The sequence below is a fragment of the Natronospira elongata genome (assembly GCF_034931365.1).
Taxonomy (GTDB): Bacteria; Pseudomonadota; Gammaproteobacteria; order Natronospirales; family Natronospiraceae; genus Natronospira; species Natronospira elongata.
Genome location: NZ_JAYGII010000023.1, coordinates 1 through 41,614 on the forward strand (window position 1 = coordinate 1; position 41,614 = coordinate 41,614).

Below are 41,614 nucleotides of genomic sequence, written 5' to 3' on the forward strand. Positions count from 1 at the left end.
GGGGTGACCCTGGTCGAGCTGGTGATCACCATCGTCATCATCGGCATTGCCGCCGCCGCGGTGCTGGGTGTCTATACCACCACCATCCGCGCCAGTGCCGACCCCATGATCCGCGCCCAGGCCCTGTCCGTGGCCGAGCTGTACATGGACGAGATCATGGGCCGGCCCTTCAGCGGCAGTACCGGTGATGGCAATTGCGGCAGTCGCGAGGACTGGGATCATGTCGCGGCTTACGATGGCCTGGATTGCCAGCCCGAGGATGTCTTCGGCAACCCCCTGTCCGGGCTGGACATGCTCACCGTCAGTATCAGCGTGGCCGATGACAACAGCCTCGGCATCGGTGGCGGCAATGAACGGCGAATTGATGTGCAGGTCTCGGACAACGCCGGCACGGTGAACATCACCCTCACCGCCTGGCGGACGCGGGAGAACTGACATGGTCCCTGCGCGCGCACAAGGGTTTACCCTGATCGAGCTGGTGATCGTCATCGCCATCACCGGCATTGTCGCCGCCGTGGGCGGTATTCTCATTTCCGGCACCGTCGGTGGCTATGTGGACCAGGACCGCCGCGCCACCCTGGTGGCCGACGGCGACCGCGCCCTGCGCCGCATGCATCGCGAAATCCGCCTCGCCCTGCCCAACAGCATTCGCGTCAACGACTGCGCTGAGGGGCCCTGTGTGCAGTTCCTGGCCACCGCGGCCGGTGGACGCTACCGCGAGGGCCCCGGCCCCGGTGCCGCCCAGCCCGAACACCGCCTGCGTTTCAACCAGGCCGATGACAGCTTCAACGCCACCGGGTCCGTGGGGCTGGCCAATGGCTCTTACGACTACTATCTCTCGGTCTACAACACCGGCCAGGCCGGCAACGATGCCTGGGCCGGCCAGAGCATGACCCCCAACCGGGGCGTGACCATCAGCGACAGCAGTGTCCCTGGTGAACCGCGCATTGAACTGAGCCAGGCCCATCAGTTCCCCCTGGAATCTCCCCGCCAGCGCTTCTACCTGGTCGAAGACCCGGTGGCCTTCGTCTGCCGCAATGGCCGCCTCTATCGCCATGCCGGCTATGTCCTGGGTGATGATCCTTCCTCCGTCAGTGGCAGTCTCCTCAGCGGGCGAATCGATAGCTGTGGTTTTGAATATGCACCCGGCGGCTCCACCCGCGCCGGCCTGCTCAGCATGCGATTGGTATTGGAGGAAGAAGAAGAGCGGGTAAGATTGCTCCATCAGACACAAGTGGTGAACGCGCCATGAAGATCGCCTCGCGCAAAGCTCGCCAAGGACACCAAGGGTTTCTTGGAGACGGCGATTTGGCCTTACACAGCGGCTTGTCGATACCGGCTCGCCGCTCGCTGCTCGCCGCTCGTCGCTCCGAACAGGGCGTCGCCCTGGTCGCCGCCCTGTTCCTGCTGGTGGCCCTGGCCGCCCTGGCCATCTACATGGTCACCATCAGCGGCGTGCAGCAGTTCACCCCGGTCCAGTCCGTCGGCGCCACCCAGGCCTGGTATGCCGCCCGCTCCGGCCTGGAGGCCGGTGCCTATCAGGCGGTTGAATCGGGGAGCTGTCCGGCGACCATCAATCTCAATCTGGACGGCTTTACCGTGACCGTCACTTGCAGCGAAACCACCCATACAGAGCGGGGGCAGACCTTCCAGGTCTATGCCCTCGAAGCCTTTGCCGAACGCGGCAGCCTCGGCGAAGCGGCCCATGTGGCCCGGCGGGCGACGGCAACAGCCACCACCGCGCCCTAGAGACAAGCGTGCAATCGTAGCCAAGGGCAGGGAAAGCCCGCGAAAGGGGAGTCAGTCCCGGCCCATGAAAATGAGACAGCAACAAGCAATAACCTCATCGCCCTGCTTTCAGGTCTGGGTCCTTTTGGCATGCCTGATCTGGCCAGGTGCACTGTTCGCCGACTGGTTCGACTCGGACTGGGAGTACCGCATGACCATCAGCCTGGACGCCGACCAGGTTGAAGCGGCCCTGAATGACTTTCCCGTTCTCATCAATACCAGCAACGAAACCGCCGAGGTCCGAACCAATCTCGCCAACAATGTGGCCCAGCCTGAAGCGGGTGATGTGGTCTTTACCGCCGGTGATGGCATCACCGTACTTGCTCACGAGGTTGAATTCTGGGATACCACCGGGCGTCTGGTGGCCTGGGTCAATGTGGCTGAGCTTGATCCATCCGATGATACCCAGCTCTACATCTACTATGGCAACCCCAACGCGGGCGACATGGAAAACGTGGAAGCCGTCTGGGCAAATAACTACGCCATGGTCCATCATCTACAGGAGTCGGGTGGTCTGGGTGCTGATCTTATCGACTCGACAGCCAATAATGTGGACGGCTTTGTCGGTGGGAGGGCTAACAATTTCCCGCAGTTTGTGCCGGAATCTCAGATAGACGGTGGACGCCGTCACCTGGGAGTACCTGCTTCGGGTTCGACGAATCAGCCCCGTCTCGAGTTTCCACATTCGGGCGCGATTGCCATTCAGGACGAGATCACCGTGGAAGTCTGGGGTCTTGTCGAAAGCAGTCAGCCGTCTCCCAACCATAACCCCTTGCTCTGGAAAGGGGATCGCATTGGCTGGGGTAACAACTACCATTTTCGCATTGCCGTTGTTGATAACGAGATGACCTGGGGCGTTACCTGCGGCAGCAGTGAAGTCTGGGAGCATAACGGCACCCCCGTTTGGGACCAATGGGCGCACTATGCCCTGGTATTGGACCGAGCCGCCAATCAATTGCGGGGTTACATCAACGGTCAGCTCGCCATGAGCCGCAGCGGCTGCGGCACGACCGTCCTGAACACCTTCAGTGATGACCCGGTACTTTCCGGATGGGGTGAGCGACTGAACCCCAGTGGGCAGGTTCGCTACCAAGGTGGGGTGGACGAGCTCCGTATCAGTTCAACGGCTCGCACCCAGGATTGGCTGCTGACCCAGTTCAACAACCAGAATGCCCCCGAGGGCTTTCATGAGTTTGGTCCTGAAGAAACGGAAGCCCTTGACGAGGATCTGCTGATTTCCTGGTGGTTTGACGAAGACTGGACGGAGCAAGGCAATCAGATCAGTGATCAGAGTGGCAACGACCGGACGGGTAATGCCAACGACATTGACTTCGGGCCCGCCGGCTCCGATGGGGCCATACCCGACAGTCCCGGCACCTGTGGTTTTGCGGATGTGCCCCTGTCCGGCAATATCACCACCGCCAGTGACGCAGAGACAAATGATGCCCACTCTTTTACTGCGGCGTTCTGGCTGAAAATGCCGCTCGCTGATCAGAGCAATGTCAACCCCAGCATCCTGGCATCCGGTAATCTCGATGGTTTCTTTGCCCGGCGCTTTGAAGTGCTGGGCGATTTTCGCGGATTTGACCGTGACCTGCTGTTCATGGTCAGGCAGGGCAACGAGAATAATCCCCGCGAACGTGAACTGAGCTGGAGACCCACCGCGGGTGCAGCCAATGACCCCTACGGCGATGAGTGGGTGCACATCACCGTTCGCCATGACATGGATGAAAGGCGGCTCTCCATTTACGCCAATGGCTCATTGGTGGAGACCCGTACCTATGGCAACCAGGGCCCCAGTCGGCTCGTGGATGCCGGTGCCCCTTTCCAGCTCGGTGGCTATTCAAGTGGCACGGCACCCGCCGAGTATCAGATGGATGAATTTCGTTTCTTCGGCCGCGCACTCGACTCAGGGGAAATTGAAGCTCTGAGCCAGGAAAGCCGCGTCTGTTTTGAAGATGCCGACGCCTTCATTATTGATGCACCCGCCAATGCCAGTGTTTGTGGTCCCGCCGAGGTCACCATTACCGCCGTCGATGCCAACGGTAATCCCCTGACTGACTACCAGGAAGAGATTGCCATCAGCACCTCGAGTAACCGGGGTGTATGGAGTGTGGTCAACGCCAACGGCAGTTTCTCCGGCGGTGCGAATGATGGTCTGGCAGGATACCAGTTTGTCAGTGCCGACCAGGGCAGTATTACCCTGGCGCTGGAGAATCAGAGCGCGGATGATCTCGTCATCAACGTGGCTGAGGTAGATGGTGATGCTACAGGCGCCTCTGATTTGGTCGCATTTCGCGAGAATGCCTTCCAAGTCCAGTTCGTTGACAGCCTTGGCCAGGAAATCGTCGCCGGACGACCCCACGCCATGGAGGTATCGGCCCTGAGACAGGACCCGGATACCGGTGAATGCGGAGTGAACGCCAACTACGACGGCAACATTGGTTTGCGCGCCTGGATTGAACGCAGCGCCAATGATCCGGGTGGCCTGCCGCCTGAAATTGCTGGTGAGAGTCTTCCTGACAACCAACCCGGTGGCCCCAACATCCAGCTTGGCTTTGATGCGGGCACCGCGGAAATGACCTTGGATACCGAGGATGTGGGGCAGTACCGTATTGCCTTGTTGGACGTGGACAGTGGCCTGGTCGTTGACGAAGAAGGCGATCCGCGGCCCGTGTCCGGGGAATCCAGTCAGGGCACGGCCCGCCCCTTCGGCTTCGCCATCGACGAAATCGAAATGGACGGCACCAGCAACCCCGGCGGGACGACGCCGGCGGCTGCCATATTTGGCGCGGCTGGGGAACTGTTCAGTGCCCGGGTCATGGCAGTCCAGTATCAGCCTGCTGCGGACAGCAATGACGACGGCGTTCCCGACGATGGTGCCGTGCTCACCGCGACTAACCCGACGCCGGCCTTTGCTGCCAATGGCAGTCTTGATCGGCTCAACGAATCCGGCGCCTTTACGCCTCAGGCCGGTAACGTGGGCACACTGACAGGTGGTACCTTGAATGAAACGGCATTCAGTGGCGGCAGCATGACGCTGGATGATGAGCTCAGCTACGATGAAGTCGGTTCCATCACTCTGGAAGCCCTGGTCAGCAACTATCTAGGTGCCGGCCTGGAAGTTACGGGTCGCAGCTCGCCTGTCGGACGATTCACGCCTGACCGCTTCCAGGTTGAACTGCTTGAGCCCGCCACGCTTGCGACGGCTTGTAATGCTGCCTTTAGCTACCTGGGGCAGGACATCCCTTATGGGGAAGCGCCCAGTGTCCGGATCACACCCGTGAATGTTCAGGGGACCCATACCCAGAATTACGCTCGATTCGCCACCGAAGACTGGTGGCGGCTCGAGCCGGTCAGCCCCTCTTATCATGATGAGGGCATACCGACGGAATTCGTGACCAGCATCGAGGTTGACGATGGTGTGGCCAGCCATGCCCCGGATGGAGATGATCCCACCGCGGATCAGCCCGAGGACCGGGGCCGGGTGCTGATTGAATTCACCGGCAGTCTCAGCCATCAATTCATCGGGAATAACAGTCCCGATGTCACGCCCTTCTCGGCCGCCTTCGAGATTCGCTTGGATGTTATCGACGAGGACGGGATTGCCTATGAGGCCAGTGACGGCAGCAATACCTTCGTAATTGATCTGTCCTTTGAAGACAGTGACCAGATTCGCCACGGTCGTCTCAATGTGGGTAATGCCCATGGTTCCGATCGATTGGATCTGGCCGGCATTGTCAGAACCGAGTATTACCAATCCGAGGACATAGGGTGGTTGCCGAGTACCGGAGATGGCTGTACCGAGAACCTCACCATGGAGGTTGTCCGAGTCAGTGGTGCCGGTGATGCCTGCATTATTGATCCGGACAACGACAGTGGTGCGGGATGCCCCGGCGGCGGGGAGGCCGGAAAGAACTGGAGCGTGCCACCGGAAGATGGGGATTTTAACGCCTGGTTCCGCGCCACCAACGAAGTCGGCAGCCATGTGGTTCGGCCAACCGACATGCCGGAGTGGCTGCGCTATGACTGGTCGGGGCAGGACAATGGTCACGACGAGACGCCAGAAGGCACCATCACTTTCGGCATCTTTGACGGTGAGAACCGCCGCATTGATCTCAGAGAGGCCTGGTAACCCCAGGCCCTGATCAAGGCCGTATTTTTGCGCAAGCATCCGCGCGGACTTACCTCAGTCTCGCTATTCATGCCCGTTTCATGTTGCAAGCGTGACGATTCATTGTGCCCGAGACAACAAGAATGAGCTCATTTTTAGCGCTTTCATGAAGTTTTTAAGAAAGCCTTGGTTGAGCCTTGAAAAGGCATTCCTGCCTGCCTAATATTGCGCCCTCCTGGCCGAGGGGCACCCTCCTGAGGGGAGCGTGAACGCCGATTCATGCCACACGTTCGTGGGTGCCTTCGTCTTCAATCATGCTACTGGCTGATGCCAAGCCGGACAGTGAGATGAAGCTGTTCGCCGCAACGCTGTGCGTTTGATTGACGGCTCTTCGGCTCAGGAACCGCAATCTAGTCGGGGGATCAATAGTGCTCATTTTTTCTTGGCCAGAAGGTCAAGCGGGAGCCTATTGCCTAAAATCTTCGGAGGGAGTTCAATCGTGAAGTTCAAACATATCTTTATCGCATCCAGCCTGCTGTTTTCCATCAATGCCCAAGCCAATGATTACTTCCCCATCGAGGCCGGTGACGAGTTCCACTATGACAAGGTCACTTTCGGTGCGGAAACCCAGGGCATCAAGCAGATGTCCGTGCAGAACAGCAGCGGCGAGCACTGGAAGCTCGTGAGCGACTTTATCGGTCTGGGCCAGAAGTGGGTCTGGACCAGTGAAGGCAATGACATTCTTTATGTCTTCAATGCGGACAGTGGTTATGGCGAGTCGGTGGTGGATTTCTCTGCCCCGGAAGGCGCCAGCTTCGCCACGCCGCTGGGTCCGTGCAACCACACCGCCACCATCGCTGCCCGTGGTGAAAGCCTCCAGACTGCTGCCGGCAACTTTGATGATGTGATCCGTGTGGATTTCAGTGGCGATTGCTATGAAAACGCCATCGACTCCGCCTGGTTTGCTAAGGGCACTGGCCTGGTAAAGTGGAAAGCCCGGGGTATTTTCATGGGTGGCAGCATTCCCAGCTATGAACTGGCTCATGGTGTCATCGACGGCAACAGCTTCCCCGCTCGCGCCGAACTGGCCTACAGCATGAACCTGCCCAGCCAGCGGGTGATGATCAACCAGGACGGTGTGATCGAAGCCTATCTCAGCGTAACCAATCTGGGTCAGGCCCCGGTTGAGCTGCGCTTTGACAGCAAGCAGCACTTCGAGATCGAACTGATCGATGCCAATGGTGTAGTCCATAGTGCCTGGTCCACCGGCAAGTTCTTCGCGCAGATTGTCAACTACAAGACCATTGAGACGAACGAAACCCTGACCTTTGGTGGTGAGCTGGCGCTGGAAAGCCAGGTGGCCGAGCATCTCGACATCGGTACCTATACCCTGCGCCTGACCTTCAAGGGACAGACCACTCCCAATGCCAGCATCTACAGTGATGCCCCGGTGGTCATCGAGGCGCCTGTCCACCTGGACAGCGAAATGAACCACTTCTGATCCTGAGTGATTGGAATAGTGGCTGAAAAGAAAACGCCGCGGCATCAGCCGCGGCGTTTTCTTTTCCTTCCAGCTTTGCGCCCTTGGCGCTCTCTGCGCGAGGCCCCCCTCACTGCCTCAAATGCGAAGCCCCATTCACGTCGATAATCGTCCCGGTGGCAAACTCGGCCTCTTCCGAGGCCAGCCAGGTGACTGCCGCCGCCACGTCCTCGGGGGTGGCCACCCGCCCCAGGGGGCTCTGGGCGCGAATGCCATCACCCTCCGGGCCATCCAGCAGTTCACGAGTCATATCCGTTTCCACAAAGCCCGGTGCCACCGCCGCGACGCTGACGCCGCGCCCGCCCAGGGCCTGGGCCAGCGATTGGGTCAGGGCATTGAGTCCGGCCTTGCTGGCCCCATAGGCGGGGGCCTCGGGTTCGCCGCGAAAGGCGCCGCGAGAAGAGACGTTGATGATCCGGCCACGGCCGCGCTCGGCCATGCGCTGTCCAAACAGAACACTCAGATGGGCGGGGCCGCTCAGGTTCAGCGCCAGAGTCTCTTCCCAGATCGCCCGCCAGTCCTCGAAGTCCATCTCCGCCACGGGCCGATGGCGGAAGATGCCGGCATTGTTGACCAGCACATCCACCGGGCCGAGATCATTCTCCGCCTCGGTGACCAATGATCGACAAGCCTCTACCTGATCCAGTGACGCCCTGAGCAGGCAATGACCCTCGCCGGGTAGGCTATCCAGGGCGGCCCGGGCGGTGGTCTCGTCATGGGCGAAGTGCAGACCCACCCGCGCTCCCTCATTGGCAAAGCGACGGGCGCAGGCCAGGCCAATACCCCGGTTGCCACCGGTGATCAGAACCGCTTGCCCGGCGAAGCGCCCGGCCATCAGCTCTTGCCGTAAAGGTTGAGCAGCCAGGCCCGGATGTGGTCGATCTCTTGCGGGCAGACCGCGTGGGGCATGGGATAGGTGCGCCACTTGATGGGATAGCCCATGCGCTCCAGGTGGCGGAAGGAGGCCTCACCCAGGGTTGGCTGGACCACCGGGTCCTGGGCACCGTGGGCCATGAAGATGGGCAGATCCCGATTGGCCCCGCTGGCTTCCTCTTCCAGCTTCTCGGCCCGGGGCAGATAGGTGGACAGGGCGATCAGACCGCCGAGGCGCTCCGGATAACGCAGGGCCGCCAACAGCGCCACCGCCCCGCCCTGGGAGAAGCCGGCGATGACGATCTTCTCCGCCGGGATGCCCCGGTCGATCTCGTGGCGAATGAGGTGATTGACCGTCTCGGCCGATTGCTCGATGCCTTGCAAATCCTGGGGCGAGTTGCGTTCCAGGCTGACAATGTCATACCAAGCCCGCATGGCCATGCCCCCGTTCAGGGTCACCGGCCGCACCGGCGCATGGGGGAAGATGAAGCGCAGGGGCAGCACCCGCTCCAGATTCAACTGGGGCACCATGGGTTCAAAGTCATGGCCGTCGGCGCCCAGGCCGTGCAGCCAGATCACACTGCCCACCGGCTCCTCGCCGGTGCTCATCTCCAGGCAATCAATGCTCTGCTGGTTCATCGCGGTTTCCTGTGTCGAGTGCGCGGGCAGTTTAACAAATGCCCGAATGAGGCGGGGGTGGGGGAAGCCTCAAAAACCTGGCCTCGCGCAGAGCGCGCCAAGGGCGCGAAGGAAAAACATTTCTCGCGCGGAGGCGCAGAGGAAAACCTTTTTAGTTGTTGGCGGTGGGGGGTATCTGCCGTAGGAGCGGATTTATCCGCGATCGTGGCTTCGATCTGCCCCCTATCGCGGCTAAAGCCGCTCCTACGACGGGATGGCACATTCATCCCTATCCGACTGGTCACTATTCCTCTCGAAGTGTCAGGGCAAGAATACCCCCCCCCACAACATAACCCATCTTTTCTCTGCGCCTCCGCGCTTCTGCGCGAGATCGCCTTTGACTTTTCTGCGCGCCCTTGGCGCGAGCAACTACTAAGGGTGCCCCGTTCAAGGGGTGGCACGGCTCGGGGGTGTCTTAGACGCTTATTTTGGATGAAAACCGAGGGAGGAGTCGGCCATGTGGTGGCGAGAGCGGGGATGGGTGAAGGGACTTTGGATTCTGTTGCTGTTGGCGTCGCTGGCCCTGGGGGGCGTCACTGCTTGTCTGGACAGTGGCAGCAATGGCGATGATGACAGCGGCAATGGCGCCGACAACGGTAACGGCGAAGATAATGGAGATGGCGATGATGGCAATGGGGATGACGGGGATGACGACGACCCCGAGGGCTTCGACGCCCTGATCCAGGCCTACCTGCAGGAGAAGTTCAGCCAGCATGCCGCCGACCCCTGTTTTGCCGTGGGCGTGGTGACGCCGGAAGCGATCGAGATCGGTACCGCCTGCACCAACGAGGCCACCGGGCAGGCCGTTGATGCGAATTCCCGCTTTCAGATTGGTTCCATCACCAAGCCCATGCTGGGCATTGTCACCCAGGCCGTGATGGCCCAGCAGGACCAGCCCGTGGACACTCTGGTGGAAGACTGGCTGCGTCCGGATGCCCAGATGCCCGACAATCAGGGCGTGGCAATCAATCTGGCCCATGTCCTGACGCACACCTCGGGCCTGGCCCGCTTTCCCGTCCCACCCCTGCCGGTCAACGATTGGGACGACCCCTACAAGGACATCAGCCCGGAAGCGTTGATCGATACCCTGAGCGATGAGGACAACATCCTTGAGAATCCGGTGGGCGAATACGGTTACTCCAACTACGCCACCATGCTCCTGACCGTCGCCGCCACCGACCGGTCGGACACCGATTTCGGCGATCTCCTGGATCAGGTCATCTTCGGCCCCGCCGGCATGAGCAGCGCAAGCCTGAGCGGTGATCTCATCCAGGGCCATACCGATGACGGCAATCCCACCGTGCCCTGGCAATTCCACGAGAATGTCGCCGGCCTGGGGGGTGTCCGCGCCTCGGTGTCCGACATGCTCGCCTTTATCGACACCAACCTTGGCGCCGCCGATGATCCGGATCTGGCCGCCCTGTGGGAAGCACAGCAGTCTCTGGTGGATTTCGGAAACTTCCGGGTCGGATCGCTCTGGAACCTTGCCGACAGCTGGTACGAGGATGGCGAGACGCTGGTTTTCCACGATGGCGTGGTGGGTGGCTTCACCAGTTTTCTGATCTTCGAACGCCAGGGCGACCGGGGCGTGGTGGTACTGGCCGATACCTTTGGCATCGATGCTGCCGAGGGCATTGGCGATGAAGTGAGCGAGTTGGCCGCCATCCTGCTGGACCCGGAGGAGGAGCTGGAAGAGCCGACGGCCGCGCCCCTGTCAGAGGCCGGCATGGCCCGTGTTGCTGCCCGCGAGGCCTTTCTCGACACCGCACGCCAATTGCGTGCCCGGCGGGTGCCGTCGCCTGAGGCTGCCAACACCGCCCCGCAACTCCAAGCCAGCTGGCCCCTGAACGGGACCCGGCTGGAGCATTTCCCCGACCGGATTCAGCTCTCGGCCAGCTCCTCCCTGGATGCCAGCCGTTTGCATGCCGGGCAGATCCAGCTCGAACGGATCCACCCCGATGGCCGCGTGGAAGCCATGAAGCTGGATCAGCAGGCCATCAGGCTGGAGCCCCTGGATCAGCATGCCCACAGCTTCCGCCTGATCTTGCCTCGCGACCTCCAGGGCGAGACCGGTCACTTCCGCCTCCGCCTGCGCCATGACGGCCTCGCCACCGACCTGGCCGGCAGACCGCTGGATGACTTCAGCCTGCGTTTTACAGTGGGTGAGGTGGCACGGGACTGAGGTGGCTTGGTTCAAGGGCATGCCTCGGGCGGAGGGCGCCGAGGCTGCGGAGAAATTTAAGGGCGGCCTCGCGCAAAGGCGCTAAGACGCAAAGGAAAGGCATTGGCTTTGTTGGGGGCGTTTCCCGTAGGAGCGGATTCATCCGCGATAGCAGCCACACCGCAGCCCCAATCGCGGCTAAAGCCGCTCCTGCGGCAGATTACCCCCACCCACAACAAAAAGGTTTTCCTTAGCGTCTTAGCGCCTTTGCGCGAGGCCCGCCTTTGAATTACCAGGCCCCCTCATCCGAAGGCCCATCCCTCAAACCCAGTCGCGGGCAACCAGGTAGCGTTCGTAAAGCTCGGCTTCGGGGCTGCCGGGTTCGGGGTGGTAGTCGTACTCCCAGCGGACCCTGGGGGGCAGGGACATGAGGATGGATTCGGTGCGCCCGCCGGATTGCAGGCCGAAAAGGGTGCCGCGGTCATAGACCAGGTTGAATTCCACGTAGCGCCCGCGCCGGTAGAGTTGAAACTCCCGTTCGCGTTCGCCGTAGTCGTGGTCGCGGCGGCGCTGGACGATGGGCTCGTAGGCAGGCAGGTAGTGGTCGCCCACCGAGCGCATGAAGGCGAAGCTGGTGGGGAAGTCCCAGTGATTGACGTCATCGAAGAACAGCCCGCCGATCCCGCGCGGTTCATTGCGGTGCTTGAGGAAGAAATACTCGTCACACCAGCGCTTGTAGTCGGCATAGACCTCGGGGCCGAAATGGACGCAGGCCTGGCGGGCGGTTTCATGCCAGTGGCGGCAGTCCTCGTCGAAGCCATAGTAGGGGGTGAGGTCGAAGCCCCCGCCAAACCACCACACCGGGGCCTCGCCGGCTTTTTCCGCCACGAAGAAGCGCACGTTCATGTGACTGGTGGGGACATAGGGATTATGGGGGTGCATGACCAGCGAGACCCCCATGGCCTCGAAGCTGCGCCCGGCGAGTTCCGGCCGACGGGCCGAGGCGGTGGCGGGCAGGGCATCGCCCATCACATGGCTGAAATTGACCCCGCCCCGCTCGAACAGGGCGCCATCGCTCAGCACCCGGCTGTCGCCGCCGCCCCCTTGTTCCCGTTCCCAGGTATCGCGACGGAAGCGGGTGCCGCCGTCCAGCATTTCAAGGCGCTCGGTGATCCGGTCATGGAGGTCGGTGAGGTAATCCTTCACCGCCTGCTTGTCCACGCCCTCGCTCATGGTTTCTCGGCTCCGGCTCTCAGTATCCGACCGCTGGCAAGATCACGGATTTCGCTGGGCCCGCTGTAGTCGCCCACCGGTGCATCCAGAATGGCATCCAGGCCGCTTGGGAAGGCCTGGCGCACGGCGGCGGCAGTTCGGCAGGCAACGTCTCCGCTCAGGTTGGCGCTGGTGGACACCAGGGGGCCACGAAAGCGGCGGCAGAGCTCCCGGGCCAGATCATGATCCGGCACCCGAACCGCCAGGCTGCTGCGGCCCCCGGTGAGCCACTCGGGGCAGTCCTCGGCGGCCGGCACGATCCAGGTCACCGCCCCCGGCCAGCTTTCCTCCAGGGCCTGACGCTGCTCACGGCTCAGGGGTCGGATCAGGGACTCCAGTTGGGGCAGGGAATAGCCGATCACGATCAGGCCCTTGCGGCGTTCCCGCTGTTTCAGCGACAGCACCCGCAGCACGGCGCCCTCATCCAGGGCGTCGCAGCCCACCCCGAAGACGCCTTCGGTGGGATAGGCGATGACCCCGCCCGCCCGCAGCTGCTCGACGGCCTCGTCAAGTCCTGGGTGGTCGGCCAGGGTCCGGTCGGCCGGTGGCATGACGTGCTTGGAAGACATGGCCGGGGGTCAGGAGGCGGCGGACTTCTTCTTGCCGGCCTTCTTTTTCTTCTTGGCGGCTTTTTTCTTTGCCGCCTTTTTCTTGCCGGTCTTCTTCTTCGCGGCCTTCTTGCTTGCCTTCTTGGCCGCGCTCTTCTTGCCGGCCTTCTTGCGGCGGCCGAAGCGGCCCTTGCGTTCCGGCGCGTTGGCAATCATCTCCCGGATTTCCGGCAGGGTCAGATCCTTGGGGTCCCGGTCCTTGGGCACGCTGACATTCTTGTTGCCGTCCGTCATATAGGGCCCGAAGCGACCATTGAGCACCCGAATCCCCTCGTCGGGGAAATCCTGAATGATGCGGTTGGCGTCGGCCTTCTTCTTTTCCTCGATGATCTCCAGCGCGCGGGGCAGCTCGATGGTGTAGACATCGTCGTCCTCGCCCAGGGAAGCGAACTTGCGGCCGAACTTCACATAGGGGCCATAGGGCCCGATATTGGCCTGGACCGGCTCCCCGTCCGGGGTCTCGCCCAGGTCCCGGGGCAGATTGAACAGGGCCAGGGCCTCGTCCAGCTCGATCTCGTCCATCTTCTGGCCCGGACGCAGGCCGGCAAACTTGGGCTTTTCCTCATCGTCCTTGGTGCCGATCTGCACGAAGGGTCCGAAGCGGCCGAAGCGGACCGTGACCGGCCGCCCGCTCTTGGGGTCGGTGCCAAGCTCACGGGCCTGAACCGCCTCTTCCCGGGTCACCGTCTTTTCCTTGTCTTCCACCCGTTCCCGGAACGGCGTCCAGAACTCCCGCATCAGCGGAACCCAGTCCTTCTCGCCCCGGGAGACGGCATCCAGCTCGTCTTCCAGGCGGGCAGTGAAGTCATAGTCCACATAGCGGGTGAAATGCTTGGTGAGGAAATCATTCACCACCCGACCCACATCGGTGGGCTGGAAGCGCTTGCGGTCCATCTCCACGTATTCCCGGTTCTGCAGGGTGGAGATGATGGAGGCGTAGGTGGAGGGGCGACCGATGCCGTACTCTTCCAGCGCCTTGACCAGACTCGCTTCGGTGAAGCGCGGCGGCGGCTCGGTGAAATGCTGATCGGTAATGAGCTGCTTGAGGGCGACCATTTCCCCTTCTTCCAGGGGCGGCAGCACTTTGTCGGCGTCGTCATCGCCCTTGGCGTCGTCTCGGCCTTCCTGATAGACGGCGATGAAGCCCGGCTCCACCAGTTGCGAGCCAGTGGCGCGAAACTGATTGCCCTCGCCACAGGCCAGGTCCACGCCCACGGTATTGAACAGGGCCGGCACCATCTGACAGGCCACGGTGCGCTTCCATATCAGTTCGTAAAGTCGCAACTGGTCGTGGTCCAGACGGCCCTTGAGGGCATCGGGATGACGGGCGGCGGAGGTGGGGCGGATGGCCTCGTGGGCCTCCTGGGCATTCTTGGACTTGGTTCGATAGCTGCGCGGCGCATCCGGCACATTGTTGCTGCCGTAGCGCTCGTCGATGACCGAGCGGATCTCGTTCACCGCTTCGGTGGCCAGGGCCACGGAGTCGGTCCGCATGTAGGTGATCAGACCCACCGCGCCTTCGCCCAGATCAATGCCCTCGTAGAGGCTCTGGGCCAGGCGCATGGTGCGCTGGGCGCCGAAGCCCAGCTTGCGCGAGGCTTCCTGCTGCAGGGTGGAGGTGGTGAAGGGCGGCGCCGGATTGCGGCGGCGCTGTTTCTTTTCCACCTTGGCCACTCGCAGTTCACCATTGGCGGACTGCTTGAGATGGGCTTCGGCCTCGTGGGCCTGATCGCCATTGGTGAAGCTGAACTGTTCCACCTTCTCGCCCCGGTAGCGGGTGAGCTTGGCCTGAAATGCCTGGGCATCCTTGGCCGCCTCGGCCTCGATGCTCCAGTACTCCTGGGGCTCGAAGGCCTCGATTTCCCGCTCGCGCTCGACAATCATGCGCAGGGCCGGTGACTGCACCCGGCCGGCGGACAGGCCGCGCTGAATCTTCTTCCACAGCAGCGGCGAGAGATTGAAACCCACCAGATAATCCAGGGCGCGGCGGGCCTGCTGGGCGTTGACCAGCTCCCCGGACATGCTGCGGGGGTTCTCGATGGCGTTCTTGATCGCGCCCTTGGTGATTTCGTGAAAGACCACCCGATGGACCTGCTTGCCGTCCAGGGAGCCCCGCTCCTTGAGCAGCTCCAGCAGATGCCAGGCGATGGCTTCCCCTTCCCGGTCGGGGTCAGGGGCCAGATAGAGGGCGTCGGCCTTTTTCAGGGCCTTGTCGATGGCATCCACATGCTTCTTGTTGCGCTCGATGACCTCGTAGCGCATGGCGAAGTCCTGATCCGGGCTGACCGCGCCTTCCTTGGGGACCAGGTCACGGACATGGCCGTAGGACGCCAGCACCTTGAAGTCCTTGCCCAGGTACTTCTCAATGGTGCGGGCCTTGGCAGGCGATTCCACGATGACCAGGTTTTTGCTCATTACGCCTCTCTTAGTGCAAACGGCCCGGGGTCTCTTCGAAGACCAGGTCCTCCATCCGGGCGTATTCCTCTTCCTGGCCGGGCTGGTTGAACAGCAGCATCAACACAATCCACTTCACCTGGTCCAGGTCCACGGCCGCTGATTCCAGCGCCATGATGCGATCAATGACCCGTTCCCGCTGGATCGGGTCGAGAATGCCGATCTGTTCCACATAGATCAAAAAGCCCCGGCACTCCGGCGAGATCCGGCTGTTCTCTTCCGGGCTGAATACCCGCGTGGCGCGAGTGGCGCCGGGCGGGCTGTCCAGATTGTCGCCGTCGGCGGCCAGATCCTCCAGCCACTGAAAGGCCTTGTGAATCTCGCCCGCGGGGAAACCGGCCTCCTGCAATTCGGTAAACAGGGTTTCCTGGTCGGTCTCCTGTTCCTCCATGTCTTCATGCATGTAATTCTCGAAGAGATACATGAGGACATCGAGCACGTTTTCCTTGGTTCGCATGCTAGTCGTCAGCTCCTGCGCGTGTAGCGGCCACCCGGGGCGGATTCGACGCGACCCTCCAGCTCTAGCATCAGGAGCATGGAGGATACGCTGGCAGCGGTCAATCCAGAGCGTTCCACGATTACATCCACCGGCGTGGGGGAATAATCCACCGCCGCCAGCAATGTCTGGTAGGCGGGATCGCTCTCGGAGTGATCGGCTTGTGCTGGCGCGGATGTTGTCTGAGTTGAATTCGCGCCCTGCTGTTCCAGCAGGCCCAGACCCCGCAGCTCCTCGAAAATGTCGTCGGTGGATTCCACCAGCTTGGCCCCGGCACGGATCAGTCGGTGACAGCCGCGCGCCAGTGGGTTGTGAATCGATCCCGGCACCGCAAAGACCTCCCGGCCCTGCTCGGCGGCCAGGCGGGCGGTGATCAGCGAACCGCTGCGAAGCGCCGCTTCCACCACCAGAGTGCCCAGGGAAAGGCCCGCGATTATACGGTTTCTGCGGGGGAAATGGCTACGTTGGGGCTTGACGCCGGGAGGGAACTCGGTGACCACGCAGCCACTTTCGGCAATCCTGTCAGCGAGTTGGGCGTTGGATTTGGGGTAGACGATATCCGGCCCGCAGCCGGTCACCGCCACCGTGGGCCCGCCGGCCCGCAGGGCGCCGCTGTGGGCGGCGGTGTCCACGCCCATGGCCAGGCCGCTGACGATGACCAGCCCCATGCCGGTCAGGGTTTCGGCAAAGGCCTCGGCGGTCTCTCGTCCGCCACGGGTGGGATTGCGGCTGCCCACCATGGCCAGCGCCGGATCGCGCAGATGGCTGGGGTCGCCATGGCAATAGAGCAGGGGCGGCGGGTCGCTGAGCTCCCGGAGCAGCGGCGGCCAGTCCGGGTCGGTTTCGCGCAGCAGGTGATGGTGTTCGCCTTCCAGCCAGCGCAGGTCGGCTTCCACCGACGCCCAGTCGGGTTCGCTGAGCTGGGCCCGGGCCTTGTCGCCCAGGCCGAACTCGGCCAGCTCAGCGGCCGGGGTTTCGATCAACTCACGGACACTGCCGAAGTGGGCCAGCAGACGCTCGCGGACACTGGCGCTCAGCCCGCTGACCCGCGCCAGCGCCAGCCAGGCCGCCAGATCTTCTGCCGCTGTCTGCTTGGAAGATTCCCCCAATGTGTCCAAAGCCCCTGCCGCAAGCGTCAGCGAGGTTCCCGCATCTGCCGGGTGCGAATGCGATGGCGCGGGTTGAGGATGCGGTCGCCTTCGGAGATTTCCCGTTGGGCCTGCATGACCAGGGCATAACTCACCTCGTCATGCACCCGGTAGATCATCACCAGGCCAATACGCTCGTCCGGCAGGCGGACCCGCTCACCGAACAGGCCTTGCTCACGGTCACGCACCGTTTCACCCCGCTGGAAGACATCCAGCACATGCCCGGGTTCGAGGCCGTGATTCGTGCCACGGTTGAGCACGACCGTGTCGTGTTGGCTGATCATGTCGCCTTCTTCCAGGCCGCTGATGATCACGCCTTCGATTTCGGCTTCCGGGGCCCGGGGATAGAAGTCCCGGTGCAGGACCCGATCCTCGATGGGGAAGAGTCGGTCCCCCTCAAGGGCCTCGCGCACTGCCCGGGTCACGAACAGGGTGGCCGGGTCGCCGCCGCGAACAAACTCCGCTTCTCCGACGAAGATGGCCTCCTGGCCCAGGGCGCGGCCACTGTCCGGATCGCGATAGGTCTGACCCGGGCGCAGGATGGTGTAGCGAGTGGCATCGCTGTCATTGAAGTTGCGGACATAGATATTGTCCCCGGCGCTGGTCATCAGGCGGCCGTCCGCCGAGCGCAGCAGATAGGGAGCATTGTCCATCATGTCATCGGTGAGTACCTGCGGGCGGCGCAGCAGCGGCCGGATGGCGTCGGCCGGCACATAGGGCACGGCGCGGGGCAGGTCCTCGTAGCGGATGCGGGGGCTCAGGCGTTCGATGTCCAGGGTGGTGAGGTAGATCTCATCGTCCCGGCGCACCTCGATGTGCGGGCGGTCATCGACATAGAAAAGGGTGATCACATCACCGGGGTAGATCAGGTGAGGATTGTGGATCTGCGGGTTGATATGCCAGATCTCCGGCCACAGCCAGGGATCGCGCAGGAACATGTTGGAGATATCCCAGAGGGTGTCGCCCCGTTCCACCACGTATTCCCGCGGTGCCCGCTGGGCCGGCTCGAACTCCCTCGGCTCCTGGATTTCTTCTTCCTGCGCGGTCTCGGCAACCTGCTCCTCCGGTTCCTCGGCGGCCGGTTCGGGCTCCGGCGTGGTGCCGCAGGCGGCCAGGAACAGGGCGGGGACGAGGGCGGCCCAGATGGGCGGCCGGATTGCTGCCGACGAAGTGCGGCCGGGTTGAAATGCCTTGGACATCGGGTCTGGCTCCCCTTCTGATGGCTCGCGTCTGCCGGGCGGACGGTTGGGAACCCCCTGCAGAGGCGTCTGTCCTATTGACACGGCCTGCAATGCGGTTTTCGCACAGGCTTTCTAGTACAATAGCAACTTTAGCAGCAATCTCACTGGAATTGCACGATTTCTGCCCGATATGGGGCAGCGGGAGCAAGCATGGCCAAGATGACAATCCTGCGTTTTCCGGACCAGCGCCTGCGCAAGAAGGCCAAGCCGGTGGACAAGGTGGACGACGAAATCCGCCAACTCGCCGACGACATGCTGGAAACCATGTACGACGCCCCGGGCATCGGTCTGGCCGCTACCCAGGTCAATGTCCAGAAGCGGTTGTTGGTCATCGACGTCTCCGAGGACCGTTCGGAGCCGCGTGTCTTCATCAACCCGGAGATCATCGAGCAGCGCGGCGAGGAGATCATGGAGGAGGGCTGTCTGTCGGTCCCCGGCATCTTCGCCGAGGTCAAGCGCGCCGAGTGGATCAAGGTCCGTGCCCTGGGTCGTGATGGTGAGCCCTTCGAGCTGGAAACCGACGGCCTGCTGGCGGTCTGCATCCAGCATGAGATTGACCACCTCAACGGCAAGCTGTTCGTGGATTATCTCTCCGAGCTCAAGCGCCGCATGGTGCGCAAGCGCCTGGAGAAGGAGCGCCGCGCCATCGAGGCCGGTCGCCTCGAGCCGGAAAAGCCCAGCCAGCCGGTTATCTGAGGCGCGCGCCCCTCGCGGCGCGCGTCCCGCACTGCCAATCGGGATCGCCGGCCCTGCCGGCGGCCCGTTCAGCCCCCTTTTGATTGGAAGCCCGCATGACGAAGTCGGACAGCCCGTTGCGCATTGTCTATGCCGGAACCCCCGAGTTCGCCGTGCCCGCCCTGGAGGCGCTGGCCGATTCTCCGCACCAGCTCGTCGCCGTCTATACCCAGCCCGACCGACCCGCCGGCCGTGGCCGTCAGCCGCGCCCCTCGCCGGTCAAGCAGGCCGCCCTCGCCCGTGACATCCCCGTCCATCAACCCCAGCGCCTGGATGCCGAGGCCCGCGAGGTGCTGGCCGGTCTGGCGCCGGATCTGATGGTGGTTACCGCCTACGGCCTGATCCTGCCCCGGCCCGTGCTCGATCTGCCCCGCCTGGGCTGCATCAACATCCATGCCTCGCTGCTGCCGCGCTGGCGCGGGGCAGCGCCCATTCAGCGGGCGATCGAGGCCGGCGACCCGGAGAGCGGCATCAGCATCATGCAGATGGACGAGGGTCTGGATACCGGGCCGGTGCTGGCCCGCTATCCCCTCGCCCTGGCCGCCGATGAGACCGGCGGCAGCCTGCATGATCGGCTCGCCGCCCTGGGCCGGGCGCACATTGTTGACTGCGTGGACGCCCTCGCCGCCGGCAGGCTCACCGCCGAGCCACAGCCCGAGGCGGGGGTGAGCTATGCCCGCAAGCTGGACAAGGCCGAGGCCGATATCGACTGGCACCGTCCGGCCATCGAGATTGAACGCCAGGTGCGCGCCTTCGACCCCTGGCCGGTGGCCCAGACCCAGTGGCGCGGCAAGGCCCTGCGGGTCCATGCCGCCGAGGCTCTGACCGAGTCGGACAGTCAGGCCAGCGGCCGGCCCGGCGAGATTGTCGCCGCGGGCCGGGAGGGTGTGCTCGTCGCCACCGGGAGCGGCCTGTTGCAATTGAACCGGGTTCAACTGCCCGGCAAGAAAGCGGTCAGCGGCGCTGACTTTGCCAACCGGGGCGTGGCCGCGGGCGAGTGCCTGGGAGCCCCGGCGTGAGCGGCTCACCTTCCCCAAGGGTTCGGGCCGCCCGGCTGGTGGATACGGTCATGGCCGGTCGCGGCAGTCTGGCCGAGCACATGGTCCAGGCCCGGGAGGGGCTCGAGCCCCGCGATGCGGGCTTCATGCAGGCCCTGGTCTATGGCTGTCTGCGCCACGGCCCGCGCCTGCAGTTCTGGCTCTCCCGCTTGCTGGACAAACCCCTGCGGCCCCGGGATCGCATCGTCGGCAGCGTGGTCATGCTCGGCCTCTATCAATTGGCCTTCAGCCGCGTGCCCACCCATGCCGCCGTCTCGGAAAGCGTTGAAGCCGTTCGTGAGCTGGACCGCCCCCGCGCCACCGGCCTGGTCAATGCCCTGCTGCGCCGCTTCCAGCGGGAGCAGGCGGCCCTGGAAGAGGCCATGCAGATCTCCGAGACCGCCTGCTGGATGCACCCCAACTGGCTGATCCAGGCCTTTCGGGCCGACTGGCCGGCGGATTGGCAGGCGATTCTGGCCAGCGGCAATGAGGAGCCGCCGATGAGCCTGCGGGTCAATCGCCAGCGGGCCAGTCGCGAGGCCGTGCTCGCCGGCCTGGCCGAGACCGATATCGAGGCGGCGCCCGTGGCGGGCCTCGACGATGCCATCCGCCTGGCAAGGCCACGGCCGGTGGATCAGTTGCCGGGCTTTGCCGAGGGCCAATTCTCGGTCCAGGACGAATCCGCCCAGTTGGTTGCCGATCTGCTCGACCCGCCGGCCGGTGCGCGGGTGCTGGATGTCTGCGCCGCGCCGGGCGGCAAGACCGCTCACTTGCTGGAGCGCGCGCCGACATTGGACGTGACCGCTCTGGACCGTGATGCGGCCCGACTCAAGCGCGTGAATGAGAATCTTGAGCGCCTGGGCCTGCAGGCCGATTGTGTCGCCGCCGATGCCCGGGAGACGGCCCGCTGGTGGGACGGTCGGCCCTTCGATTGCATCCTGGTCGATGCCCCCTGTTCCGGCACCGGCGTCATTCGCCGTCATCCCGATATCAAATACCTGCGCCGCAAGAGCGATATCGCCGGGCTGGCCACCCTGCAGGAAGCGATCCTGGCCGCCGCCTTCAGCACCCTGGTCCCCGGCGGCCGGCTGCTCTACACCACCTGTTCGGTGCTGGCGGCCGAGAATGCCGAGGTGATCGAGCGCTTCCTGGCCCGGGAGCCCGCTGCCGAGGTGGTGGCCATTCAGGTGCCCGGTGGCCAGCGTAGCGGCCCCGGCTGGCAGCGATTGCCCTCGGCCGCCGGCGGCGATGGCTTCTTCTATGCCGGTGTCCGCCGAGTCCCGGGCAAATAACCGGAGGTTTTTGTATTTTTCTTGCAACTATTCGAGATTTTTACCCTCAAATCGTGGTTCCTTGGTGTATTATTACCGCAACGCCCGGCGATGCCTGAGACCTCCATGGCCGACAGTTTCCCCAAAAGCCGCTTCCCGCTGCTGGCCAGCATTCTGCTGGGCCTGATGCTGCTGGCCTGGGCCCTGGTCCCGATCGCGGGCTCCATCAGTCTGGTCACCGGCTTTACCGAGGAAGTGGACGGCATCCACTATCTCAACGCCGATATCGAATACCGCCTCAGTGACGAAGCCCTGGATGCGCTCGATAATGGTCTGCCCTTGCGCCTGACGGTGGAGGTGGAAGTCCGTCGACCGCGGATGATGTGGACGGCCGCGACCGTGACCCGTTTCGAGCGGGTCCACGAAATCCAGTTTCAACCCCTGACCCGGCTTTATGTTGTCGAGAGTGAGCAGACCGGGCGGCGCCAGAGCTTTCAGAGCTATGCGGCCGCCATGGCCGAGCTCAGTCGCATCGAGGACCTGCCGGTGTTGGAGGAAAGCCGACTCGACCCGGATGCTCGCTATGAACTGCGGATGCGGGTAAAAATGGAGTTGCGTGAGCGACCGGATGGCGTTGGCTTCATTGCCCGTCTCTGGACCAATTCCAGCATCTCCAGTGGGTGGTATCAGTGGACCCTTCGTTCCTGAAAAAACTTGGCCTCAGCCTGCTGATCGCCTTTGGTCTGCTGCTGATGCTGGCTTCCCTGTGGATGCTGGCCGAGACCACCCAGCAGGCCACGGATTTCGATCGTCTCCATGATTGGCTGCTGGGCTTCAATGTCCTGGGTGTGGCCCTGCTGGTGGTCCTGCTGGGCTTCAATGTCACCCATCTGGCGGTGCAATATCGTGCCCGCCGGCCCGGTTCCCGGCTGACCGCGCGGCTGGTGGCGGTGTTCGCCGTGCTTGCCGTGGTGCCGGTGGTGCTGGTGTTCTACTTCTCCATGCAGTTCATCACCCGCGGTATCGATTCCTGGTTTGATATCCGTATCGAGTCGGCCCTGGAAGAGTCCCTGGCGCTGTCACGGGCGGCCCTGGAAAGCCGCATGCGGGAACATGAAGCCCGTACCGAGGAGGCCGCCCGCGAGCTGTCGGGGGCCAGGGCCACTGCCCTGCCTGGCCTGCTCGAGGATTTGCGCCGGGATCTGGAGGCCACCGAACTCACCATCTTCTCCAATGATGGCCAGATCATTGCCACCAGCGCCGACATCGGCCGCGGTCTGCTGCCCAGCCAGCCGCCCCGGGAACTGGTCTCCCAGGCCCGCCGTGGTGGCAGCCACACCGGGCTGGAATCACCGGAGGCGGAGGGCGAGGTCATCCATGTCCGCGCCCTGGTGGTGCTGCCGGAGCCCGAGCGGCTGGCGTCGCCCCGCATACTCCAGGCCCGTTTCCCGGTGCCGCCGCGACAGAGCGAACTGGCCGAAAGCGTGCAGACCGCCTGGCAGGAATACCGGGAGCTGGCTTTCTACCGCACCCCGATTCGGATCAGCTTTGCCCTGACCCTGTCGCTGGTGCTGCTGCTGAGTCTGCTCCTGGCCATTGTCGGTGCCTTCCATTTTGCCCGTCGCCTGGTTGCGCCGATTCAGGATCTGGCCGCCGGCACCCGGGCGGTGGCACGCGGTCAGCTGGATACCCGTCTGCCCCTGCGTGCCCATGACGAGGTGGGTTTCCTGGCCCTGTCCTTCAACGAAATGACCCGCCGCCTGGAAGAGGCGCGGGAGCAGGCGGCCCGCAGCCGGCGCGATGTCGAGGCGGAACGGGCCTACCTGGAAGCGGTCCTGGCCCGCCTGACGTCCGGGGTGATTGCCTTGGACGCCGGCCTCCGCCTGCGTGCCTCCAATGCCTCCGCCGAGAGCATTCTGGAAGCGGAACTGGCCGAAGGCGTGGGCAAACCCCTGCTGGATCTGTCCGAATCCTCCCCCCGGCTGAAGGTGCTGGCGGATCGCATAGCCGCCCATGTGCTCGACGGCGATTCGGAGTGGCATGAGGAGCTGGCGCTGCCGGGACGGACCCAGCGCCGCCTGCTGATCTGCCGCTGCAAGGCCCTGCCCTTTCCCGGCGAGAATGAGCCTGGCCATGTGATCGTCTTTGACGACATCACCACCCTGGTTCAGGCCCAGCGGGATGCTGCCTGGGGCGAAGTGGCCCGTCGCCTGGCCCATGAGATTCGCAATCCCCTGACCCCCATTCAGCTCGCCGCCGAGCGCATTCGCCACAAGTACCTGGACAAGGTGGAGGAACCCCGCACCCTGGATCGGGCCACCCACACCATTGTTCAGCAGGTGGATGCCCTCAAGGCCATGGTCAAGGCCTTTAGTGAGTACGCCCGCAGTCCGGAGCTGGAATTCAGCCAGCTCGACCTCAACCAGCTCGTTGTCGATGTGGCCGACCTCTATCGCGGTCTGCCGGGTGGTCCCCATGTGAAGTTGAACCTGGATGAGCAACTGCCGGCCGTTCGTGTCGATGCCGGGCGGATCCGCCAGGCCCTGCACAACCTGATTCGCAACGCCCAGGAGGCCAGCGAACACGATCGCGGTGCCACCATCTGGATCCACACCCGACCCATGCAGGCCCGGGGGTCGGAGACGGTGGAAGTGGTGGTGGAAGATGACGGGCCCGGCTTCGGCGATGACCTTGGCAACACCGTCTTCGAGCCCTATGTCACCACCAAGCCCAAGGGCACCGGGCTGGGCCTGGCCATCGTCAAGAAACTGGTGGAAGAGCATGGTGGCAGCATCCGCGCCGGCAACCGCGAGTCCGGCGGTGCCCGCATCGTCATGGAAATCCCCGTCAATGCCAGCACCGAACTGGCACCGACTGCCGGTTGATGCGGCAGTTTTTCCCATTCGCTGATAAAGTAGGCCCCTTCAAATTGCGCACAGTCCTGGAGGAAGCCGCATGACCGCAGCCCATATTCTGGTCGTGGATGATGAGTCCGACATCCGTGAGATGGTCCAGGATATTCTGGTGGACGAAGGTTACCGGGTCACCGTGGCCGCCAATGCCCAGGAAGCCCGTCGTGCCCACGATGCCGAGGAGCTGGATCTCATCCTGCTGGATATCTGGATGCCGGATGTGGACGGCATCACCCTGCTCAAGGAATGGACACGCAGCGGCGAACTGGACTGCCCCGTGGTGATCATGTCCGGTCATGGCACGGTGGATACCGCGGTGGAAGCCACCCGCCTGGGCGCCCAGGAGTTTCTGGAAAAGCCCCTGTCCATGGCCAAGCTCCTGCAGATCGTGGGCGAGGCCCTGGAATCCGGGCGCGAGGAAAGAGAGCGGCGCAAGGCGCGCTCCATCCTTTCGCCGCTGGTGGAGCCGGTGGGCAAGTCACCGCTGATGCGTGATGTCCGGGCCAAGGTCCAGAAGGTGGCGGCCGAGCCCTCCCCGGTGCTGCTGCTGGGCGAAGCCGGTACCGGTCGAGAGACCCTGGCGCGCTACCTGCACGCGGAAAGCCCTCGCTCCGATGGCCGATTCGTAAATGTCATCCTCAGCGGCCTGCGCAGTGATGAGGCCGAAGAACGCCTGTTCGGGCGCATGCAGGGAGGGCAGTTGGAACCGGGCTATCTGGAAAAGGCCCGGGGCGGCACCCTGTTCCTCAATGAACTCGCCGACATGACCCCCGAGGCCCAGCGTGTACTGATGGCAGCCTTGGAGGCGGGAAGTTACCGGCCGGTGGGCAGTGATCAGAGAGAGAAGCTCGATATCCGCCTGGTGGCCTCCGCTCAGGCCGGTATCAACCGTCTGGTGGAACAGGGCCGATTCCGTCAGGACCTGCTCAATCAGCTGGATGTTCTCCCCGTGCGGGTGCCACCCCTGCGCGAATACCGTGAAGACGTGCCCGATCTGATTCGCTATTACGTGGATGTGCTGGTGGATCAGGAAGGCCTGCCCTTCCGGCGCTTCTCGGTGGGTGCCCAGAATCGCCTGCGCAATTACCCCTGGCCGGGGAATATCCGCGAGCTCAAGAACATGGTCCACCGCTTCCTCGCCCTCTCCGATCGGGAGGAAGTGTCTCTGGAAGAAGTGGAACGGGAGCTGGATCGGGAAGAGGCCGAGCAACAGGCCGAGCCCCTGGTCAAGCAGGACCTGCTGGGCCTGACCCTGCGCGAGGCCCGGGAACGCTTCGAGCGCGCCTATCTGGAGCAGCAACTGGAGCTCTGCGGCGGCCGGGTGGGCAAGCTCGCCGAGCGCGTGGGCCTGGAACGCACCCACCTCTATCGCAAGCTAAAGGCCCTGGGCATCGATATCAGCAAGAACTAGGAGCAAGGAGCAAGAACGACCCTGCCAATCCCCTGTGGGAGCGGCTTTAGCCGCGATAAGGGGCAAATCGAAGCCCCATTCGCGGCTAAAGCCGCTCCCACAGCCGCCCAGCAGCTAGCCTCTCGCACTCAGCACTTGCGTTTGACTCCCGCCCGGCCGCCAGGCCATTGCGCGGATAAATCCGCGCCTACAGGGTGGGATTCGATAAGCCTAGTCGTCGCGCAAGCGAATCAACAACGGCTCAATCCCCTGATCCTCCAACCTCGACCGGGTGCGGTCCAGGCGTTCGGCATCCTCGATGGGGCCGACGCGGACGCGGTAATAGGTCTGGCCATCGTCAATGGTGACCCGCTGGATATGGGATTCGAAACCCGCCATGCCCAGCTCCGCCCGCATGCGGTCGGCGTCGGACTCACTGCGGAATGAACCCACCTGCAGGATGTAGCGGCCTTCCGGGGTGGGTTCGACGCTTTCCCCGCCCTCCGGCTCCCGGACCCGGACCTCCTCCTCGGGGACCACGACCTCAAAGCTTTCCAGCATGCGGTAGAAGTTGAAGCGGCTGCGGCCTTCCTCGGCCTCGTCGCCCTCATCCGACTCGGCCTGTTCCCGGGCCGCCTCCAGGTCGAGTTGCGGCAGTTCCGTGTCCGACTGCTGCAGCCAGGTGACGGCCATGGCGGCGCCAAAGCCGAGCACGAAGCCGGCAATCAGCCAGACCCATCCAGGTGTCGTCTCCACGGGATCTTTCCTCCTGGCCTGTCCGGCGTTCTTGTAGTCCCTGGGCATGGCGGTCCTTTCCCTGCGCTTACATGGATTCCGGTGCCGACACGCCAATCAGTGCCAGCCCATTGGCCAGTACCTGGCGTGTGGCTTCCACCAGGCATAGCCGGGCATTGCGGATCTCTTCTTCCAGCACCAGGAAGGTGTGGGCGTTGTAATAGGTGTGCAGGTCATTGGCCAGGTCCCGCAGGTACTGGGTGAGCTGATGGGGCGCCCGGTTGCGGGCCGCGGCCTCCACCACCTCGGGGAAACGGGAGAGGGTGACCATGAGCTGGTCCTCATGATCCTCGTCCAGCTGATCCAGGTTGGCCAGACCAGTGTCCCGGCTGTACTGAAAGCCCTTGTCTTCCGCTTGCTGGAAGACACTGCAGATGCGGGCATGGGCGTACTGCACGTAATAGACCGGGTTATCGCTGGACTGGGACTTGGCCAGCTCCAGGTCGAAGTCCAGATGCTGTTCATTGGAACGCATGACATAGAAAAAGCGCGCCGCGTCCCGGCCCACTTCCTCGCGCAGCTCCCGCAGGGTCACGAAGGAACCCGAACGGGTGGACATCTGCAGTTTTTCCTTGCCCCGGTAGAGATGGGCGAACTGCACCAGGCGCACTTCCAGGGAATCCCCCGGCTGACCCATGCCTTCCAGGCCGGCCTTGAGCCGGGCGATGTAGCCGTGATGGTCGGCGCCGAGAATATCGATCAGGCGGTCATGGCCCCGCTCGCGCTTGTTCAGGTGGTAGGCGATGTCGGAGGCGAAATAGGTAGCCTGGCCGTTGTCGCGCACCACCACCCGGTCCTTCTCGTCGCCATACTTCTCGGCCGCGAACCACTTGGCGCCGTCCTGTTCATAGACGTCGCCGCTTTTCTCCAGCTCCTCCAGGGCATGATCCACCATGCCGCCGCTGGTTAGGGAGCGCTCGGAAAACCACTCATCGAATTCGGTGCCGAAGGCCGACAGGTCCTCGCGAATGTCGGCAAGAATGTCCTCAAGCGCAGTGAGGAACACGGTCTGGAAGGCCTCCTCGCCGAGCAGATGACGGGCGCGGCCGATGAGCCCGTCAATATGGGCTTCCTTGTCCCCGTCGGGGGCGTCCTCGGGCAGGCCATGGAAGACCGACTCCACCGGCTGCTGGAAGGCCTCGCCGTGTTCCTCCCGCAACTGGCGGGCGATGTCGATGATGTAATCGCCGCGATAGCCGTTGCTGGGGAAACGCAGCTCGGCACCCCCCAGTTCCAGATAGCGCAGCCAGACCGAGGTGGCCAGGATGTCCATCTGCCGGCCCGCATCGTTGACGTAATACTCCCGGTGAACCGGATGGCCGATGGCCTCGAGCAGATTGCCCACGGTGCTGCCATAGGCCGCACCCCGGCCATGGCCCACATGCAGGGGGCCGGTGGGATTGGCGGAGACAAACTCCAGATGAATCTTCTCGTCCCGGCCGATATCGCTGTGACCGAAGCGCGTGCCGCGCTCAAAGACCTCTTCCACCACCGCATGCCAGGCCTGGGGGCTGAGGAAGAAATTGATGAAGCCGGGCCCGGCGATCTCCACCTTCCGGACCAGATCCGAGGCCGGCAGGGCCTCGACAATGGCTGCGGCCAGCTCCCGGGGATTCCGGCGCGCCGGCTTGGCCAGCATCATCGCCAGGTTGGCGGCAAAATCCCCGTGCTTGCGGTCGCGGGCCCGCTCCACCTGAATGGCCGTCCCGCGGGTCTCCTCGGGCAGCACACCTTCTTCCACCAGGCCCTTGAGGGCCTGCTCGAGCAACTGGCTGATTTCTTCCTTCACGATGCGACTTCCGGCTGGATTAAAAGCCGAGATTCTAACATTAAAGGCATCCCCTTCCGGTGGTCATGGCGCTGGAAGGCTTGTCGATCGGGTCGGAATGGTGACCCTGCCCCGTCGTCGGGAGAAAAAGAAACGGCGCCGGGGACTGCCCGGCGCCGCTGCTGGGTGGGCCTTGCGCTACCGCGCCTTACCAGATGAGTTCACCGCTTTCGCGATCGAGCACGCCGAAGCCGACGGCGGATTCGCCGTTTATTCGGCTGAACATGCCGCCCACATAGACGCGGCCCTCGTTGACGTGGATGACACTGACCGAATCATCGGGCTCCGGCGTCCACTCGCTATCAAGTCCCCCGTCCCCGTCGATCGCGGCCAGACTGCGGCCATCGAGTGCGGTGATGCGACGTGCACCGGCCAGAATCCGGTCCCCATCAACCGCCAGGGCCCAGATAAAGCGCCGACTCGACTCGGGCGCCCAATCCTCCAGATCACCATTGTCGGCATTGAAGGCGGCGAAGTGATCGCGGTCTTCACCGTCGGCCTGCTCAATATTCCCGGCCACATAAACGACGCCGTCGGCCGCGGCGAGACGCTGTTCCTGGCTGAAGGAACTGGCCACCGGGCCATCACCCGCATCCCAGCCAGTCACCACATCGCCATCGCCGCCTGGCTCGACCGCGACGATGTTGTTGCGGGTCTGTCCGCCCACTTCATTGAACTCGCCAGCCAGGAAGATGCGATCATTGTGGTAAGTCATGGCCACTGCGGTGTTGTTGTGGTCGCTGATCTGCGGGTCCCAGCTCTGCAGACTGCCATCCTGGACGCTGACGGCCGCGGCCCCTTCCCGGTCAACCGAATTGACCGCCCTGAAGCGACCCGAGAAATACAGCGAGCCCTCATGCACGAACATGTCCCGGACCGGTCGACCGCTACCTGAAACATCGGCCTGCCAGCCGTCCACCAGCTCCCCATCTGATGCCTGCAGGGCAGCCATGCCATTGTGATCTTCCCCGTTGACCTCGGAGAATGGCCCGCCCATAAAGAGGCGGTCACCATCGAGCAGTAGCTCGTGTACGGCCCCGTTGGTACTGGGCCTCCAATCCGGATCCAGGACGCCCGTGTCCAGGTCGTAGGCCGCCAGGTTCTCTCTCTTGTCGGTGGCCAGGGCAGTGAGCGTCCCGCCCAGGAGAACCCGGTCGCCGTCCAGGCCGATCGCTTCTACCGGTACATTGACCAGGCCGGAATCGAGAACCTCGCCGGCAACGTCAGCCCGCCATTCATGGGGTTCCGCATCGACACGGTCCACAACGGCAATGTTATGTCGGTCATGGCCATTGTCGTCGCCCTGGGTCTTATTGCCTTCATCCGTGCTGGACAGGGGACCGGGGCCGCCATCATGGCCCAGCCGATGAAAGTGACCGCCAAGGTAGATGTGATCGTCATGGGCCGCGATGGCGCGGACGGTGGGGGGATCAATTGAATCGCCGTACAGGCCTGGATCCCAGTTACCATCCAGAGTGCCGTCGCCGATCGCTACGGATGCAGCACTCATGCGTTGTTCACCATTGACGGCATGGAAAGTGCCTCCGATATACAGCCGACCATGGTGATTGGCCATGGCCCGGACCTGACCACTGACGGCCGTTGCCCAGTCGGCTTCGGAAAGTACATTCGCACTCTCCAGCTCAATGGCCGCGATGTTCTGGCGGCTGACCCCATCGATCTCGTCGAACATGCCACCGGCATAGAGGCGATTGTTATCGCTGAGCAGATGATGAATCAGGCCGGTATTCTCGGAGGTCAGGTTCCAGTCGGGCAGTTCGTCACCGCTGTTCAGGTCAATCGCCTTCAGGCCGCCCTTGAAGCCGTCCGGGTGAGCGAACCCGCCACCCACGAACAGCTTGTCCTCGTGGATATGCAGTGCCGAAACGATGAGGGGCGAAAGGGCTTCGCCGGGGTTGTCGGATAGCAGCTCTCCCGTCTCAGCGTTGACTGCAGCCAGCTGGGCCCGTGGTTCGCCATTGGCGATCTCGAATGGGCCCCCGAGGTAGAGTGTGCCGTCATGCAATTCGGCATCGTAGGCGCCCATATTCACGAGGTCTCCGTCGGGCATCCCGGCCGGTGCCGGGGCATTGGCCGGAATGCTGACCGGCCCGCCTGAGTCTTCCGTGGTGACCTGGAAATCCGGATCCAGCCGGCCACTGGCGTCCAGGCGTTGCAGCATGTGCAGGTCGTCACTGTCCGGGGCACGGAAGATGCCCGCCAGGTACCAGCCACCTTCGCCATCGGGAATGGCCCGCCGCACGATGCCATCCAGATCCTGGCCGGCATTGATGGCGAGGCCACTCGTTCCGCTGTCCACGCCAGGAACCAGCAGCGCTGCGGATTGCTGTAGGCCGATCCACTGGAAATTCCCGCCGACATAGAGGCGTTCCTCTCCGGTCTCCAGGGCCTCAATCCAGACATTGCCATCGAAGCTAATGGGTTTGCCCGCGCTGAGCACGCCGCTACCGGGGGCGCTGATGCTGGTGTCGGTCTGCAAGGCGAAATGCATCACGGTGCCGGCCTCCACGCCAAGCGCTTCCAGCTCAAGCGCCATCTCGTCGCCGTCACCGGCGGTGGCGTCCTGAATCACGCCGGAATCCGCGCATTGCCCAAGATTGTGCCAATCGCAGTCGGGATCGCTGGAGTAGAGCAGGTCGGCCTCTCCCGGACCGATCTGGTGCACGGTGACAGTGCCCGGTTGGCCCGAGAGGCCAATGACGGTGAAGTCTTCGCAGCTAACCAGCACATCATCAATGTCCTGGTCAGCAATCATGCCGCTGCCATTGTCCACCTGGCAGGCTTCACCATCCGGCGCGCTCGTCACGGTCACGGAATAGGACTCGCCTTCCTCGATCTCGGAATCGAACTGGAAGCTGCCGGGTGCATCCAGCGTGAGGGTTTCCTGGTCGTTGAGGGTGAGCAAGAGGCCGGCGCCGCTCATGTCCTCCACTACCCCGCCGACCAGGTAGCTGTCCTCTTCGGGGCCGCCAGGAAGTCCGTCGGCATCCTCGTCATCAGCGTCCATGCCGTCGGCCAGGCAGCCGGCCAGCAGGATCGCCGGAAGCAGGCCACCGAGGGCGGCTGCACGAATCAATGATCGAGACTGCGAGGTCTCCCTGAAAATGAGGTGATGGTTACTCATTTAACCCTCCATGAACCTTGAAATACCATACCGCCTGACCCGCGTAACAAGGGCCGGGGGAGTCCGTATATTCAGGCTAATGTCAGGCAATGGACGACGACCACCCCCCATACAGGGGCCCTAGGAGCTCACCCTGGCGGCTTCAGAACAACTCCACCGGATCCACATCCAGCGACCATCGCACCTTGCGGGCCGATTTCAGTCCTTCCAGGGCGGGGGTCCAGGGGGCCAGCAGGCGGTGCAGGGGGCGGCGGCCGTCGGCCTGGATCAGGACCTGGGCCCGGTAGCGGCCGGCGCGGCGTTCCATGGGAGCGGGCAGGGGGCCGAGCAGCATGATCGATGACTCGGCCTGGCGACGACCCAGTTCGGCGGCCTCTTCCAGGAAGGCATTGACCGCTTCCCGCTGGTGGGCCTCGGCCCGCAGCAGGGCGAGATGACTGAAGGGCGGAAAGCCGGCCTCCCGGCGTTCGCTGAGCGCCGCCCGGGCAAAGGCCGGATAACCTCCCTGGATCAGGGTCTCGAGCAGGGGATGGTCCGGCGCCCGGGTCTGAATCAGGACCTCGCCGGCGGCTTGCCCGCGCCCGGCCCGACCGGCTACCTGGGTGATCAACTGGGCCATGCGCTCCGGGCCACGAAAGTCCGCGCTCATCAGGCCCTGGTCGGCGTCAATCAGACCCACCAGGGTGAGGTTGGGGAAATCATGGCCCTTGGCCAGCATCTGGGTGCCGATCAGCAGCTGGGCGCTGCCGTCGCGGGCCCTGGCCAATAGGCTGTCCATTCGCCCCCGTGCGCGGGTGGTGTCACGGTCGATGCGGACCTGGCCAATGCTCGGGTAGCGACGGCTGAGGATCTGTTCCAGCTGCTCGGTGCCCTGCCCGGCAACCCCCAGCTTGTTGCTGGCGCATTCCGGACAGGCCCGTGGCAGTCGCCGGCTGGCGCCGCAGTGATGGCAGTCCAGGCTGCCCCGGGCCCGGTGATAGGTCATGCGGGCATCACAGCGACTGCAGTCGGCGGTCCAGCCGCAATGATTGCAGACCAGCACCGGCGCATAGCCGCGGCGGTTGAGAAACAGCAGGGCCTGGTGGCCTGCCTCCAGGTGGGCATCCAGGCGTTGCAACAGTCGCCCGCTCAAGCCCCCGTCCAGGTTCTGGCCGCGGATATCCACCACCCGCAGTTTGGGCGGGCGGGCGTCCCCGGCCCGCTCCGGCAGGCTCAGCCGGCGATAGCGACCGTCCTCGGCATTGCGCAGGCTTTCCAGTGCCGGGGTGGCCGAGCCCAGGACCACCGGGAAGCCCTGCATGCGGGCGCGCACCAGCGCCAGGTCGCGGGCCGAGTAACGAAAGCCATCCTGCTGCTTGTAGGCCGGGTCGTGTTCCTCGTCCACCACGCACAGGCCCGGCCGGGGCAGGGGCATGAACACCGCCGAGCGGGTGCCGATGATGACGTCCAGCGACCCGTCGCGGGCCAGTAACCAGGTATCGCGGCGTTCCCGCTCGTTCATGCCCGAGTGATACAGGCCCACCCGGGCCGGCAGGGCGGCTCGAAAGCGGGCGGTGAGCTGAGGGGTGAGGGCGATTTCCGGTACCAGCACCAGGACCTGCTCGCCCCGCGCCAGGGCCGCCCGGATCCCGGCCAGATAGACCTCGGTCTTGCCGCTGCCGGTGACCCCTTCCAGCAGATGACAATGAAAGCCGCCCAGGCCCGCCTCGATGGCCTCCACCGCCGAGGCCTGGGCCGGGTTTAGCGTCACCGCCTCGCTGCCCTCACTGGCCGGCGGCGCGGCGGGCTGTCGCGACTCTTCCACCACCAGGCCCTTGTCCGCCAGGCGCCGGGCCACGCCCTGCCAGCCATCGCCCAGATCCCGCAGCTCACGGGCCGGCAGTTCGCCCCCGGCCTCACGCAGGCGGGCGATCAGTCGCTGCTGACGGGGGGCGCGGGCCAGCGCGTCCAGGTCCTGCTCACGGCCTTGCTCGCTCAGCCGCCACCACTGCTCCGGCTTGCGACCGGCATCCGCCTCCCGGCGCAGAGCCGCCGGCAGCAGATGGTCAAAGACCTCCCCCGGCGGGTGGTGGTAGTAGGCCGCACACCAATGCCCCAGTTGCATCAGCGGGGCCGGCACCAATGCCTCCTCATCCAGGCGTCGATCCGCCCGCCGCAGACGGTCGCGGGGCAGGCTGCCGGCCTCCGCCTGGGTCTCCACCACCAGGCCCACCACGCGCCGACTGCCAAAGGGCACCCGGACCCGGCAGCCGACCGGGTCGCGACCCGAATCAGCGGCCGGCGGCAGGTAATCAAACAGCCGCCGCAAGGGTGAGGGGATGGCCACCCGCCAAATCCGTTCAGCCACCCCACACCCCCGCCGGTAAAGTTTCCACAGAAGCTGTGGATAACAATGTGGAAGACTTGGGTTTATCTGCCTCTAGGCCCATTGATTACTGGCTTCGCTTTAGATTGATCAATTTTTCACCGAAATCTCTATTTATAGCGAAATCAGTGAGTTACGTATTTTGCTTCAGGCCCATTATAAAGTAATGCGCCTGAAATCCGGTAAACGACGGCCATGTGCATAAGTCAAGCCCAGAACCGCCCGGCGAAAATTTTTTCCCCGGCCTGTCAACGCCGGCCGGGCTCGCCCGTTATGTTCAGTGTAAAGGCCGCGAATGGAGGGCCAGACCGAAGCGGAGGGGGAATGCAGCACAGTCTGGATGAATTCCTCGCCTCGGTCGAATTGAGGGCCTTCCAGCTTGCCCGGATGCGTCTGGGCAACAGCGAGGATGCGCATGACGTGGTCCAGGACGGCATGGAGCGATTCGTCGCCCATTATGCCGGCCGGCCCCGGGAAGAGTGGAGTCGCCTCTTTTACGGCATCGTCCACAACCGGGTCCGGGATTACCAGCGCCACAGCCAGGTGCGACAGCGCTGGCAGCAGGCCCCGGCCTTCGCCGACGACGAGCCGGGCCGCGAGGACTTGATCGAGCGCGCGCCCGCGCCCTCGTCCAGTCGGCCGGAGGAGTGGCTGAGCAACGCCTCCGGGATCGAGGCCCTGGTGGCCGCCCTGGAGGACATGCCGGAGCGTCAGCGCGAGGCGGTCACCCTGAGGATTATTCAGGGTATGGATGTGAGCGAGACGGCCGCCGCCATGAAATGCTCGGCCGGCAGTGTGAAGACCCATTTGTCACGGGCCCTGGCGAAATTGCGAGAGGTTCTGGGAGCGCATCGATGAGCAGCGAACAGGAACATGACGAAGCCGAGATTCGCGCCCTGCGCGAGGCCTTCGAGGCCGGGCTCGCCGAGGTCGATGAGCTGGATCGCGCCCGCCTGCGCCGGGCACGGCGAGAGGCACTGAAGCAGCCTCGAGAAGCGTTGCCGCTGCCACGTCCGGCGCGCTGGCAGGTGCCGGTGGCCCTGGCCGCCTCGCTGGGTCTGCTCAGTCTGATGCTGCTGCCCATGCTGAACGGCGGCCCGGACCAGACCATCGAGAGTGATTGGGCCGAGGCCCGGAACGATGTCTCTGACCTGGAAATATTGCTGGCCGAGGAAGACATGACGCTATACGCGGATCTGGATTTCTACCTCTGGCTGGAAGCGGAATTGAGTGCACGGGAGGACGCCAAGGATGCGGGCTAATGTCCTCTGCAGTCTGACCCTGGGTGGCCTGGCCACGCTGGGCCTGGCCATCCCCGGCACTGCCGGGGAGGCGCCCGACCCGGAACTCCTGGAGTTCCTGGGTGAATTCACGGGGGAGGATGGTGAGTGGGTGGATCCCATGGATCTCTACCTGCTCGACGAAGAGGCGATGGACGGTCTGCTTGAAGAAGACCCGGACTCGCCCAAGGAGGATGACCATGAGCACTAATATCGTTGGGGGGCGTAAGTGGATGGCCGGTCTGTGTGCACTTGTCGTGGGCACGGCGATGGCAGGCACGGCGCTGGCCAGTGTGCCGGAATGGAATGACCTCAGCGACCGCCAGCAGGACGTGCTGGCGCCGATGGCGGAGCGTTTTGACCGCCTCCCGGCCGAGCGCCGGGAAAACCTGGCCCGCGGCGCCGAGCGCTGGGCGGAAATGGACGACGAGCAGCGCGAACAGGCACGTGGTCGTTTCCGTGAATGGCAGGACCTGGACGAGGACGAGCGTCACGGCATCCGTCAGCGCTATGTGGCCTTCCAGAGCCTGCCGCCCCAGGCCCAGGACCGCGTGCGTGCGGCTTTTGAGCGCTACCACGAAATGGGCCCGGAAGACCGCCAGGAATTCCGCGAGCGCTGGCAGGAAATGAGCCCCGAAGAGCGCCGCGAGTTCGCCCGCGAACGCCGCGAGCAGGCCATGGAACGCCGCGACGAAGCCCGCGAACGGGGCATGGAACGCCGCGAAATGCAGCGGGAAATGCGCCAGGATCGCCGCGAAATGCAGCTGGAACGGCGTGAGCAACGCAGAGAACAAAACCGGGATCGCCGCGACAACCGCGGCGGCCGGTAACAGGTCCGGACGGAATGTAACCCCCCCCCGCGTTCCGTCCGTTCAAGACCCCGGCCGTTTGGTCGGGGTCTTTTTTTTTGGAGGGTCGCTGACCCGGGGTGGCCACCCCAGCGACCCCTGGAGAGCCAAATATCCCGTAGGAGCGGATTCATCCGCGATTTAGGCTTCGGTTGCCGCCCAATCGCGGATAAATCCGCTCCTACGGCCGGGGGTAGGGCCTTGGAGTGGGGTCGCGCGTCTACGGCGCAGATGCCCGCCTGGCAGTGCCTTATAGCTCGTAGCTCGCCGCTCGCCGCTAATAATCCCCGCCGTTATCGTCTTGACCGTCATTGTCGTCCGTCACCACCGGTGGCTCGTCCTGGTCGATATACTCGAACGACCAGCTACCGTGGACATCGCCGTCTTCGTCAACCACTTCCACCGTCCAGGTGCCGGTCCACTCGGGCACCAGGCGCTTGCTGGACCAGGTCCGCCAGCGCGGGCCGCCCACGGTCAGTTCTACTTCCGCTTCCACATCACCGTCATGCTTCCAGCGGTGGGTGAGGGTGTGGCCCTCCATGTCGCGAAACTCGGTGAAGAACAGCACCAGCTCATGATCGTTACGCAGTTCCTCGATCTCGTCCACCGGCTCACGTTCCTCCACGGCGGTGGTGAACTGGGCGCGATAGACGCCGTGTTCGTCGGCGAGCACCGGGCTACCCAGGCCGAGGGCCAGCACTGCCACCATGCTCAGGCCGGTCGTCAGCTTGATCTTGTTCATTGTTCATCCTCCCTTTCTGGCGATTGTTTGGCTCAGGGCTCCAAAGGATAGCCCAAGCCCGGCGCATCGCCAGCCTTTGATCCCCTATAATGGCCGCTTTTCACCGGGACGCTGTGCATGCAGGAACTGCTGATTCTTCTCCCCATTCTCCTGCTGGTCGGGGTACTGGCCGGCCTGCTCGCCGGTCTGCTGGGGCTGGGCGGCGGCATCGTGGTGGTCCCGGCCCTGTTCTGGATCTTCCGTGCCCAGGGCATCGAAGCCGAGCTGGCCATGCCGGTAGCGGTGGCCACCTCGCTGGCGACCATGGTGCTGACCACCGCCACGGCTGTCCGAACCCACTGGCGGCAGGGCACCACCCGCCGTGATCTGCTGCCCTGGCTATTGCCGGGGATTGCCATCGGTTCGGTAATTGCGCCGCTGGTGGTGGCCCAGATTTCGGCGACCTTGCTCACCGCGCTGTTTGCCGGTTTTATGTTTCTGGTCGCGTTTCGCATGATCCTTCCCCAGCGGCCGCCCGAGCAGGCCGGCCGGGCCCGGGCACCGGAATTGCTCTTCGGCGGGGTGGGGGTGGCCACGCTCTCGGCCATGCTGGGAGTCGGGGGCGGGATTCTTACCGTGCCCTGGTTGCAGTGGCGGGGCCTGGCCATGGCCCAGGCGGTGGCGGTCTCGGTCACCGCCGTGCTGGTGGTGGGGGTGATCGCCACCGCCGTCTATGCCCTGATGGCGGTGGACAGCCCCATCCCCGCCACCATCGGCCTGGTCCAGTGGCCCTCGGTGTTGGCCATTGCCGCCACATCCATGGTCTTCGCCCCCCTCGGCAGTCGTCTCGCCCGGCGCCTGCCCGATCGGCTGCTGCGCCGCACCTTCGCCCTGGTTCTGCTGCTGGTTGGCCTGAGCATGCTTCTCTGAGCCGCGCCGCCTGCTAAACTGCCGGTGTCGAGGCCGGCGCGGGGGAGGCCGGCCCACGGCCAAGTACTTGCCGTCACGCTTTGAGCACGCTTTCAGAGAGGGAGAAGCCATCATGCCGTCACGCCGCCTGCCGTCCGCCACCCTGGCCCTGGCCTGCCTTGTGGCCGCCAGCGCCGTCCAGGCCGAGGACCGCCGCGACTTCTGGTCCATCAACGCGGGGATCGCCTGGGCCTGGGATGATCACATGTTCCGGGATTTCGACGGTAACGACATTGCCACCTTCGCCAGTGGCACCTGGGGCGTGGGTCCAGATTTCATGCCCGAGTGGATGGGCTACGAGACCGAGCTGGGTCTGACCCTGACCGATGGTCGCTGGCTGGGCGAGGACTGGTCCATGCAGCATTTGGGCAGCTACCTCACCGGGCAATGGGGCAGTGAGCGGCTCTACCTCAAGCTTCGCGGCGGGGTGGCCTACAACCGGGTCAAGGTCGGCAGCTTCAGCGGCGACGACTTCGGCATTGCCGGTGGCGCCGGGCTGGGTTTCCAGATCCTCGGCCAGCCCCTGGAAGTGCACTTCAACGCCATCGACGGTGACGTCACCACCATCACCGCCCACTGGCACTTCTAGGCAATCCGGCAGCCCAGCAAAGAAAAAGCCCCGCCGGTCTGGCGGGGCTTTTTTCGTATCAGGCCTTGTTGCAGCCGCTTAGCGGATCAGCACGAACAGGGCTCCGTCGCCCCGGCGGACATTGAGCACCAGGGCATCGGCGTCCTGCAGGGCCTCGCGCAGTTCACTCAGGTTCCGCACCGGCTCCCGATTGACCGAGGTGATCACATCACCGGAGCGCAGATGACGGGCGGCGGGGCTGCCCCGTTCCACCTCGTCCACCAGCACCCCTTCCACGCGACCGAAGAGCGGGGAGCGCTCATCCAGCTCGCTGAAGCTGGCGCCGGCCAGGCGCTGGTGCAGTTCCTCGGCCTTGACCGAGGTTTCTTCGGGGTCGGAGATGACCGCGGTGACCGTAAGCTCGTCACCATTGCGCAGGATCTCCAGGCTGACTTCCTCGCCCACCCGGAGCAGGCTGACCCGGGTGACCAGCTCGCGGATGCTGGTAATCGGCCGGTCATTGAGGCGCACGATCACATCGCCTTCCTCGATGCCGGCTTCCTCGGCGGCGGAGTTGGGGGCCACCTGAGTCACCAGGGCGCCGCGATGGCGATCAATGCCCATGGCCTCGGCAAAGTCCGGGGTCAGGTTCTGCACCGACACGCCCAGACGGCCCCGCCGGACCCGGCCTTCCTCGAGAATCTGGTCCATGATGCCGCTGGCCAGATTGGTGGGGATGGCAAAACCGATGCCGATATTGCCGCCGCGGCCGGAGAGGATGGCGGTGTTGATCCCCACCAGGCGCCCGTCCAGGGTCACCAGGGCGCCGCCGGAGTTACCCGGGTTGATGGCGGCATCGGTCTGGATGAAGTCCTCGATGCGGCCATCGCCCCCGCGCAGGGCCCGGCCCAGGCCGGAAACGATGCCCGAGGTGACGGTATGGTCCAGGCCAAAGGGGTTGCCGATGGCGACCACGAAATCCCCCACCCGAACCCGGTCGGAATCGGCGATCTCGATCTGCTTGAGGTTATCGGCGTCGATGCGGATCACCGCCACATCGCTCTGCTCGTCCGAGCCCACCACCTCGGCCTCGTAGGTCCGGTTGTCATGCAGGTGGACCGAGATCTGGTCGGCATTATCAATCACATGGTGGTTGGTCAGGATGACCCCGTTTTCCGCATCCACGATCACCCCGGAGCCCAGGCTCTGGGTCTCCCGCTCCTGGGGCTGGTCGGGCATGTCGAAAAAGCGCCGAAAGAAGGGGTCGTTGGCGAAGGGGTGCCGCTGCACCTCCACCGTGCCGCGCGTGGAAATATTGACCACCGCCGGCGAAACCTCTTCCAGCATGGGTGCCAGCGAGGGCAACTCCCGTCCCTGGCCGTCTGTGGCTGGCAGCGCGGCCTGAGCCGCAAAACTCAGTACAAACAAGCTCAGAACACCTGCGAATTTGGGCAGGATGGCTCTGCTCATGAGTGGTCTCTCCTCATGCATGGGTTGAAAAGTGGTTAATCGACTTCCGACGTCTATAAGAAGACTGCAAGCGTTTCGCCGGGTTCCCCGAAGGCCGGCTGAAGTTGCCGATTCTCGCGTTTTTCCGCCGCCGTTACCATCCCCCCGTGAGGGGGGTGACAGGCCGGGCGGGATGGACAAAAAAATGGCCCGGGCAAGCCCGGGCCAGTCCTGATCTGACAGCGCGCGGCCGGTTGTTCAGCCCTTGACCTGAATCCGGCGCGGCTGGACCTTCTCCTGCTTCGGAATCACCACTTCCAGCACGCCGTTCCTGCTCTCGGCGCTGATCTTGTCGGCATCCGCGCTGTCGGGCAGCACGAAGCGCCGGAAGAACTGGCCGGAGACGCGCTCCACGCGGCGATAGCCGTTGCGCTCTTCCTTGTTTTCCTCGGTCCGCTGACCGCGGATGGTCAGGGTGCCGTTCTCCATGGTGATCTCGATGTCATTGGGGTCCACGCCGGGCACGTCCGCATGCAGGATGAAGCGGTCCTGCTCCTCGCGGATGTCCACCGCCGGGGCCCAATCGGACACCTCACCGGTCTCGCTCTCATAACCGGGGACACCGTCAAAAATCGTGTTGAGTTCATTCTGGAGCTGATTCATCAGACCCCAGGGCCGACGACGATACGGGCTAATGTTCATTGCCATGGTCATCACCTCCTGATGTTTCCGGGCTGATTGCCTGGATATGCCGTTCTGATATCCGATTTAGGGGCGCTCGTCCCCGTTTCAAGACCCCCGATCGTGGTTTTCTTGACGATTATTCAAATCCGGCGGCTTTCTGACGCGGCCCTGGCCATCCCCAACACAATATCTTGGGGCGCCCAGAAACCTGCCCGAGACCTTAAGTGCCTGAATTTACCCACGTTAGGGCCCTGGAGCGTGCCCCGTGCAAGCTGTCAAGTCCTTGTTTTGCAGTTATTTTTCGATATGATGCCCGGCCCGTGAAATTTCTTGACAGGGATTCCGGCCCTGCTACGCTAGTTGTTATTCGTCACAAGATATTGTGTTTTGTCATCCCCAGCTTATCCACAGAGTTGTCCACGGGGTGACAGATCACGGGAGCGAGCACCGGCCACGCCGGTCGCGTCGAACGAGAGGGGAAGGACTCCAGTCCAAGTAATTAAGCCAGGCCGTGGCCGACAAGCGCGTGCGCGCGCGTGTGCCCGGTCAATAAATAATCATCAGGAGGCAACATGAGCACCGCGCTTGAAATGGACAAGACAGCAGTAAAGGCGATCCCCGTCCAGGATGCGTCCGTGGACATCTGGGACAAGAAGTATCGCCTCAAGACCAAGGATGGCACCGTCCTCGACGAAACCGTCGATGACACCTACAAGCGCGTCGCCAGGGCCCTGGCCGAGGTGGAAAAGCCCGATGCCCGCGAACACTGGTACGAGCGTTTCCTCTGGGCCCTGCGCCAGGGCGCCATCCCGGCCGGGCGGATCGTGTCCAACGCCGGTGCCCAGGCACACAAGCCGGCCACCTCCACCATCAACTGCACCGTCTCCGGCACCATTCGGGATTCCATGAACGACATCCTCGGCAAGGTTCATGAAGCCGGGCTGACCCTCAAGGCCGGCTGCGGCATCGGCTATGAGTTCTCCACCCTGCGCCCCAAGGGGGCCTACGTCTCCGGTGCCGGCGCCTACACCTCCGGGCCGCTGAGCTTCATGGATATCTACGACCGCATGTGCTTCACCGTCTCCTCCGCCGGTGGCCGCCGCGGCGCGCAGATGGGCACCTTCGATATCGGCCATCCGGACGTGATGGATTTCATTCGCGCCAAGCGCGAAGACGGCCGCCTGCGCCAGTTCAACCTCTCCCTGTTGATCACCGAGGAGTTCATGGAGGCGGTCAAGAACGAC

General features: G+C 63.9%; 34 protein-coding genes and 1 pseudogene. 20 read left to right on the forward strand and 15 right to left on the reverse strand.

Features of this window, described 5'->3' with window-relative positions; all coding sequences use genetic code 11:
• The 6 genes and pseudogenes from VCB98_RS10155 to VCB98_RS10175 form a co-directional block, all read left to right on the forward strand.
• Window positions 1-435: prepilin-type N-terminal cleavage/methylation domain-containing protein (locus VCB98_RS10155; RefSeq protein WP_346052265.1), on the forward strand; the 435-nt coding region annotated here is incomplete at its 5' end.
• Between the two features lies 1 nt (window position 436).
• Window positions 437-1,252, forward strand: a complete 816-nt coding sequence (locus VCB98_RS10160; protein ID WP_346052267.1) for a PulJ/GspJ family protein — start codon at window positions 437-439, stop codon at window positions 1,250-1,252.
• A 56-nt stretch (window positions 1,253-1,308) separates the two neighbouring features.
• Window positions 1,309-1,749, forward strand: a complete 441-nt coding sequence (locus VCB98_RS10165) for a hypothetical protein (RefSeq protein ID WP_346052269.1) — start codon at window positions 1,309-1,311, stop codon at window positions 1,747-1,749.
• 190 nt (window positions 1,750-1,939) lie between these two features.
• Window positions 1,940-2,917, forward strand: a pseudogene (locus VCB98_RS13960) (DUF2341 domain-containing protein); the annotation flags it as partial.
• Between the two features lie 264 nt (window positions 2,918-3,181).
• Window positions 3,182-5,923 carry a LamG-like jellyroll fold domain-containing protein gene (locus VCB98_RS10170; protein WP_374729211.1) on the forward strand — a complete coding sequence of 914 codons (2,742 nt, stop codon included), beginning with the start codon at window positions 3,182-3,184 and terminating at the stop codon, window positions 5,921-5,923.
• 478 nt (window positions 5,924-6,401) lie between these two features.
• A complete protein-coding gene (locus VCB98_RS10175) occupies window positions 6,402-7,403 on the forward strand; it encodes a BsuPI-related putative proteinase inhibitor (RefSeq protein ID WP_346052273.1) in 1,002 nt (333 codons plus the stop codon).
• Window positions 7,404-7,512: 109 nt separating this feature from the next.
• Here the strand turns inward: VCB98_RS10175 and VCB98_RS10180 are convergent, their stop codons facing one another.
• Together VCB98_RS10180 and VCB98_RS10185 are read right to left on the reverse strand one after the other, a co-directional pair.
• Window positions 7,513-8,277, reverse strand: coding sequence for an SDR family NAD(P)-dependent oxidoreductase (locus VCB98_RS10180; RefSeq protein WP_346052275.1), 765 nt, complete (start codon window positions 8,275-8,277; stop codon window positions 7,513-7,515).
• A complete protein-coding gene (locus VCB98_RS10185; protein ID WP_346052277.1) occupies window positions 8,277-8,954 on the reverse strand; it encodes an alpha/beta hydrolase in 678 nt (225 codons plus the stop codon). The genes VCB98_RS10180 and VCB98_RS10185 overlap by 1 nt, the downstream gene beginning before the upstream one ends.
• A 496-nt stretch (window positions 8,955-9,450) precedes the next feature.
• Here VCB98_RS10185 and VCB98_RS10190 point away from each other — a divergent pair, with 496 nt between their 5' ends.
• Complete coding sequence (locus VCB98_RS10190; protein WP_346052279.1) at window positions 9,451-11,175, forward strand: serine hydrolase domain-containing protein; 1,725 nt, start codon at window positions 9,451-9,453, stop codon at window positions 11,173-11,175.
• A gap of 300 nt (window positions 11,176-11,475) precedes the next feature.
• Here VCB98_RS10190 and hemF read toward each other — a convergent pair whose 3' ends face one another.
• Genes hemF through VCB98_RS10220 form a run of 6 tightly spaced genes read right to left on the reverse strand, consistent with a single transcriptional unit; the run spans window position 11,476 to window position 18,331 of the window.
• Window positions 11,476-12,387, reverse strand: coding sequence for an oxygen-dependent coproporphyrinogen oxidase (gene hemF / locus VCB98_RS10195; RefSeq protein WP_346052281.1), 912 nt, complete (start codon window positions 12,385-12,387; stop codon window positions 11,476-11,478).
• Window positions 12,384-12,977: an L-threonylcarbamoyladenylate synthase type 1 TsaC gene (tsaC, locus tag VCB98_RS10200; RefSeq protein ID WP_406672814.1), complete on the reverse strand. Its 594-nt coding sequence runs from the start codon at window positions 12,975-12,977 to the stop codon at window positions 12,384-12,386. Before tsaC ends, hemF begins: the two co-directional genes overlap by 4 nt.
• A 27-nt stretch (window positions 12,978-13,004) precedes the next feature.
• Window positions 13,005-15,449 carry a DNA topoisomerase I gene (locus tag VCB98_RS10205; protein WP_346052285.1) on the reverse strand — a complete coding sequence of 815 codons (2,445 nt, stop codon included), beginning with the start codon at window positions 15,447-15,449 and terminating at the stop codon, window positions 13,005-13,007.
• A gap of 10 nt (window positions 15,450-15,459) precedes the next feature.
• Window positions 15,460-15,945, reverse strand: a complete 486-nt coding sequence (locus VCB98_RS10210; RefSeq protein ID WP_346052287.1) for a Smg family protein — start codon at window positions 15,943-15,945, stop codon at window positions 15,460-15,462.
• A gap of 8 nt (window positions 15,946-15,953) precedes the next feature.
• Complete coding sequence (dprA, locus tag VCB98_RS10215; protein ID WP_346052288.1) at window positions 15,954-17,093, reverse strand: DNA-processing protein DprA; 1,140 nt, start codon at window positions 17,091-17,093, stop codon at window positions 15,954-15,956.
• 26 nt (window positions 17,094-17,119) lie between these two features.
• Entirely contained in the window at window positions 17,120-18,331 is a 1,212-nt protein-coding gene (locus tag VCB98_RS10220; protein ID WP_346052290.1) for a LysM peptidoglycan-binding domain-containing protein, read from the reverse strand.
• 192 nt (window positions 18,332-18,523) lie between these two features.
• Here VCB98_RS10220 and def point away from each other — a divergent pair, with 192 nt between their 5' ends.
• The 6 genes from def to VCB98_RS10250 all read left to right on the forward strand — a co-directional run bounded on the left by def (window position 18,524) and on the right by VCB98_RS10250 (window position 25,739).
• Window positions 18,524-19,069 carry a peptide deformylase gene (gene def, locus VCB98_RS10225; protein WP_346052292.1) on the forward strand — a complete coding sequence of 182 codons (546 nt, stop codon included), beginning with the start codon at window positions 18,524-18,526 and terminating at the stop codon, window positions 19,067-19,069.
• 95 nt (window positions 19,070-19,164) lie between these two features.
• Window positions 19,165-20,127, forward strand: a complete 963-nt coding sequence (gene fmt, locus VCB98_RS10230) for a methionyl-tRNA formyltransferase (protein WP_346052294.1) — start codon at window positions 19,165-19,167, stop codon at window positions 20,125-20,127.
• A complete protein-coding gene (rsmB, locus tag VCB98_RS10235) occupies window positions 20,124-21,437 on the forward strand; it encodes a 16S rRNA (cytosine(967)-C(5))-methyltransferase RsmB (protein ID WP_346052296.1) in 1,314 nt (437 codons plus the stop codon). The genes fmt and rsmB overlap by 4 nt, the downstream gene beginning before the upstream one ends.
• 105 nt (window positions 21,438-21,542) lie before the next feature.
• Window positions 21,543-22,124, forward strand: a complete 582-nt coding sequence (locus VCB98_RS10240; protein ID WP_346052298.1) for a DUF4390 domain-containing protein — start codon at window positions 21,543-21,545, stop codon at window positions 22,122-22,124.
• The gene (locus tag VCB98_RS10245; RefSeq protein ID WP_346052299.1) at window positions 22,106-24,301 is read left to right on the forward strand and encodes a sensor histidine kinase; all 2,196 of its coding nucleotides are present in this window, start codon (window positions 22,106-22,108) and stop codon (window positions 24,299-24,301) included. Before VCB98_RS10240 ends, VCB98_RS10245 begins: the two co-directional genes overlap by 19 nt.
• Window positions 24,302-24,371: 70 nt before the next feature.
• Window positions 24,372-25,739 carry a sigma-54-dependent transcriptional regulator gene (locus VCB98_RS10250; RefSeq protein WP_346052300.1) on the forward strand — a complete coding sequence of 456 codons (1,368 nt, stop codon included), beginning with the start codon at window positions 24,372-24,374 and terminating at the stop codon, window positions 25,737-25,739.
• 210 nt (window positions 25,740-25,949) lie between these two features.
• Here VCB98_RS10250 and VCB98_RS10255 read toward each other — a convergent pair whose 3' ends face one another.
• The 4 genes from VCB98_RS10255 to VCB98_RS10270 form a co-directional block, all read right to left on the reverse strand.
• On the reverse strand, window positions 25,950-26,522 hold the full coding sequence (locus VCB98_RS10255) for an SPOR domain-containing protein (RefSeq protein WP_346052302.1): 573 nt from the start codon (window positions 26,520-26,522) through the stop codon (window positions 25,950-25,952).
• Window positions 26,523-26,541: 19 nt separating this feature from the next.
• A complete protein-coding gene (argS, locus tag VCB98_RS10260; protein WP_346052304.1) occupies window positions 26,542-28,302 on the reverse strand; it encodes an arginine--tRNA ligase in 1,761 nt (586 codons plus the stop codon).
• 187 nt (window positions 28,303-28,489) lie between these two features.
• Window positions 28,490-31,486 (reverse strand): PQQ-binding-like beta-propeller repeat protein, encoded by a 2,997-nt coding sequence (locus tag VCB98_RS10265; protein WP_346052306.1) that lies wholly within the window; start codon window positions 31,484-31,486, stop codon window positions 28,490-28,492.
• 142 nt (window positions 31,487-31,628) lie between these two features.
• Window positions 31,629-33,833: a primosomal protein N' gene (locus VCB98_RS10270; protein ID WP_346052308.1), complete on the reverse strand. Its 2,205-nt coding sequence runs from the start codon at window positions 33,831-33,833 to the stop codon at window positions 31,629-31,631.
• 342 nt (window positions 33,834-34,175) lie between these two features.
• Here VCB98_RS10270 and VCB98_RS10275 point away from each other — a divergent pair, with 342 nt between their 5' ends.
• Genes VCB98_RS10275 through VCB98_RS10290 form a run of 4 tightly spaced genes read left to right on the forward strand, consistent with a single transcriptional unit; the run spans window position 34,176 to window position 35,961 of the window.
• Window positions 34,176-34,709, forward strand: a complete 534-nt coding sequence (locus VCB98_RS10275) for an RNA polymerase sigma factor (protein ID WP_346052310.1) — start codon at window positions 34,176-34,178, stop codon at window positions 34,707-34,709.
• A complete protein-coding gene (locus VCB98_RS10280; RefSeq protein WP_346052312.1) occupies window positions 34,706-35,113 on the forward strand; it encodes a hypothetical protein in 408 nt (135 codons plus the stop codon). Before VCB98_RS10275 ends, VCB98_RS10280 begins: the two co-directional genes overlap by 4 nt.
• Complete coding sequence (locus VCB98_RS10285) at window positions 35,103-35,342, forward strand: hypothetical protein (RefSeq protein ID WP_346052314.1); 240 nt, start codon at window positions 35,103-35,105, stop codon at window positions 35,340-35,342. Before VCB98_RS10280 ends, VCB98_RS10285 begins: the two co-directional genes overlap by 11 nt.
• Window positions 35,332-35,961 carry a DUF3106 domain-containing protein gene (locus VCB98_RS10290; RefSeq protein ID WP_346052316.1) on the forward strand — a complete coding sequence of 210 codons (630 nt, stop codon included), beginning with the start codon at window positions 35,332-35,334 and terminating at the stop codon, window positions 35,959-35,961. The genes VCB98_RS10285 and VCB98_RS10290 overlap by 11 nt, the downstream gene beginning before the upstream one ends.
• Before the next feature lie 295 nt (window positions 35,962-36,256).
• Here VCB98_RS10290 and VCB98_RS10295 read toward each other — a convergent pair whose 3' ends face one another.
• Window positions 36,257-36,721: a DUF2914 domain-containing protein gene (locus tag VCB98_RS10295; protein ID WP_346052318.1), complete on the reverse strand. Its 465-nt coding sequence runs from the start codon at window positions 36,719-36,721 to the stop codon at window positions 36,257-36,259.
• Between the two features lie 117 nt (window positions 36,722-36,838).
• Between VCB98_RS10295 and VCB98_RS10300 the strand changes: the two genes are divergently transcribed.
• Window positions 36,839-37,630 (forward strand): sulfite exporter TauE/SafE family protein, encoded by a 792-nt coding sequence (locus VCB98_RS10300; RefSeq protein WP_346052320.1) that lies wholly within the window; start codon window positions 36,839-36,841, stop codon window positions 37,628-37,630.
• Between the two features lie 112 nt (window positions 37,631-37,742).
• Window positions 37,743-38,258, forward strand: coding sequence for an outer membrane beta-barrel protein (locus tag VCB98_RS10305; protein WP_346052322.1), 516 nt, complete (start codon window positions 37,743-37,745; stop codon window positions 38,256-38,258).
• A gap of 78 nt (window positions 38,259-38,336) precedes the next feature.
• Here the strand turns inward: VCB98_RS10305 and VCB98_RS10310 are convergent, their stop codons facing one another.
• Together VCB98_RS10310 and VCB98_RS10315 are read right to left on the reverse strand one after the other, a co-directional pair.
• Window positions 38,337-39,707 carry a DegQ family serine endoprotease gene (locus VCB98_RS10310; protein WP_346052324.1) on the reverse strand — a complete coding sequence of 457 codons (1,371 nt, stop codon included), beginning with the start codon at window positions 39,705-39,707 and terminating at the stop codon, window positions 38,337-38,339.
• Between the two features lie 237 nt (window positions 39,708-39,944).
• A complete protein-coding gene (locus tag VCB98_RS10315; protein WP_374729210.1) occupies window positions 39,945-40,394 on the reverse strand; it encodes an Hsp20/alpha crystallin family protein in 450 nt (149 codons plus the stop codon).
• Window positions 40,395-40,942: 548 nt separating this feature from the next.
• Between VCB98_RS10315 and VCB98_RS10320 the strand changes: the two genes are divergently transcribed.
• The coding region (locus VCB98_RS10320; RefSeq protein ID WP_346052326.1) for a ribonucleotide reductase barrel domain-containing protein at window positions 40,943-41,614 on the forward strand (672 nt) is incomplete at its 3' end.

Bases quoted from the DNA above. Each gene is read 5' to 3' on its own strand.
- VCB98_RS10255 (WP_346052302.1), bottom strand. From the start codon at position 26,522: ATGCCCAGGGACTACAAGAACGCCGGACAGGCCAGGAGGAAAGATCCC.
- VCB98_RS10180 (WP_346052275.1), bottom strand. From the start codon at position 8,277: ATGGCCGGGCGCTTCGCCGGGCAAGCGGTTCTGATCACCGGTGGCAAC.
- VCB98_RS10190 (WP_346052279.1), top strand. From the start codon at position 9,451: ATGTGGTGGCGAGAGCGGGGATGGGTGAAGGGACTTTGGATTCTGTTG.
- VCB98_RS10305 (WP_346052322.1), top strand. From the start codon at position 37,743: ATGCCGTCACGCCGCCTGCCGTCCGCCACCCTGGCCCTGGCCTGCCTT.
- fmt (WP_346052294.1), top strand. From the start codon at position 19,165: ATGACGAAGTCGGACAGCCCGTTGCGCATTGTCTATGCCGGAACCCCC.
- VCB98_RS10295 (WP_346052318.1), bottom strand. From the start codon at position 36,721: ATGAACAAGATCAAGCTGACGACCGGCCTGAGCATGGTGGCAGTGCTG.
- VCB98_RS10185 (WP_346052277.1), bottom strand. From the start codon at position 8,954: ATGAACCAGCAGAGCATTGATTGCCTGGAGATGAGCACCGGCGAGGAG.
- VCB98_RS10310 (WP_346052324.1), bottom strand. From the start codon at position 39,707: ATGAGCAGAGCCATCCTGCCCAAATTCGCAGGTGTTCTGAGCTTGTTT.
- VCB98_RS10205 (WP_346052285.1), bottom strand. From the start codon at position 15,449: ATGAGCAAAAACCTGGTCATCGTGGAATCGCCTGCCAAGGCCCGCACC.
- VCB98_RS10280 (WP_346052312.1), top strand. From the start codon at position 34,706: ATGAGCAGCGAACAGGAACATGACGAAGCCGAGATTCGCGCCCTGCGC.
- VCB98_RS10250 (WP_346052300.1), top strand. From the start codon at position 24,372: ATGACCGCAGCCCATATTCTGGTCGTGGATGATGAGTCCGACATCCGT.
- VCB98_RS10210 (WP_346052287.1), bottom strand. From the start codon at position 15,945: ATGCGAACCAAGGAAAACGTGCTCGATGTCCTCATGTATCTCTTCGAG.
- tsaC (WP_406672814.1), bottom strand. From the start codon at position 12,977: ATGCCACCGGCCGACCGGACCCTGGCCGACCACCCAGGACTTGACGAG.
- VCB98_RS10285 (WP_346052314.1), top strand. From the start codon at position 35,103: ATGCGGGCTAATGTCCTCTGCAGTCTGACCCTGGGTGGCCTGGCCACG.
- VCB98_RS10160 (WP_346052267.1), top strand. From the start codon at position 437: ATGGTCCCTGCGCGCGCACAAGGGTTTACCCTGATCGAGCTGGTGATC.
- VCB98_RS10290 (WP_346052316.1), top strand. From the start codon at position 35,332: ATGAGCACTAATATCGTTGGGGGGCGTAAGTGGATGGCCGGTCTGTGT.
- VCB98_RS10220 (WP_346052290.1), bottom strand. From the start codon at position 18,331: ATGTCCAAGGCATTTCAACCCGGCCGCACTTCGTCGGCAGCAATCCGG.
- hemF (WP_346052281.1), bottom strand. From the start codon at position 12,387: ATGAGCGAGGGCGTGGACAAGCAGGCGGTGAAGGATTACCTCACCGAC.
- VCB98_RS10240 (WP_346052298.1), top strand. From the start codon at position 21,543: ATGGCCGACAGTTTCCCCAAAAGCCGCTTCCCGCTGCTGGCCAGCATT.
- def (WP_346052292.1), top strand. From the start codon at position 18,524: ATGGCCAAGATGACAATCCTGCGTTTTCCGGACCAGCGCCTGCGCAAG.
- VCB98_RS10265 (WP_346052306.1), bottom strand. From the start codon at position 31,486: ATGAGTAACCATCACCTCATTTTCAGGGAGACCTCGCAGTCTCGATCA.
- VCB98_RS10300 (WP_346052320.1), top strand. From the start codon at position 36,839: ATGCAGGAACTGCTGATTCTTCTCCCCATTCTCCTGCTGGTCGGGGTA.
- VCB98_RS10275 (WP_346052310.1), top strand. From the start codon at position 34,176: ATGCAGCACAGTCTGGATGAATTCCTCGCCTCGGTCGAATTGAGGGCC.
- VCB98_RS10315 (WP_374729210.1), bottom strand. From the start codon at position 40,394: ATGGCAATGAACATTAGCCCGTATCGTCGTCGGCCCTGGGGTCTGATG.